Annotated in this window: 48 protein-coding genes; 39 read left to right on the forward strand and 9 right to left on the reverse strand. The window is 32.7% G+C overall.

What is annotated here, in order from left to right; translation table 11 throughout:
• Nucleotides 1–495: 495 nt before the first annotated feature.
• The gene (locus ACFSTE_RS14440; RefSeq protein WP_378253524.1) at nt 496–1,245 is read right to left on the reverse strand and encodes a LytR/AlgR family response regulator transcription factor; all 750 of its coding nucleotides are present in this window, start codon (nt 1,243–1,245) and stop codon (nt 496–498) included.
• Entirely contained in the window at nt 1,235–3,163 is a 1,929-nt protein-coding gene (locus tag ACFSTE_RS14445) for a tetratricopeptide repeat-containing sensor histidine kinase (protein ID WP_378253526.1), read from the reverse strand. Before ACFSTE_RS14445 ends, ACFSTE_RS14440 begins: the two co-directional genes overlap by 11 nt.
• Nucleotides 3,164–3,995: 832 nt before the next feature.
• Between ACFSTE_RS14445 and ACFSTE_RS14450 the strand changes: the two genes are divergently transcribed.
• Together ACFSTE_RS14450 and ACFSTE_RS14455 are read left to right on the forward strand one after the other, a co-directional pair.
• A complete protein-coding gene (locus tag ACFSTE_RS14450; protein ID WP_176027117.1) occupies nt 3,996–4,286 on the forward strand; it encodes a hypothetical protein in 291 nt (96 codons plus the stop codon).
• Between the two features lie 394 nt (nt 4,287–4,680).
• Nucleotides 4,681–5,682 (forward strand): tyrosine-protein phosphatase, encoded by a 1,002-nt coding sequence (locus tag ACFSTE_RS14455; RefSeq protein ID WP_378253530.1) that lies wholly within the window; start codon nt 4,681–4,683, stop codon nt 5,680–5,682.
• 71 nt (nt 5,683–5,753) lie between these two features.
• On the opposite strand, the gene ACFSTE_RS14460 is transcribed toward ACFSTE_RS14455, so the two are convergent.
• The gene (locus ACFSTE_RS14460) at nt 5,754–6,305 is read right to left on the reverse strand and encodes a hypothetical protein (RefSeq protein WP_378253532.1); all 552 of its coding nucleotides are present in this window, start codon (nt 6,303–6,305) and stop codon (nt 5,754–5,756) included.
• Between the two features lie 271 nt (nt 6,306–6,576).
• On the opposite strand from ACFSTE_RS14460, the gene ACFSTE_RS14465 reads away from it, so the two are divergent.
• From ACFSTE_RS14465 to ACFSTE_RS14505, 9 genes are all read left to right on the forward strand, one after another.
• On the forward strand, nt 6,577–6,870 hold the full coding sequence (locus ACFSTE_RS14465) for a hypothetical protein (protein WP_378253533.1): 294 nt from the start codon (nt 6,577–6,579) through the stop codon (nt 6,868–6,870).
• Between the two features lie 490 nt (nt 6,871–7,360).
• On the forward strand, nt 7,361–7,504 hold the full coding sequence (locus ACFSTE_RS14470) for a hypothetical protein (protein ID WP_176027113.1): 144 nt from the start codon (nt 7,361–7,363) through the stop codon (nt 7,502–7,504).
• A gap of 481 nt (nt 7,505–7,985) precedes the next feature.
• Nucleotides 7,986–8,600, forward strand: a complete 615-nt coding sequence (locus ACFSTE_RS14475; protein ID WP_378253535.1) for a biliverdin-producing heme oxygenase — start codon at nt 7,986–7,988, stop codon at nt 8,598–8,600.
• A complete protein-coding gene (locus ACFSTE_RS14480; RefSeq protein ID WP_378253537.1) occupies nt 8,597–9,283 on the forward strand; it encodes an HmuY family protein in 687 nt (228 codons plus the stop codon). The genes ACFSTE_RS14475 and ACFSTE_RS14480 overlap by 4 nt, the downstream gene beginning before the upstream one ends.
• A 2-nt stretch (nt 9,284–9,285) precedes the next feature.
• Nucleotides 9,286–9,915 (forward strand): HmuY family protein, encoded by a 630-nt coding sequence (locus tag ACFSTE_RS14485; RefSeq protein ID WP_378253539.1) that lies wholly within the window; start codon nt 9,286–9,288, stop codon nt 9,913–9,915.
• Entirely contained in the window at nt 9,912–11,375 is a 1,464-nt protein-coding gene (locus ACFSTE_RS14490; RefSeq protein ID WP_378253541.1) for a hypothetical protein, read from the forward strand. Before ACFSTE_RS14485 ends, ACFSTE_RS14490 begins: the two co-directional genes overlap by 4 nt.
• Nucleotides 11,359–12,075, forward strand: coding sequence for a hypothetical protein (locus ACFSTE_RS14495; protein ID WP_176027108.1), 717 nt, complete (start codon nt 11,359–11,361; stop codon nt 12,073–12,075). The genes ACFSTE_RS14490 and ACFSTE_RS14495 overlap by 17 nt, the downstream gene beginning before the upstream one ends.
• Nucleotides 12,068–12,832 (forward strand): hypothetical protein, encoded by a 765-nt coding sequence (locus ACFSTE_RS14500; protein WP_378253543.1) that lies wholly within the window; start codon nt 12,068–12,070, stop codon nt 12,830–12,832. Before ACFSTE_RS14495 ends, ACFSTE_RS14500 begins: the two co-directional genes overlap by 8 nt.
• 233 nt (nt 12,833–13,065) lie before the next feature.
• Entirely contained in the window at nt 13,066–16,305 is a 3,240-nt protein-coding gene (locus ACFSTE_RS14505) for a TonB-dependent receptor plug domain-containing protein (RefSeq protein WP_378253545.1), read from the forward strand.
• 174 nt (nt 16,306–16,479) lie between these two features.
• Here ACFSTE_RS14505 and ACFSTE_RS14510 read toward each other — a convergent pair whose 3' ends face one another.
• Nucleotides 16,480–17,199 carry an SDR family NAD(P)-dependent oxidoreductase gene (locus ACFSTE_RS14510; protein ID WP_378253547.1) on the reverse strand — a complete coding sequence of 240 codons (720 nt, stop codon included), beginning with the start codon at nt 17,197–17,199 and terminating at the stop codon, nt 16,480–16,482.
• A 1,254-nt stretch (nt 17,200–18,453) separates the two neighbouring features.
• On the opposite strand from ACFSTE_RS14510, the gene ACFSTE_RS14515 reads away from it, so the two are divergent.
• The 6 genes from ACFSTE_RS14515 to ACFSTE_RS14540 all read left to right on the forward strand — a co-directional run bounded on the left by ACFSTE_RS14515 (nt 18,454) and on the right by ACFSTE_RS14540 (nt 24,402).
• Nucleotides 18,454–18,690, forward strand: coding sequence for a hypothetical protein (locus ACFSTE_RS14515; protein ID WP_378253549.1), 237 nt, complete (start codon nt 18,454–18,456; stop codon nt 18,688–18,690).
• 36 nt (nt 18,691–18,726) lie between these two features.
• Entirely contained in the window at nt 18,727–18,936 is a 210-nt protein-coding gene (locus ACFSTE_RS14520) for a hypothetical protein (RefSeq protein ID WP_176027103.1), read from the forward strand.
• A gap of 398 nt (nt 18,937–19,334) precedes the next feature.
• Entirely contained in the window at nt 19,335–19,952 is a 618-nt protein-coding gene (locus ACFSTE_RS14525; protein ID WP_176027102.1) for a Crp/Fnr family transcriptional regulator, read from the forward strand.
• Nucleotides 19,953–20,077: 125 nt separating this feature from the next.
• Entirely contained in the window at nt 20,078–20,707 is a 630-nt protein-coding gene (locus tag ACFSTE_RS14530; RefSeq protein WP_378253553.1) for a Crp/Fnr family transcriptional regulator, read from the forward strand.
• Nucleotides 20,708–20,997: 290 nt separating this feature from the next.
• A complete protein-coding gene (locus ACFSTE_RS14535) occupies nt 20,998–22,860 on the forward strand; it encodes a lytic polysaccharide monooxygenase (protein ID WP_176027100.1) in 1,863 nt (620 codons plus the stop codon).
• A 279-nt stretch (nt 22,861–23,139) separates the two neighbouring features.
• Nucleotides 23,140–24,402: a S8 family peptidase gene (locus ACFSTE_RS14540; RefSeq protein WP_378253556.1), complete on the forward strand. Its 1,263-nt coding sequence runs from the start codon at nt 23,140–23,142 to the stop codon at nt 24,400–24,402.
• Between the two features lie 456 nt (nt 24,403–24,858).
• Here ACFSTE_RS14540 and ACFSTE_RS14545 read toward each other — a convergent pair whose 3' ends face one another.
• The 4 genes from ACFSTE_RS14545 to cysS form a co-directional block, all read right to left on the reverse strand.
• A complete protein-coding gene (locus ACFSTE_RS14545) occupies nt 24,859–26,214 on the reverse strand; it encodes a matrixin family metalloprotease (protein ID WP_378253558.1) in 1,356 nt (451 codons plus the stop codon).
• Between the two features lie 322 nt (nt 26,215–26,536).
• Nucleotides 26,537–26,839 carry a hypothetical protein gene (locus ACFSTE_RS14550; protein WP_378298215.1) on the reverse strand — a complete coding sequence of 101 codons (303 nt, stop codon included), beginning with the start codon at nt 26,837–26,839 and terminating at the stop codon, nt 26,537–26,539.
• Nucleotides 26,840–27,074: 235 nt separating this feature from the next.
• Nucleotides 27,075–29,435, reverse strand: a complete 2,361-nt coding sequence (locus ACFSTE_RS14555; RefSeq protein WP_378253562.1) for a TonB-dependent receptor — start codon at nt 29,433–29,435, stop codon at nt 27,075–27,077.
• Between the two features lie 103 nt (nt 29,436–29,538).
• Nucleotides 29,539–31,038: a cysteine--tRNA ligase gene (gene cysS / locus ACFSTE_RS14560; protein ID WP_378253564.1), complete on the reverse strand. Its 1,500-nt coding sequence runs from the start codon at nt 31,036–31,038 to the stop codon at nt 29,539–29,541.
• An 842-nt stretch (nt 31,039–31,880) separates the two neighbouring features.
• Here cysS and ACFSTE_RS14565 point away from each other — a divergent pair.
• The 7 genes from ACFSTE_RS14565 (at nt 31,881) to ACFSTE_RS14595 (ending at nt 42,402) form a co-directional block, all read left to right on the forward strand.
• Nucleotides 31,881–32,156 (forward strand): hypothetical protein, encoded by a 276-nt coding sequence (locus ACFSTE_RS14565; RefSeq protein ID WP_176027094.1) that lies wholly within the window; start codon nt 31,881–31,883, stop codon nt 32,154–32,156.
• 264 nt (nt 32,157–32,420) lie between these two features.
• Nucleotides 32,421–33,116 (forward strand): ABC transporter ATP-binding protein, encoded by a 696-nt coding sequence (locus ACFSTE_RS14570; RefSeq protein ID WP_176027093.1) that lies wholly within the window; start codon nt 32,421–32,423, stop codon nt 33,114–33,116.
• A 19-nt stretch (nt 33,117–33,135) separates the two neighbouring features.
• The gene (locus tag ACFSTE_RS14575; RefSeq protein ID WP_378253568.1) at nt 33,136–35,622 is read left to right on the forward strand and encodes a TonB-dependent receptor domain-containing protein; all 2,487 of its coding nucleotides are present in this window, start codon (nt 33,136–33,138) and stop codon (nt 35,620–35,622) included.
• 4 nt (nt 35,623–35,626) lie between these two features.
• Nucleotides 35,627–37,078, forward strand: coding sequence for a DUF3526 domain-containing protein (locus ACFSTE_RS14580; protein ID WP_378253570.1), 1,452 nt, complete (start codon nt 35,627–35,629; stop codon nt 37,076–37,078).
• Nucleotides 37,075–38,421 (forward strand): DUF3526 domain-containing protein, encoded by a 1,347-nt coding sequence (locus tag ACFSTE_RS14585; RefSeq protein ID WP_378253572.1) that lies wholly within the window; start codon nt 37,075–37,077, stop codon nt 38,419–38,421. Before ACFSTE_RS14580 ends, ACFSTE_RS14585 begins: the two co-directional genes overlap by 4 nt.
• Before the next feature lie 301 nt (nt 38,422–38,722).
• Nucleotides 38,723–38,890: a hypothetical protein gene (locus ACFSTE_RS14590; protein WP_378253574.1), complete on the forward strand. Its 168-nt coding sequence runs from the start codon at nt 38,723–38,725 to the stop codon at nt 38,888–38,890.
• Nucleotides 38,891–39,147: 257 nt separating this feature from the next.
• Nucleotides 39,148–42,402, forward strand: coding sequence for a CHAT domain-containing protein (locus tag ACFSTE_RS14595; protein WP_176027088.1), 3,255 nt, complete (start codon nt 39,148–39,150; stop codon nt 42,400–42,402).
• Between the two features lie 536 nt (nt 42,403–42,938).
• Here ACFSTE_RS14595 and ACFSTE_RS14600 read toward each other — a convergent pair.
• Nucleotides 42,939–43,094 (reverse strand): hypothetical protein, encoded by a 156-nt coding sequence (locus tag ACFSTE_RS14600; RefSeq protein ID WP_176027087.1) that lies wholly within the window; start codon nt 43,092–43,094, stop codon nt 42,939–42,941.
• A gap of 798 nt (nt 43,095–43,892) precedes the next feature.
• Here ACFSTE_RS14600 and ACFSTE_RS14605 point away from each other — a divergent pair.
• The 15 genes from ACFSTE_RS14605 to ACFSTE_RS14675 all read left to right on the forward strand — a co-directional run bounded on the left by ACFSTE_RS14605 (nt 43,893) and on the right by ACFSTE_RS14675 (nt 57,656).
• The gene (locus tag ACFSTE_RS14605; protein ID WP_176027086.1) at nt 43,893–45,539 is read left to right on the forward strand and encodes a thiol-activated cytolysin family protein; all 1,647 of its coding nucleotides are present in this window, start codon (nt 43,893–43,895) and stop codon (nt 45,537–45,539) included.
• Nucleotides 45,540–46,067: 528 nt separating this feature from the next.
• On the forward strand, nt 46,068–46,274 hold the full coding sequence (locus ACFSTE_RS14610) for a hypothetical protein (RefSeq protein ID WP_176027085.1): 207 nt from the start codon (nt 46,068–46,070) through the stop codon (nt 46,272–46,274).
• A 134-nt stretch (nt 46,275–46,408) separates the two neighbouring features.
• Nucleotides 46,409–46,552 carry a transposase gene (locus ACFSTE_RS14615; RefSeq protein WP_368660066.1) on the forward strand — a complete coding sequence of 48 codons (144 nt, stop codon included), beginning with the start codon at nt 46,409–46,411 and terminating at the stop codon, nt 46,550–46,552.
• A 625-nt stretch (nt 46,553–47,177) separates the two neighbouring features.
• The gene (locus ACFSTE_RS14620) at nt 47,178–47,474 is read left to right on the forward strand and encodes a helix-turn-helix domain-containing protein (RefSeq protein WP_378298217.1); all 297 of its coding nucleotides are present in this window, start codon (nt 47,178–47,180) and stop codon (nt 47,472–47,474) included.
• 970 nt (nt 47,475–48,444) lie between these two features.
• Nucleotides 48,445–49,683 carry a tyrosine-type recombinase/integrase gene (locus tag ACFSTE_RS14625; RefSeq protein ID WP_378253581.1) on the forward strand — a complete coding sequence of 413 codons (1,239 nt, stop codon included), beginning with the start codon at nt 48,445–48,447 and terminating at the stop codon, nt 49,681–49,683.
• Nucleotides 49,680–50,852, forward strand: a complete 1,173-nt coding sequence (locus tag ACFSTE_RS14630; protein WP_378253583.1) for a hypothetical protein — start codon at nt 49,680–49,682, stop codon at nt 50,850–50,852. Before ACFSTE_RS14625 ends, ACFSTE_RS14630 begins: the two co-directional genes overlap by 4 nt.
• 142 nt (nt 50,853–50,994) lie before the next feature.
• On the forward strand, nt 50,995–51,297 hold the full coding sequence (locus ACFSTE_RS14635) for a helix-turn-helix domain-containing protein (protein ID WP_378253585.1): 303 nt from the start codon (nt 50,995–50,997) through the stop codon (nt 51,295–51,297).
• Complete coding sequence (locus ACFSTE_RS14640; protein WP_378253587.1) at nt 51,297–51,722, forward strand: helix-turn-helix domain-containing protein; 426 nt, start codon at nt 51,297–51,299, stop codon at nt 51,720–51,722. Before ACFSTE_RS14635 ends, ACFSTE_RS14640 begins: the two co-directional genes overlap by 1 nt.
• Nucleotides 51,719–52,498, forward strand: coding sequence for a hypothetical protein (locus tag ACFSTE_RS14645; protein WP_378253589.1), 780 nt, complete (start codon nt 51,719–51,721; stop codon nt 52,496–52,498). The genes ACFSTE_RS14640 and ACFSTE_RS14645 overlap by 4 nt, the downstream gene beginning before the upstream one ends.
• A 209-nt stretch (nt 52,499–52,707) precedes the next feature.
• The gene (locus ACFSTE_RS14650; protein ID WP_378253591.1) at nt 52,708–53,112 is read left to right on the forward strand and encodes a BfmA/BtgA family mobilization protein; all 405 of its coding nucleotides are present in this window, start codon (nt 52,708–52,710) and stop codon (nt 53,110–53,112) included.
• Nucleotides 53,109–53,960 carry a DUF5712 family protein gene (locus tag ACFSTE_RS14655; RefSeq protein WP_378253593.1) on the forward strand — a complete coding sequence of 284 codons (852 nt, stop codon included), beginning with the start codon at nt 53,109–53,111 and terminating at the stop codon, nt 53,958–53,960. Before ACFSTE_RS14650 ends, ACFSTE_RS14655 begins: the two co-directional genes overlap by 4 nt.
• Nucleotides 53,950–55,623, forward strand: coding sequence for a type IV secretory system conjugative DNA transfer family protein (locus ACFSTE_RS14660; protein WP_378253595.1), 1,674 nt, complete (start codon nt 53,950–53,952; stop codon nt 55,621–55,623). Before ACFSTE_RS14655 ends, ACFSTE_RS14660 begins: the two co-directional genes overlap by 11 nt.
• A 12-nt stretch (nt 55,624–55,635) precedes the next feature.
• Nucleotides 55,636–56,175, forward strand: a complete 540-nt coding sequence (locus tag ACFSTE_RS14665) for a conjugal transfer protein TraO (RefSeq protein ID WP_378253597.1) — start codon at nt 55,636–55,638, stop codon at nt 56,173–56,175.
• A 13-nt stretch (nt 56,176–56,188) separates the two neighbouring features.
• Entirely contained in the window at nt 56,189–57,262 is a 1,074-nt protein-coding gene (locus ACFSTE_RS14670) for a hypothetical protein (RefSeq protein ID WP_378298218.1), read from the forward strand.
• Between the two features lie 256 nt (nt 57,263–57,518).
• On the forward strand, nt 57,519–57,656 hold the full coding sequence (locus tag ACFSTE_RS14675; protein ID WP_378253603.1) for a hypothetical protein: 138 nt from the start codon (nt 57,519–57,521) through the stop codon (nt 57,654–57,656).
• The last annotated feature ends 15 nt before the right edge of the window (nt 57,657–57,671 follow it).

A 57,671-nucleotide genomic window follows, 5' to 3' on the forward strand; every position in this document is an offset into this window, starting at 1 on the left:
GACAGGTAAGCTTGTTTTGTTTAATGTGTAAGAAATGATTTTATCCCCTAGATATGTTCTGGTTTTATAATGAATTTTTTTTAAACCCTTATATAGGTCCTTTTTATTAAGTCTGATTTGTCTGTATGAAGATTTTTCACTTTAATAATTGTACAGTTTGTATTAATTGGATTGACTTGTCGATTTTCCTTTCTTAGGAAATTATTTTTATGTTGTAAGATTCTTTGTTACCCTAAATGTGTCAAAAGAAGTAGAGAAGGGATAATACCATTTATATATGGGATTACACCTTTAGCGGGCAATTGGTTTCGGCAGGAAAGGGTAGAGGAATAATCCATATTCGCAAACGGAGATCCAGAGGCGTATATACGACACCTAATAAGAGATGTCAAAGTGTTATAAATGCCTCTTTTGTTAAGTTATAAGGCTATATTACACGAATAGATGATTCTTATAAAATAAAACCGTGATCGTGTTTACTTTATAAGGAATGTTTTATAAAATATTCATTCGCTTATATAACTCTTTTTTAAAATTTTTAGAAATAGGTAAAGCATCTTTGTTTTGCATAATAATAGCTCCTCCGTCTTCTTTTATTAGATAGTTAATATGTTCTAGGTTAACTAAATAAGATTTATGAACTCTTGTAAATCCGTAATTGATTAGCTTTGTCTCAAAGTATTTTAGGTTTTTTGATATGATGATCTCTTTCTTATCGGACAAAATAAAAGTAGTATAGTTTCCATTGCTTAGACAGTATAGAATATTATGTACTTCTAATACATGAATTCCTTTGGCATCAGTAACAGATATCTTTTTACTCATAGGATTAAAAGCTGTAGCGGCATTTGTAGGGGGAAGAAATAGGTTGTTTTGCTGAATTTTATCAGATATTCTTTGTATGACTTCCGTAAGTTTGTGGATGTCTATTGGTTTGAGTATGTAATCAATAGCATTGTATTTATAACCGCGAATAGCATATTGATCGTAGGCAGAGACAAACACAATATTAAAAGAAAGTTCTTCTATTTCGGATAGGATTTCAAAAGCGGTGAACTCTCCGATTTGTATATCCATAAATACAAGGTCAGGTTGAAGAGAAGTTAACATTCGTACAATGGTATTTTTGTCAGAAGCTTCACCTAAAATTTGTACTTGAGGACAGTACGTATTTATTAGGAGTGTTAAGTTCTCGCGATCTTTTTTTTCATCATCAATGATTATACAACTAAGTTTATCTTTCATAATTAGAGGTGGTAATGATAGGTAATATTATTTTTACAGAAGTTCCTTTAGGTTTACCTTCTTTCGTAAAAAGGTCTTTTGTAGAAACAGTAGTATTTTGATACCCTAATTGGGTTAAAATGGCTAATCTTTCAGAAATATTTCGCGTGGCTATAGATAATCCCTGATGTTTTCTCTTTTCATTGTATTGTCTTCCAACGCCGTTGTCTTTAATAATACATATAACTTCTTTTTCGTTTAAAACGAGACGGATTGTTAATTTTTTTTCTTGGTTAGATGGGAGAAGTCCATGGATAATTGCATTTTCTACATATGGTTGAATGATCATTGATGGAATTGTTAACTTTGAGCCTTTTAGGTTTTCGTCAATGTGATATACAACCTTTATTTTTTCTTCTAATCTTCCATTTTCAATTCCGATATATGATTTTATAATCGCTATTTCTTTTTCAAAATCACTGTATACACTATGAGAATTAGACAAAACATTTCTAATAAGCCCAGATAGTTGAGTCATATATTCATTAGCCTTGAGATGTTCTTTTTTTAGAATAAAGTTTTGAAGTGCGCTAAAGGAATTAAATAAAAAATGAGGGTTCATAATTGTTCTAAGTGACTGTAATCTACTTACAGCAAGGCTGTTATTTAATTGGTAAAATTTAACCCGGGTAATGTGGTTTCGGTACCCAATAATTCCTATGATGACTACTATAATTCCTAAGAGGGTATAAATGGAAAGTCTGGTTTTTGTTACAGAAGCCTCCATCTGATGATTTTTGAATGTTAAAGAAGAGATTTCTTCCTCTTTTTCTTTAAGTAGATTATTAAACTCAATGGCGGCTAGCTCTTTTTTTAATTTAGAACTATATAATAAGGGATAATAATATTGATAGTCTTTTAGATAAGGAAGGAGTTGATCTTCCTGTCCAGCTTTTTTAAAGCTAATCGCCATATCTTCTAAAGTCATTATGACACGCTCTGCATTTCCTGTTTTTTTATAATATGACAATGCTTTTATATAAAATGAGATTGATTGAGAATAGTCGGCTACTTGTTGATAAATAGTCCCCATAGTATGCAGTATAGCCGCATAGTCATTTCTATACAATTCAATTTTGTCAAAATCAATATACGTTTTAATAATTTCAAGGGCCTTATGAGGTTTGTTTTTTTTTACATAATACCAGGCGATATTATTATACAATGTGTAACAATTTTTTTTTGAAGGATCACTGCAAAATACTGATGCTTTTTGCAAATAATATAAACTAGAATCTGATAGAGCATCATTTTGAGCATACGATAAGTTTATATATGCAGTTTTTCTATATGTAGAATCAGTAGGACGAGTTAATTTTAAAGATTTTAAATGTTCTTTTTTGGCCTCATCAAATGAACCAATATCTTGGAATAAGATACCCTTTGAAACATGAATATCACTTTGTAAAAGACTATCGTTTATCTTTTTGGCTAATTCTAAAGCTTTATTATAAAATTGTAACGCCTTGATATAGTTGTTTTTTTGAACTTCTTTGCCCCCATAATTCACTAACCGTATAATATAGCAAGTGGTATCTCCTCTTTTTTTACAAATTTGCAGAAGGTGATTATTTAGTTTTTCTGCTTTTTCATAATTAGATAGACGTGCTCTATATATATATTCTAATCTATGCCCAAAAGTTTTAATCCCATTAAAATAATTCTCTTTTTCAGATAGTTCTAGCCCTCTCTTTAGGTAATATGCTGTTTTTTCATAGTCGTGATTTGCTTCTGAGGTTAATGCTTGTTTATAAAAATGCTGAATAGAATCCGCACTGTTTTCTCTTTCCAAACATTGTTTTGAAGGATCTTCTTGTAACGAATAGGTATTAGGAAAATAAAATAATAAGATTTTGAATAATAGGAGTTTAAGAGTCATATTTATAAGAGTTGATTACTTAAAAATAAGTTTTAAAAACATGCTTATTCTATTCAAAATTGCTTGTTAACTAAAATTTGTGATTTGTTTAAAAACGATGATTTTTATAATCTTTTTACTATTAGAGTTTTAGTTTTTTTTTACAAATAGTAAAATTAATAAAACATGTTTTTTTAACATTTCTTTATAGAGAGTGAATTTGAAATAAATGATACGAGAGAATATGCTATTTTAATACATTGTAATCGTTGGTTAATACAAAATCAAGTATATTTTCTGTAAATAAGAAGTTTTTTAATGCTTTTTGGATAAAACAAAGAAAATCAAATATGATTACTTATGAATTTGGGCATAATATTGGATTCCCTATATAGAAAGCTACATCAGATACGAATCTAGTTTCTGGAATGCCTAATAATGATCCTTGATCTATTTATGGGAATATGTATAGAAGATGTTTTGACTATCAGTCGTATAAGTAGGTTTTTCGGAGGTGTTTTAAGAAAGTTATATGGACGTTTTAATCCAATATGTGATTCAGGTATGTTTTTTTGACTTTTCTTATTTAATCCTAAAAACAGATCTAAATGGAGTTATTTTTTTATTTTCTATAAGGTAAATACTCCTAGAAGTGTGTCTTCATCTAATGATTAAAGTTTTAAAAAAACCTGTTTTTATAAAATGCTCTTTAGGTTTGTTTAGCAGAAGTTTACTTTATACATAAAAACATATTGTTTATACATTTTGAAGGTGGTTTGTTTAATAATGAGAGGAAAGAGTTCGGAGGTGCTTATACTTTAGCAACAAATTAATCTCAAACTTTTTATACATTATGAAAACAAAACTTTTAACCTTACTAGCTGTTGTAGCATTTACAACATTTGTTAAAGCAGATTGTACAGTAACAACGGATTGTGAAACAAGAACCTATCAAGTAGATAGCGTAAGTGTGAGCTACGATGGGGCAACTGTAACTGTTAAAGATGGAAATGGAGTAGTAATCGATTCTTTCTCTTGTGAAGGAGATAATGTGAGTTCAAGTTGTTCTACAGGAGATACCGGAGGAGATTTTAATATTTGTGATCATCTTCCTGATTCTCTGAAACCACTATTTGGATGCTAATCCATCAGTAAGAAAAACACCAGGTATCTATATAGCCTACCTTTAATATATTCTTATTATTGAATTAAATGCAAATTATCTCTTAGTAGAGAGTCGTATTCCCCCTTCCTACTTCGAATCAGATAGCATATGATACCTGGTGTTTAATAGATTTATCAGGAACGATTTTTTAGCCCCTATAAAGTAAGTGATTTGTCCACTTACTTTTTATGTATTTGATCAAGTGATATTGGTTAAGAAAGCTGCTCTTGTAGAGAGAATAAATAAGCACAAAGAGAATTGATGACGATAGGAGGATGTATAAGTTTTAGAAATATTTTTTTTGTTTTTCTTATAGGGGGGTAGGTAATGATTGCACGACATGAACATGTAAAATCATAACAAAAACATCAAAATGTACAAAAAACAATTAAAAAGACTTTTATTAGTAGTAACCGCAGTATTACTTGTTTCATGTGATCAAAATGATGATACGACTGTTTTGGATGAGTCCCTATCTAAAATTCTGACAGAAATAGTAGTACAAAGTAATTTGGCAGACAGAACGAAAAAAGCCGGGAATTTGACAAACTTTAAAGACTTGGGAGAACTACCGTTACAATCAGGAAGGTGGTTTAAAAAGAATAAGATATTTAGAACGGCGTATTTGGACAATGTAGACAAGAAAGGAAAAAAGTTTTTAGAGAGCCTGGGTGAGACCGTTTTAATAGACTTGAGAAGTGATGAAGAGATTGATTCGAATATCGATTTTTCTACCGTTCTTCCAAAGAATATTACAAGAGTACATCTACCGATTCCTATAAGTAATGCACTTAGTAATGGAGAAATTATCAAAAATGTATTGGGTATTGGAGTAAAAGAAAATGAGAACTACATACAAGAACAACGAGAAATACAGTATAAAGCATTCGTCACCAATACCGAATTATTCGAACACTACAAGAAAATAACTAAATATTTACTTGGCGATAAAAAAGTAATACTTCAGGGAGAGATGGGGAAAGATAGAATAGGGTTTCTTACAGCTTTATTATACAGTTCATTGAATGCATATGATAAATATGTTATTGATGATTATATTCATGCGAATACAACCCTGAAAGAAGTATTCAAAGATTATAAGGATAATGAGGTTCCAGAAATAGTAGAAATGGCAAAAAATGAACTACAGGCAACTCCTGACTTTAATAAATTGTCAGAAGAAGAAATAGATAAAAAAATACAGCCTTTAGTAACCTCTTTAGAGACATCTTTATCTGTGAAAAAAGAGGATATAAATTTAGCGCTTGCATTGATCATAAAGGAATATGGATCTTATGATGTATATTTAAAATTGGCCTTTGGAATTTCTCAAAAAGAATTGGAAGAAAAGTTATCGATTAAGAAGCAAGGATAAATTCCTAAAAATATATTATTGATAAAAAAAAAGCAAGTGATTACTATCACTTGCTTTTTTAGTAGTATATGTTATCCTCCAAAAGTAAATAACAATCCAATATTGAAGGTAAGATCCCCAACGGTAGATTCTTCTACTTTTCCTGCATTCAAATAAGCTGTGTGTACATTAAGGATTCCATACTTGAACCCGAGAGCAGGGCGGAACGCAAAATTAGACTCGTCAAACCCGGTTACATTTACATTAATCCCATTAGAAACAATCGAATAATCACCTTGTTTTATACTAGCCAGTCCTATTCCTAATCCTACATAGGGTTGAAAACCATCTTCTCTGAAGTAATATCGAGCATTAGCCAGGACAGTTCCCATTTTTACCGTGGCCAGATTAACTCCTCCAAGTTTTTCTTCAGCAAAAATATCAAGTTGGTACAATAAAGAAACATCCAATTGTTTTAGGACCCCATATCCTGCTTCAGCAGTAATGGTAAGTCCCCCTTCTGCAATATCGGCTAGGTCACCAGAAGGAGAAACAAATCCTACTCCAAATCCGGCTTTAATTTGTGCTTGTGAGGTGGTAAAACTCAATAAAGAAATGATAATAATAATCCATGTTTTTTTCATAGTAGTATGTGTTTTTTAGGTGTATGAAATTATTAAAAATCTTTTTTTTACAGTGTAAAAAAAGAGATTCTTTTTCTGTCTTTTGTAAGAAAAAAAAATGATGCTTTATCAAGGTTAAAAGTTGTCATTTAATGAGAATTAAAAAGAAGGATATGTTAAGGTAGCTAGAAGCGTATAATAGCTTTATCATATGATAGCTATTTGAAAAAAGTATTTTAGATAAAAAAAGATAAAGGATATTTTTGCATCACCAACTTATACACAAATAATAATGAAAACAAACTTTTTGCTAAAAGTTGTATGCGTGCAGATGCTCTTTTTATCTTGTACAAGAAGCCTGCAAGATCAACACCTACCTCATAAAAAGAACGTACGCATATCGACTCGTGATAATACTTCTTCTTTTGTAGGGAATACTAAGAAGACTATTCCTGTAGATAAGATGATGAAACCTGAAGAGAAGTTGATAGTATTATTTTCTGCTTCAAAAGAAACCAAACAAAAAGAAGCAAAATGGATGGATCTGGTATTATCTCCTATAGGTTGTAATAGACTTGTCAAATAGATGTAAACACCTCAATTATTTAATAACAACTATAAGTCGCAGTAAAAGCCCCTTGGAACTAGTTCCAAGGGGCTTTTTATTTGTTTGTCATCATAAAGAATAATATGATGTAACTCAAGAATAAATGAGTTGTATAAACAGAAACCTTTTAACCATTTATTAGTATTTGTAGAGGATTTTATTAACACTATTTCAAATAAACAGCTGTGTGTTTTTTGTAATATTGCACTTTATTTAGAATAAATAAAAATAAAAAATCATCTGCGAGAATAGTTCGATACCTGTTTGTGGTATTCTCAAAGGTTACAATACGATTTAAAAAATGATAAAAAAGATAGCAAGTTAGCCAGGTAGCTACTAAATATAGATTATAAATAGTAAACATAAGACCAGTAAAAATAAAAGCCCAGTGTTTCTGTCTCTCAAAACTTTGCACTGAGCTAATAATAAAAACAATCACAAATTGTGATTGTCGTTAAACGACAAATTTATGAAAAATCTACCTATTGTAGGAAGAAAAGATAGTGCTGTAATAACCACTATTACGAATCAAACCAAAGGAGTCACTATCGACTTACGAATACTAACTAACAGTACAGCTGATAACCAATCATGTAGAGAAAGTAGTGTGTAATTTCTGTATAGCTGACTTTGAAAATAATAAATTTTATAGAAGAGAATTCAAGAGCTTAGTATTCGTAATTATCATGTTATAAAAGAAGTATATACCGCTTTCGCGATAGAGATTTCTTTGAGTATCTAATCCTTTTTTGTTTTATTAAAAGAGCTGTTAGTATTGTTTCTATTAAAGAGCAGACAGTGCAAAAATAGACAAATTAAAGTAGATAGTAGTATTGGTTTATTGAGCACATCAAGTACCGAAATAACTAATAGCGAATATGGATTTCTTCCCCAAAACAGCAATTGAATTTTTATAGTAGTAACGTATTTGTTTGAATACCATTCCTTCAGAAACTTATAGAGAGCAGCGCTACGAATAACGAATAACATCAGGGAGTCATCAGATTATCTAAAGAGTTCAACTCTTTGTGGTAATTATCTGATAGGTAGGGTCCTGAAAAGATAGAAGAATAACATAATTATATTTTATAACAATGAATCCCCTTAGTAAAGTAATTAAGGACGCTACAAAAGAAGACCACCAAGCGTTGGAAAAGAAAGTAGTAGAAAGACTCAAGAATATCAAAAGCAAAGGAGATTATGCGGACTTGCTGAAGTATTTTCATAATTATTTTGATCATCTGGAAAAAGCGATAGCTCCTTTTTTGACAGAAGAAATCAGACCCAATTATAAAGATAGACGTACGTCTGAACATCTTAGAAATGACCTGCTTGCGCTTCAGGATGTACCTGTATCTTTTCGAGATATAACAATTCCGGTAATTAGTAATTCATTAGAAGCGATAGGAGCTTTATATGTTATGGAAGGTTCCATCATGGGAGGAGGAATAATTGTGAAAATGCTTGCTAAAAAAGGAATTACTAAAGGAGTTTCTTTTTTTTCAGGTTATGGGGAGGATACTTTAATGATATGGAATGCTTTTCAGAAAGCAATGAATACCTCCGCGTATACTCAAGAACAAAAGCTGATAATCATTTATACCGCTCAAGAGACATTTCGACATTTTTCTCAATTATTTGACGCAGTACCAAACTTTTCAGAACCAGTCATGCTGAACTCAAATGAATTTATAAATACTCAAAAATGAAAAACCACATTATAAAAACAACAACAATATTCGCCATGGGGCTTCTCTTATTATCATGTTCCAATGATTCGGATGAAGTAATAGAAGAGGAAAAACAGACGCCTCAACAAGGGACCATTATTAAAGAAGAAATAACGTATAATCCAAATCCTGTTGGAGAAGCTCCACTTTATTTGAATCAATTGTACATTGATTTGGATGATATGAAAATAGGTAAAACCGTAACGTACGGATCAAAAAAATGGGTCAATTTTGATTTATACGGAGGTAATGATACCCCTTTGATCGAATCTTCGCCAATCACAGAGAAATGGCATTTGGTTGCTACAGCTTATGAACAATTATTACCCGAAGGGGTCCCCTATACAGTATATGGAGTATTATCTAATATTAACGAATCAGTAGCGGTTTCTAAGTTTTCTGATATGAATATGAGCGAGGAGGAATTCAAAGAAGTCTATCAGAACTTTACTATTGACAAAGCTAAAACATTAAAATACGATGAAAGGATTAATACAATAGGATATGATTGGAAAACATTTGATATGAGCAATTCTTTTTCCATCAACCAACGGCTATTCTACCTTATCAAAACAGTAACACAAAAATATTACAAACTACGTTTCCTTGGTTTCTCAGAATCAGAAGGAAGGTTTTTACATATAGAAATCACAAAACTATAAAGATGAAAATAATAACAATACCCATGCTGTTGGGAATGTGCCTCTTCTTTTCTTGTAGTAAAGAAGAGACAACAGAAATACCTGAATTTAAAGAAGATATTTTTAATAAAAATGTATTAGTAAGGAATCTGGCAGCGGTAAATTATAACAAACCAACTTATTTTAATTTCAGAAAAAATAAAATTGTAGAAAAACCAGAGGGGAATAATTGGGATCTGGGTTTTAAAAGGCATCAACTGCTGATCAATGGAGGAGCAGATACGGATCCCATAGAAAGAACTGGTAAGGCCGAAGGGATGATCGTAGATGAAAACTACGAAACTATTATTAATGTACCCGCCCCATTGAATTTAGTTGGTGATGAGGGAAATGAAAAATATGCCTTTGGCTATGCCAGAGGAACTGAATCCTGGTATGAAATTATTAATGCAGCCATTTTTAAACCGTATAAAAACAGAAGTTTTTTTATGACCACTGCTGATGGTCAATATTATGTAAAGTTTAGGATTTTGAGCGGTTACAAGGATATTTATGAAGGGTTTGACTCGTTAAGCTGGGAAACAATGAGATGGCCGGACTACTTTACTTTCGAATATCAAATCATTAATAAACAAGATAAATTTACTCCATGAAATCCAATTGTTTTTTCATCATTTTACTGCTACTATTAACCCATTTTTATGGTTGTAGAGATACAAGTTTAGATGCAGAATTATATAGTGCTTATGAGGATCAAATAACTCCTCCATCTATAAAAACAGAACTCTACCTAATTCATTTTAAAGATAAAGGGAATCAGGATATAACAAAAAAAGAAGCTTTTTTAAGTAAAGAAGCAATAGATAAGAGAGCGAAACATGCAATTACTACTGATCAATTAGACCTCCCGGTTTATCAGGAGTATATCGATGAAATTAAAACAACAGCAGATATTGAAGTAATGTTTGCAACAAGATGGTTTAATGCATTGGTAATTGCGACAGGTAAAGATTTTGATAAGAAGGAGTTAGAAGCATTAGGTTTTGTCCAGAAGATTGAAAGTTTTGGAGAAAGAAAAGAACTGCATTCCTATGAAGAAGGAGCAAATAGTACGGAGAGAATAACACAAAAATTAACGGGCTATGCTAGTAATTCGGAATACTTATCAGGTACTGAAATCAATTTTGGGAGTGCCCTTAATACCTTAGAGTTTTATAAAAATGAGTTGCCTCAACAAGGGTTTTTAGGACAGGGAATTACTATTGCCTTAATGGGACAAGGCTTTTTATTAGACTTTGAAATAGATCAAGAAGGAGAGGGAACGAATTTGGAAGCTATAGCTCACCTGGGAGACCAACGTCAAATTATTGATACGTATAATTTTCATAGAGGAGACCATGAAGTGGATACCCGATCATGGGAAGGGCATATAGATTTGGAGTTTAGCGCTTCGATACTTCCGGATCAATTTGTCGCTCCGGCATGTAAAGCAAAATACGCATTGTATGTGCCTGAAAGTTCTGATCAAGAAGAAGCTGTTGATGAATTACTATGGGTTAGTGCTTTGGAAAGAGCGGATAGTTTAGGAGTTCATATCGTGAATTCGAGAAATATTTTTGGAAGTCATTTTGATGATCCAAATAGAAATATACCTTTCGAAAAAATGGATGGTAAAACAGCTTATTCCTCAAGAGCCGTTAACATTGCTATGTCTAAAGGAATGCTTGTAATAAATACCATGCCTTCTACAAAAGTACCGACTCCCCCTACTGATGCTTCTTATACAATTGTGGGAAGTGGGATCTCACAAAAATTCTTTGGGGAAGGGTATCAAAAAGCTTGGAGTTTTGAAGAAGTAAAAACAGTTGACGGACGCTCTAAACCTGATTTTTTTAGTATTGATCAATCTGTGGATGACATCCGTGGAAAAAGATTAAGTTTTATAGCGACAGGGAGTATTTTTCTAACAGCTAATATCGCTTCTTTATGGTCTGCTCTACCTAATAAATCAGCAAAAGAGATCTACGATTTACTTCATGAGTCTAAAGAGAACGATGATACTAGCTTGACTAATTATATAAACATAAATAAAGCATATGAAATTGGTAAATAATTCAATAAAAGAAATCATCCTAATACTGGTAATGTTATTTTTTATAGGATGTGTTACTGAAGACAGTCATATTGATATTTCAGAAGAAAGTACTTATGAAAATGGATATGATGAAATCCCTGATAAAAGAGGGAGAGTTAAATATTTTTTTAATTCGCATGGGCTGTATCTGTATAAGTATAAACCTGTTTATGATGATTTAGGTAGGGTAATAGAAATTCATTACGGAGATAGGTATACCTTAGATCATAAACTAAAAAAAATGTACTCTTTTGTGTATCATTCAGAGGAGAGTAAAAAGATGAAAATCAAAAAAATAGGCAGGTTTAATACCCATGGGAAACTTACGGACTATATAGACCCAGATTACTCTAAGATTGTTGAACCGCTCTCAGAAACTGAAGTTTTGTTTCCTGATAAGATAAATTTTTTCACCCAACTAGAAGGAGGAGAAGCATTAATCTTATGTGCTGGTATGGAGAGTTCTTTTGAACTCGCAGGGCATGGAGGAGGGAGCTCAACCTTGGTTTCCTTAGATCAGGTCAAGTATGTAAATGTCGCCATGTTTGATGCATCGCGAGATTATAAGGGAGGGTATGCCTATGGTATTACAAAAGAATTTAATGATGATGGGCTACCTGTTATTTTTTATAGAGGAATAGTCAGAGACGCGCAATTTATAATTGAATATTATGATTAAAAAAATAAGTTTAGCTATACTAGGAGGACTAATAATAATAGCTTGTGAGACAGACCTGGAAATACAAAAAACAAATAGAAAAGACATTGCTGCTGATTTTAGATTATTAGAAGTGCAAGATGATCAGGAGAATGTAATAGAGTCATACGTGTATGGGAATAAACAAGAACTCACTAAAGTAAGGCTCAGAGGAAGTGATTTGTTTAACCTGCGATATCAGGAAGGAAAAATTAATACTATTAATAAAAGAACAGTACATATCACAGATGATGGATATATAGTCGTATGGGATGATGATACTGAAGTACAATTAGAAAAGAAGGCTACTTCATGGAGGATTAATTATCTACAAAAAAACGAAGAAGGAGTGATGGTGATTTCAGATTATTTAGATTTGTTTTTTGATGATAACACTAATATTGTCAGGAGCTATTTACACTCCCATAATAGGAATGTGTTTTATTTTTACGATTCCATGTTGACTCCCTATCATGCTATTCAGGAAGAAGTATTAATCTGTTTATTAAATTATCCCTTACCACGTATGGAAGAAAATATCACAAGGATCATCAGTAATAATAATGTAGTGAGAATTAGTAAGCTGCCTAAATCTGAAGATATACCCACTACCATAGAATATAATGGAGAAATACAGGAATTGACATATCGATATATTCATCCATTATATGACGTACCGGTAAAAAAGAACATCTTTCCAGGAAAAAAACAATCATTCACTTATAAATATAATCAATAGAAGTAAGCTACAAGCAAGTACATGAAACGCATAAATGGTTGTAGCCTCATATGGAGGAGTCAAATAGAGCGTTCCGCCAGATTATTAGAACCATAGCCGATCATTCTATTGCTGTATAATTACCATAACACTGTTATAAGCTTAAGGGCGAACTCTTAAGCCAGGAACAGAATTGACTGAAATCAAAAGGTATTACTTCAATATAAAAACAAATTACGTATTCATAAAATACCATGAAACAAACAAAACATATATTACTGTTACTGCTATTGCTATATAGTATGAATGGTATGTCACAACACATAATTAAAGGAAAGCTTATCAATAGTATTTCCCAACCGGTGGAAGGCGTTGTACTGAAAGAAATTAATACAAACAAAAAAGTGATTTCGAATAAGCTAGGGTATTTTGAGTTAGAGGTAGAGACACTACCTAGCACAGTTGTTATTTTGTCAAAATTCTATCAGCAAAAAACAATTCATTTTAAGACAACTGCTTTTAAAAATATCAGCTTAGAGAGTATACAGATAGAGGAGGTTTTGTTGATAGGAACTAAAGAGAATAAGAAAACCAAAGAGGTTTTTTCCAGTAGTAATACATTGGGAAATAAAGCAGTTATTAATACCGTAGAAGCTAACCCGATCAATATTCTTAGAGGGCAGATTGCCGGTTTGCAGATGAGTGCTACAGCGGGAGGAGTTACATCTGGTAGTAGTATGATTATCAGAGGACAAAAATCAATAGCAGGAAATAATCAACCTCTTTTTGTAATTGACGGAATCCCTATCCCGAATGAATCCTCGGGAGCGAATGCTAATGGGGGACAAGATTGGGGAAATGCTCTGAAAGATATAAACCCTTTTGATATCGAAGAAATCAATGTGCTAAAATCTGCGATGGATGCTAATAAGTATGGAGCCAGAGGATTGAATGGTGTAGTAGAAATTACCACTAAAGGCAACCGAATAAAAAATGGCTGGAGTTTTAATGCCAATGCAGGATATTCTATAGGAAAGACCTTTGGAGCTCCAGAGCTTATAGATATCAACGATATTGATAAAAATGACAAACGCTCTTTTTTACTGACAAAAGCAAGTGAGAATTATTTAAACCATTTCGAGGATGCGAATTCGCAAACCCTCCATATTTCTGCATCAAATGGTACCAAGATTAGTAAGTCATACCTATCTTATACCTTACATGCGAATAAAGGAAACTATCATGAAAATACGTTTGATAAACACAACCTCTTATTAAAGAACATACTTCAGGCATCTGACAAACTTCAATTAAGTACAAGGTTGTCTTTTATTTCCTCTCTAAGTCGAAATGCTCCTAGTATCGGAGCTCATAAATTTTCTTCATTAGGGAATCAATTTATTAATGCCCCGATTAATATTGCTGATAATGTAGGGAAAAGTGCTTTGGAAAACCAGACAAACTGGTGGCTTTATGGACATAGAGCAGAAAAAAGAAATACCACATTTAGAGGGGCTTTTAGCCTTAATTATGAATTAACACCTACACTTTTTATAAATGCCAGTACGAGTTACTCAGGATATAGTATTAGCACAGAAGAATTAGCCCCCGGTTTTTTTAGAGACCTGGATTCCGATAGAAGAGAATATGTTTTATATCTCGATGAAGATACCCATAGCTACTATAATACGGCTGAAGAAAAAACAGATGAAGTATCCCTTTATATAGGATTTAAACAACAGTTGAAATTTAATCAGTTTACAATAGAGAATGAACTTTCCTTTGATTATTTTAATACAAATTCAAGTATTATAGGAGAAGCTTATATCCCTAAAACATCCATACCCATTCCATTTTATCGAGGGTTTGAAAAAGAGGTCTTAGCTACTTATCGACAGGCAGATCAAAGAATATTAAACAGTTCTTTCAAGGCAAAAAATGCAAACCAAAACAGTATTTATGGTTTTTATTTGAGCCATACAAATTCATGGAGAGAAAAATTATTCCTGCATTTAGGGCTTAAATATCATATCAATAAGACGTTTAAATCTTTGGGAGATTTAAGTGAAATAAAACAAGCATATCCGGCAGTTGGGGTCTCATATAATGCATTGGACGATGTAAGAAAATTGCTCAATAAGGAGATTAGGTTTATGTCTAATCTATCTATAAAAACAAACTTTGCCAAAGTCGGGAATGTAACAGGATTATACCATATTTCGAACCCTGTGAATTCTGATTTGGAATTGCCATACCCGTCTCATCAGACTATTATGAAGCCTTATTATACTCAAAATGCTGTTTTTGGAGCAAAAAATGACTATCAGATAGGGTTTTCTGTAGAGAAGTCATGGGAAAATGAATGGGGACTGGATACCTATTTTTTTAAAGATCGAATAAAACTATCGACAGCTTATTATACAAGATTGACCAATAATCACTTATATGAACTATTAACACCTCTCGAAAATAATGAATCAATTATTAGACAAATGGAAGTTGATGTTGTAAACAGTGGATGGGAAGTACAGCTGCATTCAAAAATTATTGAAACACCTGATTTTAGATGGGAAAACATCATTAATTATTCCAGTAATAAAAATCGTTTTAAAGAGATAAATGGCGGCGTACAGCAATCTCAACTAGGGCAGGAAGAGGTAAATCTCAGAGGAGCGCTGACCGGCAGTTTCGGAACAATGGTATCTAATTATTCTTACTTAAGAGAAGGAGGAAATAAAGTATTTGATGCAAATATGCGGTATCTGCCCAGTGGAAAACCTGAAATAATCGGAGATGCTACTCCCGATTTTCTATTAGGGATGGTTAATGTATTTAGGTATAAAAATCTGGAATTCTCTTTTGTATTGGATAGTAAATTTGGGGGAGATATCCTCTCAGGAACCTATGCATTATTATATAACCGAGGAGCCTTAAAAAACACAGCCTTTGGAAGAACAAAAGAAAATGGTGGCGTAGAAAGAGTAGAAACAGATACTCATTATAATCCTGAAACAGATGAAAATGAAATAAGTTATATAAGAAGTTTCGATGGAATCATACCAGAAGGAGTTTTTGCTAGCGAAACGATCCTTCATGGAGTAAATGTGGGAGGATTAACATTTGAACAGGCAAGAGAAAGAATAGGAACAGATAGTAATGGAGAATACTTACTTCAACCATTAAAGGCAAATGATTATTATGAAGGTTTTACAAAATACGCAGGAGTAAAAGAAGATGCGGTTTTTGATAATAGTTATATAGCTTTGAGAGAAGTAAAGGTAACCTATAATCTGCCAGAAAAATGGTTGAGAAAATCAAGGTTTGCTACGATGAGTTTAGGATTAGTTGGTAGAAATTTAGGGTACTTGTACAGAAGTTTACCTTATAACTTAAACCCAGATGGATCTTATAATAACAGAAATGGAGGAGCTTTTGAATTCGGCTCCTTATTACCTGTTCGAAATTTTGGAGCGTTTATTAGGTTTAAGTTTTAAAAAACAAAAAAGAGAATTATGTTTTAATATGTATATCTACACGATACCTTCCTAATTTCGTTACTCGGTAAGGAGGGGTAAACGGAATAGGATTGCACTATTTTTTTATCGATTAAATGGGCTATGTTTTAAAAATATAGCCCATTTTAATTTTGATACAGAGATATTGATTTATTAAGAAGGTTGTTTCTCTAAATCAATAACTTTACAGCGCAAGGGTACGATTGGCATACTAGCACCCGTTGATAGAGTACGCACAAAATGGATAGCGCTTGCGAGGTCATTCGTTTCAATTTTCAGATCATTTGAGATACGCCCATCATTCGTCATATCAGTATTTACGACACTAGGACATAAGCAACATACCTGGATGTTCAAAGGGGTTAATTCCTGATATAATGACTGACTATAACTAACGATTGCAGCTTTTGTAGCAGAATAAGCAGCAATTTTAGAAACAGCTTCCAATCCAGCCATGGACCCCAGGGTATACACTTCTCCATAACCTTGTTTTTTCATTTTTTCTATCACTAGGTTGGATATTGTTATCGTAGAAATCAAATTTACGTTTATCAACTCAGATAATTTATCTACTGCTAAGCCTGTATTCCCAGGAAATAGCACTCCGGCACTATTAACCAACACATCAATAGTTGAATATTGCTCAATAATTGATTGAGCTTTAGAAGAAACCTCAAATGGCTTACTAAAGTCTATAGAGACTGTTTGGATTGTTACATCTGGGTGTTTTGTTTGTATTTCTGCTTTTACCTTATCTAAGGTATTTTGATGTAGGGAAATTAAAATAAGAGAATACCCTTGTTCGGCAAAGTAATAAGAGAGTGTTTTTCCAATACCACGACTGGCGCCGGTAATTAGTGCGAATGAATCCATAGACTATTAAATTAATCGTTTTTTTTAGGAAAAATACGATATTATTTATGGAGTTAATCAACTTTTTAGAACTACAACATTTTTTTAAGATAGTGAATTGTTTAGAAACCATACCAATGATTTTTATGCAAGAGGATTTTGTTTTTTTATAGTATTTGGTACTGATGATTAATAGAGGGGGAACAGCTACGGTTTAATTCTCATTTTTTGTAAAGCACTAAATACAGAAGTATGCATGGGGTATATATTGATGGTGCTTTTACGTGTTTGTTTAATAGTGTTTTATGGTTTGTTTTGAGAGCTGTTTTTTGTTTTTTTTCTTGATTAAAGAAATACCTTTTTATAAGAAAAAGGCTCAAGCAAAACAACCGTTATTTCTCAAGTAAAATCTTGTTTAACTAGCTTTTAATAATCGGATGAATGTATGGAGGAATTACTTGTGTATTAAGACCGGTTTAACATTTTTTGATTGAATAATATCATCAGTGTAAAATTTTGGTTAAACAGCTGTTAAAAATTGAAATATAAAGAAAAATATTTACGAGTTTAAACAGTACTGTTTTTACTGTTTTTGATTTCTTGTTTGTGATTTGATGTATATAATTAAATGATTTAAAAGTAATTGAACTTATAACTTCCTTTAAAAGCTTGTGTTAATGCTACAAGTGTGATTTTATTTACTATTTGATCTCCTTTACTTTATCGATGTATTTATTTAATAATTTAGTAATGTCTTAGGATGTTAAGGAACTATATGATTTGCTAAAACCAGAATTATCAATACACTTTCTTGAAGCGATAAAATGGTAAATAAAGTGTATTGGCATACGAAAGAAAATGGAGTAAAAACTTTGAGAGGTGATAGTGATCGTATTTTACAATCTCATACAACCAATTGATAAAATTAGCATAAAACAGTTGAGTATCGTAATTGCAGAAACTCATTTTTCCGGACGAAAAAGCTGTTGTTATCAGTTATAAAATTAGTCAAACCAAAAACAATTTATATCTAATATTTAAAATAAATCAAAAATGAAACAACTAAATATTTTTGCAATTTTATTAATGGTACAGAGCGAAACAGATCCTGTTGAAGGAGGAGAAGAAATGCAACAAAAGAAAGTCATATCCCAGAAGAAACCATAAAAGGCTTGAATGCGTTAGGGTTTAATACTGTAGATTTTGAAGTTCTTCAGAAAAAAGAAGGATATTTAGTAGAAGGAGACATTATTGTTTCTACCTAGGTAATTTTAGATGCAAACACAACAGTTACCAAAACAGAGAAGGTTTGGATTTATATCGAGCTGTGATGAGGTTAGAGAAGTAACTATTCAAAACAACATTCCTGATATTGTCATTAATAGAAAGATTAGAGAAGAAGAACTGGGAAGATTTCCTACCGGAGATGGAAAGCTGAGAAAACTTATAGAGATTGATCCAGGTTTATTTGATGTAATTATGCCAGAAACGAGAAGAAGACAGATTTTATGATTTGTACTCAGACATGAAATAGGTATAATATAGGTTTTGGTCACACGAATCGAAACGACCCAAACTAGTAGTCACATCCCAGAGACAGCGGTTGAAGATCCAATTTCTATAATGAATACAGAAGTTCATGCAATATTGGATGGAGGATATATAGATGTACCATTAGTTCAATCAGGGAGTTTGAGCCAGCAAGATATAATAGTTGTAAGGCAATTATACGGTAACAATGACCCAATCTGTGAATAGCTTTTTATCACATATCATATTCAAAATTGAAGGATTTTTATACTAGTTTACCTAAAAGAAAGAAATAGAACAAGCGTTTTGGTATTCATTTTTGATGATCAAAAACCTAAAAGTCAGTGTTTTATTAAGAACTCCAATTGTATGATGCCTCTTAGTATATAGAGGCATCATTTTTCGTATAAATACAGTATTGAATTCCTTCAGGAAATTCAATGTAATCACATTCATTTTTTAATAAATATTACCAACGACGCAGCCTATTGTGGTTTTATTACATTACTTTTTTATAACAAAAAAATGTAAGGATACCTCTAGACGATTAGAATGATGATCGAGATCATTCATTGTCGATCCTTGGGTAAAGCCGGGTGCGTATATAAAAACAGCAGAAGATAAGAATGGTATTAAAAGATATACTGGATACGAATCCAAAACTATATAAAACATTAAAAATTAAAGGAGAAGAAAAGAAATATGCCCCCGGGGAGTCTATTGGTACACAGGAGGCAAATCAAAATAGCACAGCTTTTATTTTGAAAGGGGTATTCAAAGTTACACTTAAAGGAGAGAACCCTTTATTATTGTATCATATTGATGCTAAAAGTCAGGGAATTATAAGTTTTATGAATTTTTATAACGATACAATAAGAACCTCTGTTACTGCTATCAAAAATAGCCGTTTGTTATGGGTGCCTAATACCGATATTCTGAGGTTAGGTAATTCTTATCCATTATTAAAAAATACGATGTTATCTTCATATCATTATAATAACCAGGAACTCTTACAAGCGATGGATACGATCATTAGTTCATCTATTGAAAAACGATTTATTGATTATCTGTTAAAAAAGAGTAGTATTTATGGCACCAATAAACTTTATATCCCCTGGAATGAAATCGCTTCGGATTTACAAGTTTCAAAAACAACTGTTTTTAAAGTTGTGAAGAGGCTCAAAACAACAAAACAAATAACTCTTAGTGGAGGGCAAATTGTATTAAACAGGTTTAGTGTGTAAACAACCAATTGTTATGGATTGTCTGTAATGTATCCGATATATGTGCGGCATTGACATCCATGCTTATATAATGCAAGGAAGAAGTCTTTCTATAATTAATTTATTTCATTAATAAGATATACCATATGATTTTAAAGACAATTACTGATCAAGTAAAAACATCAGCGGTTTTCAAGAAATTTCCATTCTTGTTTGAATCCGATAACATCATACAATATTACGATACAGAGTTCTTTTCTTTTAAAGAGAACACCGCTAATTATTATAAGTTTTTAATCTACGGTTCTTTGGAGCTTTACCTAAAACATTATGAAAAAAGGAGGTTTTTATATAGGTTAGAAAGCGAACAACTTCCTATTGTAAGTATTAACTCTTCATTGAGCAATAGTTCTATTGATTTTTTTTGTAAATCTCTTAAAGAATCTGCAATATTATTCATATCTCTGGATAATATAAGAAGGTATTCAATGGAATCAGAAGCCTTTAGGAAAAGCTTTATCAAATCCCAGGAATATCATTATTCATCCATGTTAACAGCAATAGAATCATATACAAAAGATGGTTTGGAAAAACGGTTATACAACTATCTTTTGACGAAATCTAACTTATACAACAGTCAGGAGTTATCAATTTCACAACATGAAATTTCTGAAGAATTAAATTGTTCTCGAGAAGCAGTTATTAGAAACCTGAAAAAGTTAAAAATCAAAGGAGTTATTGAAAATAAGAGAAACGTAATCTTCCTCAAAAAATAAACATTTTGTTTTTATTCTTTGAGCAGAGGGACCTATTTGTCTTAAGAATGCTCTTTTAGTGTAAGAGGCATCTGAAAGAATCCATAGTATTGTTTTGAGAACCCTATAATAATACAGTGTGATTTGGTTTCAATAGTGGATCGTGAATATAGTTTTTTTTTGTGTTATTTGTTGATATTCAGTGGTTTTTGTGTGTTTAGTTAAGTGTTAAAGTAGGAATTAAACACGAAGGATTATAATAATATAACGTATTAATAAGTTAACTTACTAACACAAAAACTATTAAAACCATGTTTAAAACAACAAACTCAGCAAGAATTAGTACAATTAATTGCTCGTGGCGGCAGTTAATTTGTACATTTTTATTCCTATCTGTAATTTTACCTGTTCTCCCTCATGGAACAGTAACTTATCCTCCAAGTCGTATTTGGACTTGTTTTCAGGAAGACCCAGAAAGTCCAGATTCTGCAGCGTGTATTGCAGCGGTAGCCTCTCATGGTACGCAGCCTTTATACGATTGGAGTGAGATTAATCAGGCCAATGCGAATGGAGATCATAGAAGGTATGTGAAAGATGGTAATTTGGCGAGTGGAGGAAGACCAGATAAATATGGGGGGATGGATCAGGTTAGATCTGATTGGTTATCTACCCTGGTTTCTCCTGGACCATTCACTGTTACCTGGACCAATCATGCTCCGCATGCAACTGCGTATTATGAAGTATACATAACCAAAGAAAGTTGGTCCCCAGGACAACCATTGACATGGGATAGCCTGGAACTTTTGGTACGAACACCTCCGAGTGGTCCCGAAAGGATAGTCAATATTCCGGTAACATTGCCAACCAGAACAGGAAAGCACGTTATCTATAGCGTATGGCAAAGGTCAGATAGTGCAGAAGCATTTTATTCGACCAGTGATATTCATTTTGATGGAGGAGATACGGATACGCAGGCTCCTTCTATTCCTACGAATTTAAGAGCTTCAAATGCGACACAAACGACAGTTGATTTAGCCTGGGATGCAGCTACCGATAATATAGGAGTATCAGGATATGATGTATACAGAGCAAATACACATGTAGCTACAGTGACAGATACTTCGTATCAGGTAACTGGATTAGCAGCAAATACTGAGTATTTCTTTAGAGTAAAAGCCAGAGATGCAGCAGGAAATCTATCAGATTTCAGTAGCTCTGCAAAGGCAACTACCCTTCAGGATACCGGAGGAGGAAGTTGTTCCGGTATCTCACGATATGCAGCAGGAACTTCCTATAATCGAGGTCAGGAAGTGCAGCATGCAGGAGGAAAATATAAATGTACTGTAGCTGGCTGGTGTTCCTCAGCATCTGCCTGGGCATATGCTCCCGGTACTGGAACCTATTGGAGACAAGCCTGGACAAAAACAGGAGATTGTAATGGAGGAAGCTCAGATACACAAGCTCCTTCTGTTCCTGCTAATTTGAGTACATCAAATATTACACAAACAACTATTGATCTCTCCTGGGGAGCAGCTACTGATGATACAGGAGTGATAGGGTATGATGTGTATCAGGGAAGTACTGTGCTCAGCACTGTATCCGGAACATCATATCAGGTAACAGGATTAGCAGGAAGTACCACATATTCTTTTAGAGTAAAAGCGAAGGATGCAGCAGGCAATCAATCTGATTTTAGTAATACTGCAACAGCAACAACACTTACAGATACCGGAGGAGGAAGTTGTGCAGGAGTATCACAATATGTTGCAGGAACATCCTATACCAGTGGTGAGGAAGTGAAAAATGCAGGAGGAAAATATAAGTGTACGATTGCAGGTTGGTGCTCCTCTGCAGCAGCTTGGGCATATGCACCTGGAACAGGTTCGTATTGGCAACAAGCTTGGACAAAAACAGGTGATTGTAATTCAAATGCACTGTATGCTCTTTTCCCTACAGTAACACAAGGAATTGTTAACTTTAGCGTAGCAGATAAAAATGCTGAATCGATACGAATAAACTTGTATGATATTACCGGGAAATTAATGAATTCGCAAATATATCAAGGAAACCAAAAATCTATTGCACAAGACCTATCTACCCTTAAAAAAGGACTATATATCTATAGAATATATATTGATGGAAAAGTGTATGTAGAGAGAATTCTTAAAAAATAATTGTTTTTCGAATTATACAGGGAATTACATTAATAGTTAATTACCTGTTACTATTTTGAAGGTAGTACAAAGCTATCAAAGGATTTATCCTTTGATAGCTTTTTGTTTTTAGTTGTAAGTACGTCCATTGGAGAATAACTGATACACTCAACTGATATGAAATTATAAGTTGATACAAAACAAGCCTTGTTTTATGTATCCAGATAAAGAGGTTATACAATCGAACTATTTTTAGATTCTTTCGTATCTAAATTTGAGATAAACTAAAAAAAATAAATAATGAAAAACAAATTTTTAATTTTCAGAAACATTTCTCTAGGAGTTATTGGGGGCTTTATGATTGCAAGTTGCCAAAAAGAAAGTGTAGAAGAAGTTTCACTATCTACAGAACAAGAGAACGTAATTACTTCCTTTGATACAAATAATATAAAAGGAGAGTATATCGTAGCACTAAAAAAGTCAACAATTAGTCTGGATACCAGAATAAAGACGATACTAAGTACTAGCGACATTGATGCTTTTAAATTGATATCTAAATTCGAAAACATTTTTCAAGGTTTTGCTGTAAAAAACATTACTGAAGCAGAACTGGCTAGGCTTAGAGAAGATCGTAATATTGATTATATCGCACCTAATAGAGCATATCAGGGAAACTCAGAACAAAGTATCCCTCATACAGTTTTTCCTAATCTTCCCAATACAAAAAGAACTGGAATTGATCCGCATCGCGGGCAACTTCCATTACAAAATATAGATCATACGCCTACTAGTGCTACTTCATGGGGAATTACTAGTATAGGAGGTTCCCGAGATGGTAGAGGGAAAGTTGCCTGGATTATTGATTCTGGAATTCTTGATACCCCGGAGTTAAATATAGACAGAAGACGAAGCAGAAATTTCCATCCTGGAAATGGAGGACCTGAAAACTGGCAAGATGGACCTACTTTACATGGAACAAAGGTAGCAGGAGTATTAGCCGCAAAAGATAATGGAATTGGAACAACAGGGATAGCAGCAGGAGCAACAGTAGTGTCGGTTAGAATATCTGATGCTTCTAGTAATAGTAATGATTTAATATACTTAAGAGGTATAGAATATGTAACAAAACATGCTAAAAGAGGAGATGTATGGAATTTCAGTAATGGTTTTAGAGGTCATTATCGATCAAAAACATTTAATGATGCATTTAAAAAATTAGCAGGAGTAACTTATGGAGCGGTAGCAGCGGGTAATTTTGATGAAGATGTATTTCTAAGAAGTCCTACAAATGAATATATTGATGGGATAAAAGTAGTTGGAGCTCATGATAATACATTGGAACCTTCTGGTTTTTCGAACTTTGGAGTAAAAGTATCTCTATGGGCTCCAGGAGAAAATATTCCTTGTATTTATATAGCAGATCGGGGAGGGTATTTTATAGATGATGGTACTTCTTTTGCTGCTCCATATGTAGCAGGAATGATGTTGATATTGGGAGGAGATGCTCCCACAGCCGGACAGATTAATAAAAATGGTCGTTGGGCAGGAATTGCTCATTGGTAATGATATAATTTTATAAAAGAACAACTGCACTTTTAGTATATTTTAAGGAATATTCAGTGTTTAGTTATCGCATTATAATCTATAGAACCACCACTTTTTAGTGGTGGTTTTTTTTGATATGATAAACAGTTTAAAAATGGTATTAATGAATAGGCTGTTTTGAGAGATATAAGCTCTGATTTGAAGAAGGTTAATGTGTTTTTTTAAGTAATTTAATAAACGCAGTCTTTGAATTTTAGCATTTTGTTATCAAAAGAATCATCGTAGAGGAAATAGTATAAGTAAGTTATATAAAAAAAGAGACAAGTTAATTAAAACTTATCCCTTTTCAGTGCGTCCAAATATACTTGGTTTATTTTCTTTTTATAGCTTATCTGCTAGTATTAGACAGATAAGAAAGAAATAGTAACGAAGTATTTAAATTATTACAGCTTCTCTTTTATCACTCTTGGATCGTTAAGAGACGTAAACCCATTCTTCGTTTATATAGGCTACTTTTCGACCATTGTAATACCATTCGTTATTATTTCTTAATACAGTAAGACCATGTACCTTATATGTTTCACCATTTTTGTAGATACTTTTAGTGCCATAAAGTGCTTGTATCCCATTAATATCATCCTGATCCAATTGTACATTAGGGGTATATCCTCTGTAAAATGCAGCCATGATAGCATTGCTGTTTTCACTATGACGTAATCCTAAAGAATGACCAAATTCATGAATAGCGACCTGAAGAAGATTTGTTCCTATGTATGTGTTATCAGTAAAATTTTCAGAATCATCAAAGTGACAATCTCCTCCATATTGAGGGAAGTAGGCATGTGCCAGCGTTCCTCCTGGTCCATCAAAAGGATCGCCATCACCATGTTCGTGTTTACCAAATAAAATTTCAATGCCTTTGGTTCCAAAAACTTCGTTAGAAGTACTAGCTTGAGGAAACTTTAGATTGGTTACATCTTCCCAAAAAACAAAAGCTTCTTTAATTATCCTCTCTTGTTCGGCAACAGTCAACCCACTAGAGGCAGCCTTACTCTTATCAAAGTACCAAGGTACTGTTGCTACTCCATTTCTTCTTCTCCATTTCGAACCTTGAAGTGCATATTTAGCAGATGATTTTGTTTGATCAATCAGTTCAGAAATAGGACCAAATTTTGTTTCCGGACCTTGACAAAAATGGAACTGCTCCCCGGTTTTTACAATTTGCGGGGTTTTTTGAATAGCAACAACAAGGTTGTCTTTAGAAAGGGCGTTAATTTTATCAGAACTCAGTAAAGCTCTTATAATGAATGGAGGTAACCCATTTGTATTCTGTGTTGTTAAGTTATATTTGTTTTTGAACTGGGTTATTTCTTCTTTTTTTAATGCAGCCAGGTTGATAAGACAATCTTCTTCTTGACTATCCTGAGTATTAAAAAGAATTTTATACTCACCTTTCAGGTCGCTTACCATGGCTAAATTTTTTACCTGGTCAAGCTTAGCCTCTTTTGAGACTACAGCGTATATAGCTTGTTTATTTAGCCAATACTTGCTGTGGATTCCTAGTTTTTTTAAGTTTTGTGCGGTGGGTATTGCTCCTTCAAAAAATAAGATTTGACGCGAATCCTTCCTTGATTTGGAACGTATTGATTTAGAAGGGGTAGGAAGATATACTCCTTTTTTGAAATGTATCTCCGGAAGGTTACTATTCGAAATAATAACAGCATCAGATTCCGTATTATTGGTTTCAAAATCTTGATCTTTTTCACAGGAAATAATGAACATTCCCAGCGTGGCTAATGCAATTGTTTTATAGAATTTATTATACTTCATTTTAATGTAAAGTTTGTGTGTTTATGATTTTATAAAATCTTAATTTAAATGACGTATATACGATATGAGCGCTTTATTTGGAAAGCAAAAGTATATCTAAAAAAAGAACTAAAGAGCATCTGATAATAGAATTAACCTTCGTTTATAATAAAAAATTAACGATTAGTTAAAAACGATGTGTTTTGTGTTGTTTTTTAAGAATAATATTGTGATAAAAGTGTGTTTTTAGGAATATGGTTGTGAATAATAGTGATGTTTTTGGGGTGTATATAGAGTTTCGTTTGCTTTTATGAGATGCTGATTAATTCTCTCACGCGCTTTTTTAATAGTTTTTAAGAGACTGAATAAGTTCTATAGGAGATAGGTATTTAAAATACCTGGTGATAATCTCAAATTTTTTATCTAGAATAATTATTGCGGAAAGTGAAAATGGGTGATTTCTTCGTGAAACCAAAAGAAGTGGAATTTTATGTGTTGAATGTCGTTTTTTACCAATGTGCTCATTTATAAATATGTCATTACCAAATACAATAGTATCCGTACTTTCGGGATTCATTTTTATGGCATAATATTCATTATTTAATATTGAAATAATAGTTGAGCCTTTAAAAGCTGTTCTATCCATTTTTTGCAATAGATACACCAGTCAGTATAAAAATCAATAAATACTTTTTTTGGGTTTACGGATAGGGAATCTTCTAGTTGTTCATATGAGAGCCAGTTGATATGATTATTCTGTTATGCCTTTATAGTTTTGGATAAGAGTAAAGGATGATCATAAATTTTTAAACTAAAGGTCGCATCCTTTTTTACTTTTTGAATGGTAGGTGAAATTGATGATTACGACCTTTAATTAATTTTTAATGATTTTTTCCAAGCTTAATACCTACAAAAAATGTACGAGGCAGGTTAGGACCATAAATATAATCAGAATCTCTGGTAGGACCGGTATCGAAATCATCCTGATAGCTGTTGAAGAGGTTTTTTACCCCTCCCGTAAAGGTGATCATAAAGTTTTCATTAAAGTCAATATGGCTTTCCAGTTTTATATTGAGATCAAAGAAGGGGTGTACCTCATTTAACTGTAGAAAACCAGTATCACTAACAACTAACGGAACGATCATTTCTCCAGAATAGGTGCCAGTTACATCTACATTAAATTTTTTATTAGGTAACCAGGTTACATTCAGGTATCCGTAAAGGTTGGGAACTCTTACAAACTCTTCAATGACAATATCACTTTCTCCAGGCGTTCCATCACTTTCAAATAGCAACTGAGGGTCATTGTATTCAGTACGTTGAACCGTTCCTCCTAATTGAAAACGCCATTGAGGATCTGGTGAAAGCCCAAATTCGAAGTTCGTTCCAAATACTGTTGCATTTTCCCCATTACGGACTTCTTCTAAAATAGAACCATTTTCCAGAACGGCACCTGTACTGATCAAGGTAAAAGGGTCTTCTATAATAGTATAAAACCCTTCTAGAAGAAAATCTATTTGTAATAAATCTATCGTTTTTGAATAATTCAGTGAGCCAGTGAAGGCATTAGAGTATTCTGCATCCAGCTTATCAGACAAAATAACAAATTGTGGTTCACCTCCTACGCTTGAGATATGTAGATCTTCATTAAAGGCTTGTGGAGCTCTAAATCCACGTGCATACCCCCCGCGAAGTCGTAGCTTTTCTGTCAGCAGATATGATATTGTTAATCTTGGCGATAGTGCAGTCTGGCTGACATCAACATCACGAGCAATCCCACCAATGGTATAATCACCATCAACCTGTATATTGTCCAGTCGAGTTCCTAGAAGGGCAGTAAATTTTTCTGAAGGTTTCCACTCGTATTGAGCATAAGCTCCAAAGGAATTTACACTTTGGTCAATCATTCGTTTATAACCACTTATTACATCTTCAGTATTGGTAATGTTGTATTCTATACCAGTAGTTAATACATCTTCATTTTTAAAGTACTTGGTATATTGCGCTCCATTTATCCAGGCTAAATCTTTAGTGGTTCCAAAAGCGTTATTTGCCGTGATGCTATCCTGATGGGTGCGTGCACCACCAAGACCACCATAATAGCTGTCTCGATTGGTGTAGGAGGCAGAAGTGTACAATTGAAATTTATTGGTATTGTCTTTACTGTTAATTTCATAGTCTATACTACCGATAAAGGTATCATGATCTAATTCTTCTGTAATATCGGTAAATTGTGGCGCTAGATCTAAGCGATCACCACCACGACGGTACTCGCGAATAGCATTTAGGTTTATAGATACTCGACTACGCTCATTGGGTTTCATAAAAGCTTTGGTTCCTACAGTGGTATTGCGTAACTCGGTAATTTCTGTGAAACCATCGTTGTTTGCATCATATTCATCTCTATTGCGATAGGCACCATATAAGGTGACACCACTGGTAAGGTCATCAGCAACAGTAGTGACATTGAAGGTCATATTTTTGTCGAGAGCATCTCCATCTATTATACTCATATTATTGCCTATTTCCCAGGTGTTTAATATGGGATCTTTAGTAATTACATTGATAGTCCCTGCAATTGCGTTAGAACCATAAAGGGCAGATCCGCCACTGCGTACTACTTCTACCCGGTCTATGATATTAGTAGGTATTTGTTCTAATCCGTAAACGCCTAATAGAGAAGTGAAAACAGGTCTGCTGTTTAACAAAATTTGCGTGTAACCGCCATCCAGACCATTTAGACGGACTTGTGTAAAACCACAGTTTTGACAATTGGTCTCTATTCGCACACCAGGGGCGTAATTTAATCCATCTGCTAACGACAGTGACTGTGTAGCAGTAAGTAACCTTGGCTTTATAGAAGAGACCACTACGGGAGCCGTTTTTCGTTCTACTCGATTTCTTGTTGCGCTGACCACTACTTCCTCAAGACCTAAAGCATCTTCTACCAGAGAGAAGTCAATGGTAATATTTTCAGATTGAGTATTATTTATTTCTTTTTTTTGAGTACGATATCCTTGTGATTGTACCACCAAGACTACATTTCCAGCAGGGATTTCCAATTTGTAATTACCATTGATATCGGTGTTTGTACCTACCGTACCATTTTCGATATAGACAGTTGCGAATGGTACGGGAAGTTCTTTGGATTGAACCTTACCAGATATAATAAAGTTATTTTCCTGAGCTTTTATTGTTGCTGCCGAAACTAAAATCAGCAAGCAAAATACTATGTTTTTCATTTTAAAATTACAGTTATTATTGATTTGATTGAATTATGATGAATGGTAATGATCTCTGGCTGTTTTGAGATAATTACTGATTTTTAGTGTTATTCCAGTGATACTAATAGCTGTTAGATTCGTAAGTAGCCCCTTCTTTATTATCATTGATCTTTATCCCAATGACATTTAGTCGGTCTCTGATATAATCAGAGAGCGCAAAGTTTTTATGATTGCGTGCCTGTTGTCGTACCTCGATCAGAATATCCATTATTTCCGGAAGTAGTTTATTTTGTAGGCTCGTTTTCGGGGATACACTTATGCCTAAAACATCAATAAGAAAACCTCTATAGGTGTTTTGGAGAAGAGTTAATGTTTCTATTGAAATGGTACTTTGTGTCTGTTTCAGTATTTGCGCCAATCCCAGAAGTTTAAAAAGGCAGGCAATGACCTCGGCTGTATTAAAATCGTCACTCATTTTTTGATAACAATATTGGCAGGCGGTCAATATCTGTGAAGATATGTCATGATCGATATTTTTTGATTGATTGGTTTTTAATTCATCGATGAGCTTTAGCCCTTTCTGTAATTTTCCACAAGCTATTTCAGCAGCCTTAAGTGCCTGATTTGAAAAATCAATAGTACTACCATAATGTGCCTGTAACATTACAAAGCGGACAGTCATGGGGCTATAAGCTTTCTCTAGTAATGGGTGATCTCCACTAAACATTTGACTAAGGGAAATAAAGTTGCCTTTGGATTTAGCCATTTTATAACCATCCAATGTCACCATATTATTATGCATCCAATACCGAACAGGAGCAGTACCAAATGCGGCATAGCTTTGGGTAATCTCTGCTTCATGATGTGGGAATTTAAGATCCATACCTCCTCCGTGAATATCAAATGGAAGGCCAAGATATTTGATACTCATAGCTGAACATTCTATATGCCACCCTGGAAATCCTACTCCCCATGGGGAAGACCATTTCATAATATGCCCGCTATCTGCTTTTTTCCATAAAGCGAAATCAGCAGGGTGTTTCTTCTGTTCTTGTCCCTCCAATGCCCGACTTCCAGATAGGAGGTCATCCAACACACGACCGGAGAGTTGTCCATAATGATATTTTTCCGAATAGCCCAATACATCCAGGTAAACAGAACCTTCACTCTCATACGCAAAACCGTTGGCTATAATTTGCTCAATCATTTCAATTTGCTCAACGATATGACCAGAAGCTGTAGGTTCTATAGATGGAGGTACTACATTGAGTTTAGCCATCATATTGCGATACAAATTGGTGTAATGTTGAGCTATCTCCATAGGTTCAAGTTCTTCGAGTCGGGCTTTTTTGGCAATTTTATCTTCACCTTGGTCATTGACTTCATCCTCAAGATGACCTACATCTGTAATGTTTCGAACATAGCGGACCTGATAGCCTAAAAACGTTAAATATCGATATACAATATCGAATGTAATAGCCGATCGGGCGTGTCCCAAATGTGGCTCGCCATATACAGTAGGACCGCATACGTACATACCTATCTTTCCTTTTACAAGGGGAGTAAATAGTTCTTTTTCTCCAGAAAGTGAGTTTTTTATATAGATAGTTCTATTGTTCATTTTTTAGCGCTTAAATATTGCTTACTGTTTGATTTCTTGATGATTAAAGCATCCCGGACATATTCCCTTAAAATATCCATAGTACCTCTTTCGTATTCATTATAGACATCCAGATAAGTCATTAGAATTTATTCAACAATCCTTTTTTAGTATTTATAACTTTATATAAATCAGTCGTTCTTTGTGTTTGTAATGCATGTTAAGTGTATGATGTATGGTGTCATTCCATAGGGGACTTTGTTGCAAATATAAGGGATATTAACACAAATGCAACAGAGTTGCATTTGTGTTACGGGTTTGATTAAAAAATATATGAGATCAGGGGATCAAAAACTATGATTTAGAGGTTTTGGCACTGTATATTTGTAGAAAACCCGTTGAAGTATCATGAGATCCTTTTTTCGAGTAGTTCCTTTCTAAATGTAAATAAAACAACAACGTTTATAGTATTCTTCACTATTCTGTAATTAATAATTGGTGTTGTATAATGTATTGAAAATAAATATGTTATTTTGATGTGGCTTTAAGTTGTAGATACTCTTTTAAAGAGCTTGTATTGCAAATAAAGTACAGTAAAAGTATTGCTAATCAGTGTTTTGTGGTTGGTTTCGTGTGCAAGCTCTATTAATCTGTCCTATTGAGTGATTTCGATGAAATAATTATCGGTTTTTTTTGATATAAAATCAATGAATCATTAAAAACACACACTTTTTTTAACAAATTATTAATAAAAGTAGGGTTTTGGCTTTGTATGTAGTATAAAATTATGTTAAATCGATGGTGTAGGTTTAATTATTTACGAAATTCCCCGGATGTACCAACGTGTACTTACACATATAATCATGTTATTTTTTGCAGTTTCATTCCTTGCACCTAGGATTGCAAACTTGCATGTTTTAGATCATTTGTTAGATGATGATACTGCAATTTCTTGTGAGCTTTGTGATTTTATAGTTTATATTAATTATCAGGATTTAATCAATGATCATACTTCTTACATAGAAACGAAACGACAAAATGTTCCAAGTTCTTTTGTTGTTGAAAATCGATACAATGCTCCTAAAGAAAAAATTGTTTCTCCGATAACAATTTATAATAAACCTCCACCTCTTATATAAATAAGGATATACTAATTTTATTTATAGAGATCATTAAGAAATACTAATGGTGTGTTTTCTCAATGATTTTGTTTATTTCATTTTGTCCTGCTTCCAGGATATCATTGTTTAATGGTATTGAGAATAAATGTTTTATCGTTTTGAGTTCACATCAAAACAAGATATTACTCCATATAGAGTATGGTATTTCCTTCATAGTAGATGACTCTTAAGTTCTAACCGAACTTAAGCATACCAAGTATCAAACTTTTTTACATCATATATATGTTACAAGCTATAAACCTTACCAAAATTTATGGTAAGTATGAGGCACTGAGTCAGTTGAACTTATCGGTAGACAAAGGAGAGATTTTTTGTTTACTAGGTCAAAATGGTGCCGGAAAAACAACCACAATAAATCTGTTTTTAGGACTATTAGAACCGACTAGTGGGGAAGCTTTGGTTAACGGTGTTACTGTTAAATCCAATGATAATAAAACCACCGGAATGATTGCTTATATCCCAGAAGTTGTTCAATTATATGGAAATCTATCAGGAATTGAAAATCTCAATTTCTTCAGTAGGTTAGCCGGTTTTAAATATACAAATACCGAGCTGCATCATTTTTTATCAAAAGCAGGACTTCAGGAAACAGCACATCTTAAGAAACTATCTTCTTATTCAAAAGGGATGCGGCAAAAAGTAGGTATCGCTATCGCTCTTTCCAAAAATGCAGATTACATTTTTATGGATGAACCCATATCAGGATTAGATCCTAAAGCTACATTGGAATTTACTGAAATCTGTAAAGAATTAAGTCATGAAGGGAAAGCTATTTTTATGGCTACTCATGACATTTTTAATGCGGTAAATGTAGGTACCAAAATAGGCATTATGAAAGAAGGAAAACTGGTTCATACTTCAAACACTGATACTATTAGTGCCACAGAGTTACAAGCACTATACTTAAAAACGATCTAAACGAAAAAACATTAATAAAATGAAAATTTTAAACTCACTATTCACCATAACATTAGCATTATTGAGCTATGTTTCCTTAGCCCAGGTACAGGTGACAGGAACTGTTATTGACAATCAGGATATTCCGGTAACCGGAGCGACGGTTTTACTAAAGAGTATAGCAAACACCTTTGGAAAACTCACAAACAACAAAGGACAATTCGAAGCAGAGATCCCTTCGGGTAGTTATACTATTGAAGTCCGTTATTTAGGGTTTCAAGTCTATAGAAAAAATATTGAAACAGGAAATGGTACCACGTTTGATATTGGAATCATTCGACTGGAAGAAGGTACTGAACAACTACAAAATGTTGAGGTTATAGGTCGTGCCAGAACAGATTACAACAGTGATTATTCGTTTTCGTCTACTAAAGTTGCTATCAAAAACAAAGAATTGCCTCAAGCAGTATCAACTATTACCAAAGAATTGATGAATGACCGACAAGCTTTTCAAATAGCTGATGCAATAAAAACGTCCAGTAGTGTCACGCATACAGGGTTTTATAATCACTTTAATATCAGAGGGATTATCCAGGCAGAAGATGGTCAGTTGATTAATGGTTTGAGAACACGACAATATTATTTTTTACAACCGATTACTTCTCATATAGAAAGGGCAGAAGTTATCAAAGGACCATCTTCTGTAACCTTCTCTAGTGTAGATCCTGGAGGGTCAGTTAATTTAGTTACTAAAAAACCTTTAAAAGAGAAAAGAAGAGAGGTCAGTGCCACAACAGGAAGTTTTGGTACCCTTAGAGCAACAGCAGATTTTACAGGACCTTTAAATGAATCAGGAACTTTATTGTATCGTTTGAATGGAGCTGTTCAGGAAGCCAGATCTTTTCGTGATTTGGTAGAGAATAATCAGTTTTTATTAGCTCCTTCCATTACCTTTTTACCTAATAATACGACAGCACTAAATGTAGAGATGATTTATAGCAATGGAAAAGGAAATCTGGATCGTGGTCAACCCTTATTTGGAGCCATTAATGGTAACTTTGATTTGAATAGTACCAAAATTAATACAAATGTTGCTGCTGCAAATGACTTTTATACGTCAAAAGAGTTTATGGTGCTTAGTAATTTCAGTAAAGAGATTACGGATCATATAGGATTCAATGCCTCGTATATGAAACAGACTTGGGAAGAAGATCTTGCAGAGCATCGTGTAGCGGGTGCTGCAGCTGTTGATATAGAAGGGAATGCTATTCCTACATTGGCCGAGTTGCGATACGTAGAAAGACAGCAGTTTTGGATTACAGATAATTATACAGCTTACCTTAATTTTGATTTTGAAAACGATAGTTTTAGCAATAAACTTCTGGTAGGATATGATGGTAGTAGATGGGAGCGTACCATCGGAGGATCTTCCAATGGAGCACGTCGTTATAGGAGGCTAAATGGTACCGCAACTTCTTTTAACCCTGAAGAAGCTGATCAGTTTGAGACTATTGATATTGATGGTGTAATAGCACCTAAACCCAATGTTAGTCATTTTGATCTGGCAGATCCCAATAATACCTCAAGAGAGACTTCAGGTTATATCACCTCTGAATTTGCTATTCCGGCAAACCTGACCACTTCTAATGGGATCTACATACAAAACCAATTTAAAATAGGTAAATTTTCGGCGCTGTTAAATCTGCGATATGATTGGTACGAAGATATATTTGATTATGAATCAGATAGTGAACAATCTTATAAGAACGAAGCTTTTATTCCCAGAATAGGGGTGACATATGAAGCGACGGATCAGATTAGTGTATATGCATCTTATGTAGAAGGGTTTCAGCCACAATCTAATACTGTTACCTTATCTCCTTTTACAGAAGACTTTTTCTTTGCAGGTTCTCCAGCCAGTTTTGATCCCTTGGAAAGCAATAATATAGAATTTGGTGCCAAAGGAGAGTTTTTGGGAGGTAAAATGACCGTAAATGCATCGGTATATCAAATTACTCAAAAAAATCTATTACAACAAGATCCTAATGAAGAGTCGATATTGACAGAACGAGGAGAGCAGCGCAGTAAAGGGTTTGAATGGGATCTTTCCGGATACGTAATGCCAAACCTTCAGCTAAGTGCTTCGTACGCTTATATTGATGCGGAAATCATAGAAGATGATGATCCGGCTTTAGTAGGAGAACGTATTGGAGGAGCACCGGAACATAGCGCTAATTTTTGGGGGCGATATGATTTCACACATGGCGTTCTTAAAAATATGGGGCTGGGTCTAGGTATGGAGTACCGAGGAGATCGTTTATCCTGGTATGGAGATCGGCTAACGTTACCATCATATACTGTATTTGATGCAGCGGTATACTATCGTCCAACAGGAATCGATATGCAAATTGCAATAAAGCTTAATAACTTATTTGATGAGACGTACTGGAATGGAGCCCTTAATGCTACCAGACTTTTTCCCGGTGCACCTAGAAATGTATTGTTAACCACAACTTATAAATTCTAACATAATGCAATGGACAAATGTTAGGTTATTTGCATTGAATTTATGGAACAATGCAACGACACCAAAAACTTTTTATGTATTATATTCAGTTTTTATACTGCTAACAGCTTATGCAGCTGTTAGTGGTATAAAAAACTATGTTACCCAAAATAAAATTCGAACAGAGCATCAGGTCAAAGCCAGGCAAAGTTGGGAGGCAAACCCGGATAAACATCCGCACCGGATGGCTCATTTCGGTACTTTTGCATTTCGAATTACCCCAGCTTTAGGAATATTTGATTACGGTTTAGAAAGTTTTATAGGGAATGCAGTTTTTTTGGAAGCTCACCGACAAAACAGTGTGAATTTTTCTGAAGCCACTTTTTCAACGGGGATGCTGAGATTCGGAGAATTGAGTTTAGCGCTTTTATTGCAACTAGTCGTACCTCTGATTTTATTTTTTGTCGGGTTTTCTAGTGTTGCAGCAGATAAACAAAATGGAACGCTAAAAATATTGTTATCTCAAGGAGCTACCTGGAAAGAGATATTGTTCGGAAAATCAATAGGACTTTTTGCAATTGCTATGTTGTTTTTTGTTCCTGTTTTATTGGTAGTGGTTATTACTTTTCTGGTATTAGGAGAGCAGACCGCAAATGATTTTAGATGGTTACGTTTATTATTGATCACTGGAGGTTACTTAAGCTTTCTATTCATTATATCCTCTCTAACAATAGTAGTATCAGCAAGTAGTAGTAATTCGAAAAACGCATTATTACGCTTATTAGGGATTTGGTTAGTATTGGTGGTTTTTTTGCCCAAATCGGCTCAGGCGATGGGAGACTACTGGTTTCCTACCCCTACTAAGCTAGCCTTTCAATCGGCTATCGAGAAAGAGGTGATTCAAAAAGGAGATAGTCATAACCCAAATGATCCACACTATAATAGCCTTCGAGACTCTGTATTAACGGTTCATAACGTAAAAAAAGTAACCGATTTACCCTTTAATTATTCTGGGTTTGTAATGCGAGAAGGAGAAAGAATTACGACAGATTTATATAAAAAACATTATAGAGAATTAGTAGGTATTTATCAACGCCAAAATAATGTAACTCGAGTATCCTCTTTTATAAACCCCTTTACAGCAATCAAACAATTTTCAATGACTGTTGCCGGCACGGATTTTACATCTTATGTAGATTTTCAAAATAAAGCAGATGGCTACCGGTATCAATTGGCACAAACCATGAATGAATTACAGATGGAATATATCAGTCCGAAAAAAGAAAGTGGTTCCGAAGGAAAAACTCATGTAGTAGGGCATGAGCATTGGGAGGGTTTTCAAGATTTTAAACATGAACCTATGGCTTTTTCTAATTCAATCAAAGAAGTTTTGCCCGCTATGACTTCGATAATATTGTGGGTTATAGTTGCTTTAGGCTTATTAGTATTTACCTCAAAAAAAGCAAGAGCGATATGATGTTATATAAATTATTTTTGAAACAATGCATTCGATCAAAAGAGGTGTGGATTAGTCTTTTGCTTATTGTAATGTTAGGTATTGTTGGAATTATTATAGGAAATAACCATCTCAAAAAACAGCAAGATGCAATTGCTGAGGTCAAAACATATCAGGAACAACACTTTGATCGACAGGTGTCTCTTCATAATGATGATTTAGGGTTGTTATTGTATTATGCAAAATTTGCCTATATCAATCCCTTAAATCCCTTAGCAGGTTTATCCATCGGTCAGGCAGATGTAAATCCAACTATAAAGCGAATTACTATAAAAACTTTTGAAGCTCAAAAGTATGATACAGATTTGATAAATCCAATGAGCCTTCAATCTGGAAACCTGGATCTTTCTTTTGTGATCATTTATTTATTTCCCTTACTGGTCATTGTAATGGCTTTTAATGTAATTTCTGAAGAGACAGAAACAGGTACCTGGCGTTTGGTTGCTATTCAGACCAGGTCGAAGCTGAAATTTATTATTTCTAAGTTTTTGATACGGTTAATGTTGTTGTATGTTATATTGATTTTTCTTTTTTTAGTTTCGAAGCTAATCCTCAATCTGGTTTTTAATGCAGCCTTTTTTTGGATGGTTGGATTATCAATGCTTTATATCTTTTTTTGGTTTGCGATCTCTTTTTTTGTCATTAGTTTTAAGAAAACTTCAGGTTTTAATGCACTATTACTTTTATCAGTTTGGTTAGTGTTGATTATTCTTTTGCCGGCGGGGATAAATGCTTATATCTCTTCTAAATATCCCGTTCCGGAAGCTTTAAGCACAGCAATTGCACAACGAGACGGGTATCATGTGAAATGGGATACAGACAAATTAGCTACAATACAGAAATTTTATAAACATTACCCACAATTTGAAAAATACGGGTATCCAACAGAAGGGTTCAACTGGTTATGGTATTATGCCATGCAACAGATGGGAGATGATGATTCCAAAGAAGAACAAGAAGCTTTAGGAGAAAAAATCAAATTACGAGAAGAAGCCAGCAGACGGATTGCATCTGTAATTCCTAATATGCATTTGCAACTTGTTTTTAATCAGTTAGCAGGAACGAGTATGAGTCAACAAATGAAATATTTAGAAGGAACTCATGCATTTCATGAAAAACTGAGGTTGTTTTTCTATCCAAAAATATTTGACGGGAAGCATGCTGATACTGTTGATTGGAGCCAATTTAAACCAGCGTATCACCAAACAGAAGTGATTTCAAAACCCATACGGGGAATAATACCGTTACTAATCGCTTCAGGCATTGTCATATTACTATCGATACCTATGATAAGGAGATTATAAGATCAAAAGCGTTTGATTTTTTTTAAAAAAGGGCAAGTTTATTATAAGCTTGTCCTTTTTTGGTTGTCCGGAGCATTCGAAGTTCGAACTTTTTGATACGAGATCAGAGAAAACCGGGAATCTGTAACAGAGAATAGTAGGTGCCTTACTTTATTATATGTTAATCGCTTCTTTTTTTATAAAATCAATATATTATCAATTTTTTAAGAGTATTTATATAATCCTTAAGTATTTTCTGTAATTTTCTATACAAATACTTAAATTTACATTTTTATAACAATTATCCTGGGGGATCTTATGTATGGAGGAAAATGAAGTGCAAAAAATAATTAACGATACAATTCAAGGAAATGAATTTCCTTTTAATAAGTTTTTGGAAGAGACTTTTCTAGCATTGTACTCCAGATTAGAGATACTCATGACCACAGAAGATGATAGTAAGGATATCCATGAAAATTTTTATTACTAAGCACATTGTCAAATTATACAATAGGAAATACCACTACAGCTTTAACAATCTTCGATCGCCTTGTCAGTTATCCTACTGAAAAAAAAGTTAAAGTAGCACATTGGTTTCAAGGTATTATTTGTTTAGAAAGAGGGGGCACTAAAAAACAAACCAAGAGTTTATCGTGCTTCCTAGTGAGCCATCTTTAGAAATCAAACCAAAAAATATAAGGTTATACAACATACGACTACTACATACACATTGTTTAAAAAACCGCTATGATAAAAAAAATAATATATTGTTTCCTTTTCTTTTTCACCGGAGTTAATATTGCTCAGACATCAAAAGATACCTTAGTTGCTTTTACGTATTATAAAGAAGCAGATTCATTGTTGACGCATAAAAATTATAAAGCATCTATAGCTCTTTTTAATAAGGCATTAGTCATTTATAAAGAAACAGCATCTTGGGAGCGAGTAGCTAGCTGCTATAATAAGGTTTCAGAGAATCTATGGAGATCTAATGCTTTAGAAAAATCACTACAACAAGCAGAAAAAGCACTGGAAATTTGTAATAATCACCTCTCTGAAAATCATCCAGAAGAAGCGAATGCATATGCGAATATAGGGAACTACTACGAAGGAAAAGGGAATTTTAAAAATGTGTTGCCAAATTATGAAAAAGCACTGAAGATACGTGAAAAAATATTTCCAGAACTTCATGTAAGTATTGCCGATTCATACAAGGATATGGGAATCTTTTATTACTATACTAGAAAAAATAAAAAAGCAATAACATGTTATAAAAAGGCCCTGTCTATCTATCAAAAGGTTTTAGAGCCTGAACATAAAAAAATAGGGAATACATATAATAATATAGGAATTATATATGATGAGCTTGAAAAATATGATTTGGCGCTTATTTTCTATAAAAAATCTTTAGCTATTGATATAAAAAAGCGAGGAGAAAATCACTCGGATGTAGCATATACTTACGTAAATATTGGTCTTACCTATTCCAATATGAAACAATTCGATAAAGAATTGAGTTATGGTAAAAAAGCCCTTCGTATTTTAAAAAAGGAGCAAGATACTATTGGGTTGGGTGGGGTGTATCAAAACTTAGGAAACCTTTATGATAGAAGGGGAGAAACTAATAAAGCCTTACAGTATTACAAAAAAAGCCTAAATCTTCGTCAAAAAATTTATGGAGATAAGCATCCAGAAGTAGCGGGTAGCCTTATTAATGTAGGGCTAACATATCAAAATTTAGGCTTAGAAAAAGGATTGTCTTATTGTTATAAAGGACTTGAAATTTTTAAAAATGCCTATGGAGAAAATAATTCTATTATAGCTGATATGTATCAAAATTTAGGAACAACTTATCAAACCAAAAAAGAATTTGATACGGCACTTAACTATTATAAAAAATCCTTAAAAATACGACAAGAAAACTTAAGTAAAACCCATTTAGATATAGTTCGTTCGCATTACAACCTTGGTTCTCTGTACAAAGATCAAGAAAAGCATGTTATCGCTTTGGATTATTATAAAAAAGGGCTTGATATTATAAAAGAATCTGGAAAAATTTCAAAGTTTACTTCTATTTTCTATAACAATATTGGAAGGATATATTTTGAACAGCATGATTATGATAAAGCATTAAGCTTTTTTGATAAAGCATTAATATCAAACACAAAAAAACACTATACAGAAATTACAGCAAACGTTTTTGATCCTGAGCATTATTATTTTAAAGAGAAATTATTTAATGCACTTTTGGGGAAAGCAAAAACATTGCATGAATTATATAAAAAACATCAAAGAACGGACGATCTTAAACAGTGTATCAAAATATATCAAAATTTAGATGTGCTGGTTAGCCGTTTTAGGCAATCATATCAAAATTATAAAGACAAAATAAACTTTGCGGGAGAAGCTAAGGAAATGTATGCTCATGCTATTAAATTACATTTACACAGTTATCAGACAACAAAGGATAAAAATAGTCTGGAACAAGTATTTTATTATATCGAAAGAAGTAAATCTCATACCCTAAAAGAACTTCTCAATGATACAAATGCTAAAAACTTTTCTGAGTTACCCGAAGACATAATAGCCCTAGAAGCTACTTTAAAAACAAATAAAGCTTTTTATCAATCCCAAATTGTTAGACAACAAAGCAAAGATTCTATAGATCTAACCTATATAGAAGAATATGAAAATAAACTTTTCGATACTAATCATAAGCAAGACTCTTTAGCCAAAGTATTAGAAAAAAAATACCCGAAATATTATAAGTTAAAATATAATAAAAAGCTTATTTCCATTAAAGAAATTCAGGATGCGATAAATGATAAAACAACGATACTGGATTTTTTTGTTACAGATAATACTATCTATGCCTTTATCATTTCTAAAAATACTATTTCAGTAAAGGAATTGTTCATAACTGATTTGAGTGAAAAAGTTCAAAATTTAACAGAAGCAATTGTTTCAAAAAATACTGTTGCATATAAAAAAGTAGCATATTCATTATACCAGGAGTTACTATTTCCTTTACGAGAAACCATAATTGGGGATGAATTAATTATTGTTCCGGACAGCTCTCTTTGGCACGTTAATTTTGATCTTTTACTTACAAAAGAAAATAAGACCAATAATCCAAGGGAATTAGATTATCTGTTGAGAGACTATGCGATTTCATATGCTAATTCGGGACATTTATTATTTGATTCACCAGAAAATGAGACGAAGCAATTTGAAACAAGAGACGAATGCCTTGCTTTTTCATTTTCAGATACGGAAACTGAGACAACAGAAACAATCAGTTTGGCTGCACTAAGAGATGTAGGGTATGATTTACCGGGTACGAGACAAGAGATTACATCTATTTCCAAAATTTTTGATGGACAGTATTATTATGGAACTGCTGCCAGGGAAGCCAATTTCAAAAAAAATGCCGATCGTTATAAAATTATTCATTTGGCATTACATGCAGAACTAGACCCTCAATTCCCGCATCGATCAAAATTATATTTTAATAAGGTAAACGATAGTCTAGAGGATAATTTACTATATGCCTATGAATTATTTGCACTTACTATCCCCGCAGAATTAACTGTATTAAGTGCTTGTAACACAGGATCAGGAAAAGTGGCTAACGGAGAAGGAATTATGAGTTTGGGAAATGCATTTCAGTATGCAGGTACTAAAAGTTTATTACTGAGTAGTTGGGAAGTTTCTGATAAGACGACACCTATTCTTATGAAAGATTTTTATGCTAACCTAAGAAAAGGTATGAGTAAAGCAAAAGCTCTTCAGCAAGCAAAATTAAACTTTTTTAACACCACAGAAGTTTTTTATACAAAACCATTTTATTGGGGGAGTTTTTATATTTTAGGAGATACCAGTCCCATTACGATGAATAATGATATGAATTATAATTATGTAGTGTGGGGGGGAGTAATTTTAATATGCCTCTTAGGATTCTTTATTTTGATTCTAAAACGGAAAGGAAAGATATTCAGGTAATTTTTACAATTTTACCTCTTTCTGACAACTTGTTGTGTAAAACAGTATTTTTTATAGCCTCTTAAATTATAATAAGTAAAGAATATTACTTGAAGCTCTTTATTTAAGAAGCATAGTATAGTACAAAAGGGGAGGCTATAAAGGAAATTCAGTGAGAAGCTGTTTTAATATGTGATTATAGTCCACAAAACACTCCTTTTGGATTATAGAATGAGTTTCTATTGATTTTCGAAATAAAACCTTAGCCTGGGTAATATAAGGGATACAGAAGGTAACAAAACTGGTAAAACAATATGTAGATAAGAAAAAGTGGGGTAAGTGAGAAAATTAAAAAGTAACCTCTATTTTTAAAGATTACTTTTTATTTATTTTTTTGAGCTCTTGTTAAGTAATAAGTCATTCGTTTCATATTTTTACTGTTTAAGAGGTACTTTGTTTTAACAACACTACCATTAGAAATATGATTTGCTAGGAGTTTGTAAGTAACACCAAGCTTCTATATTTATCTTTCTGTAGTGTTTAACAAAAGTCTATTGTTATTCAAGATATACAGTGGCAGATACACCTCCTCTATCTCGGCACCAGCGACTACCGCCTGTTTCTACTGAGCTTTCTGATTCTGCAGATGCTTTAAATGAGTCTCCATTACCACAAATTACTAAACCATACCCAGCTGCGTTGATTTTTGACAATGATTTCCTGTCAATTTGATACTTAGAAAAATTTTTTAAATACATAAAATTTAATTTTAAAATTATTATTTAATAATTTCCAATATAGTAATATTTTTTATTCCTAGCTAAGTATGGATGAAAAAGGACGCCTGAATGCTGATATCTATGAGATGGAGTTGTTGTCTTTGATTTTAAGAACTTAATATGGACTGACTATAAGGGCATACTTTTTTACATAATCTTTTGTTACCTCTAATCTCTCTGGGTACTAAACTAAGAAAGGAGTCCTTGTAATTTTAAATTTATCTTAATACGAGATGTTTGTTGTTTCCGTACTCTGAAAAAGCGTTTTCTCTGTATTAATATATATCTAATTTCATGTTGTTTACTGTTTAATAAATGTTGTTGTCCTCAGTTTACCCCTCCCGATCAAAGTTCAGCCATTATCCGGGTATTTACTTTGAACTGAGTACTGATTTTTTTTCGTTTTCCTTTCGTAGATATTGAATGAGTTTAAGTTTTATTTTTTGCCAATATGGTCTGATTTTCAGAGAATATTACAAAATTGGTCTATTCTGATTAATCGAACTTAAGTTAATAGTTATATAAACTTTATGTAAATTACGATATGTCCAAAAAACTATATAAATAAAAATATCATTTTGTTTTACTTTAGATTCCTGTAATACTTAAGTATTCGACAAATTATATAGGTAAATCAGACATTCATTTTTTTGTCTAAAAATCAGATAACTTTTTAAGGCATTACAACTTAGTTTTGGGTGAAATATTTATTAACTAAAATTAAGTCTAAAAATGAAAAAAAAGATTTTTTATTATGGCTTTCTCTTTTTGGGGCTTGCTGCTTGTCAACATGAGGAAGAATCTATTATGGATTATTCAGTAGTAAACGGCGATAAATCAGATCAATTAGGAAATGCAAAAGCAACTACCGATTGCTCTAATCATGTATCCCATACACAAACTGATTCGGATTTCTTTTTACTCGATCAAAAAACAGATTTATTATGGCCAGGTAATATCTTAGGTTCAAAAACAGTCAAAAGTGGGAGTCCATCTTCAGTTCCCATTTATGGAAAAGATAGAAACCCAATAGAAATCAAAATAGATGTCGTATCAGGAGCTTCAACACCAACTAATCGGAAAATTACTGAGCCTACGCCGGGAAAAGTTCAAAATAATATGAATAAAATTTTGGCAGAGTATTATAAAAGTGGAGCAAGTCTTCCTGCTAATTTCGAAGTTTCGATATCACAGATTTTTAATGAAGAACAATTGCAACTTGCTTTGAATGCTGGTTATGCAGGTCCTTCAGTTAATGTTTCAGGGAAATTAGGGGTAGATTTTAATACTAAAAAAACCAAGTTTGCAGTAACTCTAAAACAACGATTTTTTACAATTTCTGTAGCTCCGAAAGAAGGGCTTTCCGGAGATAATGGATGGTTTACCAAAAGCGTGACTCCAGAGAGATTAAAACCGTATGTGACAGATTTTAAGGGGAGCAGTAGCAGTTTAGGAGATAATCCATCTGCATACATCACTTCTGTTGATTACGGTAGATTATTTACAATTATTTATGAATCTGATGATGATGCAACAGATGTAGAAGCTTCATTAAAATTTTCCTACAACGCAGGAATAGTTTCGGCAGATGCAGATGCTTCTGCTAAATATAAAAAAGTAATGAAAAATACTAGTGTAAAAGTGAAACAATTAGGGGGAATTCCTCAAGATGGTCTCACTGCTACCTTAGCTGCATTTGCAAAAGATACAGATATGATATTAGATTTTATAAAAAAAGATACAAGTCCTACTTTAGAAAACCCAGGATACCCTATTTCATACAAGGTCAATAGAGTTTCTGATAATACCGTTTTTCAAGTATCTCAAAATATTTCATATACAGAAAAAAAGAGCTGTTCCTCTATAAGAATACAACCAGAATCTGTAGAAACGAAAGACCTAGCAGATCATGGCACTAGTGGAACAGAATTATATGGTCGAATTACAGTTGATGAAAGTATACCTGGTAAAGATTGGAGAAGGGTAAAGGAGTTAAATTGGGGATATTTGAATAATCCACAAATACCTGTTGATCATTACCCATTCTCAACACGTAATGCAATACAAATTTTAAATGGTCAATTTATAGATGTAAATCTTCCTGAAAAACCAGGTTCTAGATTTAGAATAACAGTAGAGACTTCAGAATGTAATGATAACTGTAATACTGATGTATTCAATCTTACACGAGCAGTAACTTATGTGTTCGAGTATAGTCCAACTACCCAAAAATGGGAAAATGAAAAAGACGAACATATTACAGTTGGCAGTAGCATTGATAAGAAACAAAGAATATCAACTTGGCAATCTATGCCTGATAGATCAGATTCTACATTTCGAGGAGCTGTTAAAGTTAATATCGCTTTACACCAATTTTAAAAACTATAATTATTACAATTCATAATAATACAAACAAAATATTATGAAAAAGAGCTTATTTCTATCCATTTTTTAATATCTATTCTTTTTTACAAAGTTGTCAAAAAGATGATGCAGTTTTAGAATCTGAAGATATATCTGTATCGGAGAGCGTCTTTGATGATACTAATCAAAAAATAGGAAACATCATATCAGTCAATTAGCTAAGTGAATTCTTTCAAAAGCCTTTAAACCTGAATAGAATTTAGAAACGTTTTATGCTAGATATGATAAAGGAAATGGATCTAATCCATCTGTAAATCTAAAACAAAAATATACAGTGGTCATTTAAATGAATTCTTTGGCGGTGACTTCTTTTTTGGTTACAAAAGAGCTCTAAATCGCTTTGGAAGAGATTTGGTAGGGAGACCTGATGGACAGTTTGTTTACCTATCATATGATTGGATCAATTACTGTATGGTTGCAGATGGGCATCTTTCTGAGATAGATAAAGAATTATGAATTGGAGGTTTTTGGAATAATAGAGAAATGATCCGAATTGATATAAAAGGTGCTGAGATATTAAAATCGCTAATTCATAGAATTCCAACAGGTAATGAAGGAGAAGCAAATGACCTTTGGATTCACGGAGGTGTTTTGCCAATTGGATTAAGTGAAGCTGTTTTAGATCAGGGAAACTTCTCTAGATTTAAAATAAAAAATCTTACACTTATAAAATCGCAGAAAAGAAACTAATTGTAAATAAGTTTTTTATACATAGATACAGTAAAAAGGGAGTAAGTTATAACTTACTCCTTTTTTATATGTCAAACTTTCACTATATCATTACTCAGAAGTTATAGTATTTCTATGTTACTCTATCATTTAGTTTGTTCTTAATATATAAACGTATTGCTTGGAATTCAAAAATGGATCGTGTTTTAAAGAAAACCTGTTTGGATGTTCAAGATAGATATGAGACACAATTTTTAGAGATAAGATCAAACAAAGATCATGTTCATTCTTTAGTTTAGTTTACAGTGTTTCAAGAGATAGTTTTATTAGAATAACGTTGATTATAAATAGTTTAAGAGTGTAATAGGTGTTTTATAAAGCATCTGAAGTAAAAAAAATCTATGGAGAGGTTCATTTTTGAAATAGTGGGTTCTATTATTAATACAATTGATCGACTTAGGAACAAAAAAGTGATGGTAGAATGTGTGAAAAATTAAGGTTAAGAACAGGAATATGAGGTTCTTTACCCCTTCAAGTTAAGCCTGAGTTAAACCGAGTTAAACCCGAGTTAATTTAGGTTATTCCTAAAATTAAATACGCATAATTAATAATTTTGTAAACCTAAATCTATATTATAAACACTATATGATAGAATTAGTTCCAACTCTTAATTAACCTTAAATTTTTATGATTAACCCTCCATTAATAAACAATTTTCACATTATTCATATAGACCTAGAAAACATAATTCCAATTAGTTTTTTTATAGTCCTGATATTATTTACAAGAAGACATGTTTGTTTTAAAAAAAAAGCTAATCTGAAAGAAGTTATTGATGTTAAACCAGTACGATCACTACCTAACCTACAAACAGCAATTGATAATTCTTTTTTAAAAAAATTAAACGAGTTTATATATCAAAATGTGGATAATGAAAAACTCAATGTAACCTTTTTGGCAGCTAATTTTTCAATGACTCAAAGAACTTTTTTAAGAAAAGTAAAAAAAGAAACAGGGTTAACGGCTGTATCATATTTGAAACACATTAGATTAGAATATGCCGCCGAGTTATTACTTAGATCAGATTATTCTATTACAGAAATAATGAATAAAGTGATGTATAATAACCTTTCCTATTTTTCTTCTGAGTTTAAAAAAATATATTCTCTTAGCCCGAAAAAATATCGAGAAAAATTCAGAAAAATTGAATGTGTAAAATAAACTTTACGTAAACTGAAAATAATATTTTTAGGAATCTAGTGCTAGAAATATTAAGATTTCGTTCGGTTATTTTTTATTTGGAAAACTATTTCCAATAGTTGCACATTTGTTTAGTAGGATATGTTAGGATATAACTGAATGCCTCTTTTTTCTTATAGGACAAAGTATTATTTTTTGTGTTGTAAAAACTGAAAACTTCAGAAAAAACATATAGGAAAAATAAAATAGTATTAAAAAATACTAACGCTAAGTTTGGATATGCCTGGTGAATATTCTCTATAAGAATAAATGACATTGATATTATTTATGTACTCATGCCCCAGGGATTCATGTACAGTACTGCTATTATCTAGGGGGTTCAAGAAAGATCGTTAGACGAATATTTCAAATAATTAAGAAACCCAACATTGTGTTAATGTTTTCCAAGAGAGGATAAAAAAGCATGGAAAACCTGAGATTATCAATTTTGATCGGGGAATGTGGTTTGCCACACATAAATGGGCAAATTTCATTTTGCATAAAGGGTAAAGGTTTCTATGGAATGGAAAAGAAAGGATTACAGATAACAGGTGGATAAAAAGGTTTTGGAGAAGATCAAAGCATCAATACATTTATCTCATTCCAGCAAGTGATGGAGTGAAGTTATGTCAGAATATCAATTTTTATATTAACTATTGCAATACGGAGAGAATACACGAAATAAGCAATACAATATCTAATGAAATTTTTAAAAAATAAATACAAAAGCAACAATCAAAAAAAGCCAGACAATATTGTCTGGCTTTTAATACTTTGAGACCTCGGCAGGAGTACCTTTATTTTTAAATTAAATTTAACCTGTTTAACTACTTATTAATCATTATATTTGGGTTAATTGAAATGTGATTAAATCATATTTTATTAATTTTCACATTAAAAGTGTCACCAAAAATGACACCAATTTAATCAATTTTAACCTATTTAAATATTAATGCAAGTTTCATTCTATTTAGTTGCAAACAAGTTAGATAAAAAAGGATTGGCTCCAATTTACTATAGTTTGACGTTGAACAATCAAAGAATACGTAAACAAGTAAAAGGAGTGAAGTGTTTACCCTCTCATTGGAAAAAGAAAGAACAAAGAGTTAAAGCTTCTCTTAAATCTGAAGAATATAACTTTCATGTAGAATATAACAAAACTATTGATGATCTTGATAGCCAGTTTAAGCAGCTTTTTAGGTACATACATTTGAATGGGATTAAGCCTACCAAAGAATTTGTATTAGATAAATTAAATTCTGGCTTAGAAGCGGTGAATCTTACCAATGAGTTCTTTCCAAGTTTTGAAGAGTTCATTGAGAAGGGTAAAAATATTAAAACAGACGGCACACTACGGCGTTACAGAACTGCATTAAATTTCTATAAGGATTTTTCTGAATATGAAGATTATCCGCTGCGGTTTGATACTATTACAGTTGATTTCTTTGAGAAGTTTCGAGATTATGCATTCGAGCATAAGAATACGCTAAATAATTATTTCTCGAAGCTTATTTCAGTTTTAAAGACTTTTATGAATTGGTCGTATGATCGAGGATATCACGAAAATTTGAATTTCAGAAAATTTAAAGCTCCGGAACAAGAAATAGAAGTAATCTATTTAACGATGGATGAACTAATGCAACTCTTTAATCATAAATTCGATTCTCAACGATTAGAGCACGTAAAAGATACCTATTGCTTTGGATGCTTTACAGGACTTCGTTTTTCTGACATCAAACAATTAAGAATTTCTAATGTATATGATGATCATTTGAAGTTGAATATTAAAAAGACTAAAACTATTGATCATAAAATACCACTCAACAATTTTGCAAAGCAACTTTTGAAAAAGTACAAGGATACAATTTACGAGCCTATACCAGCCATATCTACAGAGAAGTTTAATAAATATATCAAAGAATGTTGTCAGATAGCAAAGATTAATACTCCAACATCTATAACCAGGTTCATAGGAAAGAAAAGGATTGACAAAACAGTTCCAAAGCATGATCTAATAACGAGCCATACGGCTCGTAAGACTTTTGTTACCAATAGCCTTGTACTTGGCATGAAGGAAATGGTAGTGCGCAATATTACTGGTCACAAGAAAGAAGAATCGTTTAGGCGATATGTGAAAATAGCCGAGGATCTGAAACGACAAGAAATGGATAATACTTGGGATAAATTATGATTACATCAGAAGTCAATATTGATACTTATAATGTACAATTTGTCATAAACCAATTTGATAGATTTAAGACGGGTGAAAACAAATTATTTATAGCCTCATATGTATCAAAGTTTTTATCATTAACACAGTACCAGTTTCTATTTGTTTTAAGCGAATTAATTTCTTTATATGACTTAAAAGACAATATTCTTTTTGAAAAACTCCTGTTTATAATTAATCTGATGGATCAAGAAGATCTCTTAATCCCAAAGGAAGAACTTTTGGATAAAGTATATCACCTTTTAATTGATTATGGTTTTGATAATCTTTTCTCAGAAGATTTGTCTTCAGCTGATGATCTTTTTAAATATAATCTCAACAACGGAATACAGCTTTTACCTTCAGATTACTTGAAGTATACCGAACCATTTTATTTTAACGGTGTATTAGACTACTTTACTTCAAATTCCTTGTCTTTAATTAATTCAGATTTGCAAGGTCATAGTAAAATAACAAAGGAGATTTACCATAAATATGAAGAAATACTAAATGATTTAGAGATAAAGTTTTCATCAAAGTATCCAAGTATTGAAAAATCTTCTCCAGCTGATTTCTCAGAATATAATTTACCTAATCTGATAATAGAAATATTTAAAAACGAAATTATATCATTTGATAAATATGGAGTTCAAAAGTCTTATCGTTACAGCAATGTTTACTATTTGTATGAGCCATTAAAAGAATTTTTGGAAGGAAATTCTGCAATTGGTATCGATATACAAGAAGACTTCTCCAAAACTTTGACATTAAATGATAATTATGGTCAAAGTTTTTTGGCAAGCCAATTAATTCAACTTTACAAAGGTCTGTACAAAAGAGAAATCAGATATTTCGTTTCTAAAACATTCATTGCTAACAAACAACAACAACGCTTAAGAAAGGTAGTGAATGCCGAGAAGTTTTCTGAATTACCAAGAAACTATAAGGATTTAATAGAGTTTTTTTGGGTGCTTGTACAACAAAAAATTATAAATAATTCATTTTCTGAAGTTTCAGAATATCTATTTTATTACTTTCCTGAACTTGGCACTAAAAGTACTATAGAAAAAACTCCTACTGCCAGTAAATCAAATTTTCAATCTAATTACAAAAAGTTCCCCAACCTTAGAGTCTTAATGAATAGAATTTAGGAATTCTTAAATCTTTAGTTTTTGTGTAAAAACTTAATAATCAATTTTTTAAAATAGTGTTTAAGGAATAGGCAATTTTCAAGCTTGTTTTAAACTGAATTTAGCAACTGTAAATCAATTTGAATTAAACAGTTGTTGAATTATGTCAAGTCCTATTTTATACGGCTTTTCTAAATCAGACCTTGAGCAGGTAGTTAGAAAGGTAATTACAGAGATCAGAAAAACAGATATCATTCAGGATTCACCTGTGAATTCTGAGGAAGATAAACTTACGCAAAAAGAGGCTGCTAAATTCTTAGGAATATCCGTAACAAGCCTGATATCTTGGAAGAAGAAAGGTAAAGTGCCATATTACCAAATTGGGCGTTCGATTTTCTTTTCTAAATCAGAACTTTTGAAGTTAGCTCAGAAAAATCCAGGGTTAGTTCAATCGAGTAGAAGATAATGGAGAAAATAGAACCTTCATATTACTCAATCATTCCTGCTCCTGTTCGATATGATAAGAGATTATCTCCGGCAGCAAAAGTACTTTTTGCAGAGATTACCTCCTTATGCAATAAACACGGGTTCTGTTATTCACAAAATAGATATTTCGAAAACTTGTATCAGGTATCCAAGCAAACTATAAACAATTGGTTACAACAATTAGAAGCATACGGGTATATAGAAAGGCATATATACAGGAATAAGGGTAGTAAAGAAATTTTGAATAGGTATATAACAATTTTTGAAAAGCCTATGCAAATAAATTTTAATAGGCCTATACAAGAAATTTTGAAAGATAATACTACAAGATTTAATACTAAACCTAATATTTCTTTTAAAGAGAAAAAATCAAAAATCATTAATGCAAATCCCCGGAAGAAATGAAAAATTCATTAGGAAATAGAGTTAAGATTCAGATGGGTTTGGAAACTCCTGATGAAAGAAAAAAAAGAGTTGCGCGAGAAAAAAAAGAAAATGCCAAAACTCAAAAATATTTTGATGCTATTCATAACAAGTCTGAACCGGTTAAATATGTTCAAATACCTCTCGAATGGATGAAATCTCAAGTTTGGAAAGAAGGAAAAGCATATTTCCGAAAGGAGAATAGAAAATTTATAATCGATGATAACAATAGAGAGTTCTTTGATGTGATCTGTAGGTATTTTGCTGATGACTATTCATTTGAGGAAAAAGTACAAAATGGAGAATTGAGAAAAGGGCTATTGATTTATGGTAATTGCGGAACAGGTAAAAGTTCCATTTTCGATATCATTCAAAATATTAGCAGAAAGCACAATTTGATACAATTATGGTTTTCGAATTTATCGGTACATCAAGTAGTGAATGAATTTAATAAGGAAAATAAGCAGGATAAATTAATAGGTGCAGAATCTGTAATTGAAAAATACAGTAAGGGCAAAGTGCATTTCGACGATTTGGGAACGGAAAAAGAAGTACAAGCCTGGGGTATAAAAGAGAATCTTTTTGATAGGCTGTTGCAGATCCGATATAACCACTTTAAACAAAAAGGAACAAAGACTTTTGTGACCACAAATTTATCAATTCGAGAATTGGAGAACCGTTACTGTAAGCAGGTCAAAGATCGCTTATATCAAATGTTCAATTTCATCCCCCTAAATGGAGAGAGCCGAAGATTTTAATTTCCCTTTGAACGCGATTCTAAGAAACGCCGAGCGTATTCTTTAGAATAGCAAGTAGAGTTCAAGCTAACGCAGTGAACTCTACTTGCTCTGCGAGGCTGATCAAAGTAATATCAAGGGGCAAGAGAGAATTAGAAATTATAATGATTTATAAAAATGTTATAAGAAATAGTCTAAAAAACTGATTTACAGTAGTGAAAAATATAAAAATGATGAAAAAGAGTATCGTGATCAATGGAAAATCGCATAAAGACTTAAAGAATTTATCCGATGAATTCAACAGACCTATAGGAAAGTTTACTGAAGATATGATTCTGTTTTTTAAGAAAACAGGACAAGATCCTGCATTGATTAATGATAAAACTCCTTCCCAAATGATCAAGGTGATTGATCGAAGAATCGTGGGATTTTTCAGAACTCAGGAGTCTGAAATATTATATCCACTTAGATCTTCATTATCTGAATCCATAGAACAAAATACTACCTTTTTTAAAAACCTTTTAGAGAACCTCAATTCCATTTTTGGAAAGGTAAAAGAGAATGATTTGGAAGTAAAAGAAAGTATTAAACGAATCAATGATTCTTTGGAAACTATCAAATCAAATTTAAAATGATGCCTATATCAATTATACATAAAACCACAGCAGATAGTAAGGGAAGTTGCACAAAGTACTCTTTTTATCTCAACAAGGAGAATAATGAATTGATAAAAGAAAATCAATACGATCGACAACAGCATTTCTTCAACCAAAAACAAGAAATGATTTCTACAACAAAAGCAATCCAGTCTATCGATGAAAACACAAAAGGAAAAGGATTGACCAGGAAGGAAGATAAATACTTCACTGTGACCTTAAATTTTAGTGAAAAGGAATTGACATATCTAGCAGAACAAGCTACCGGCAGAAAAGGGATTACAAGCGTAGATCAAATGAGTAAAAAAGAGTTCGACAGGTACAATCAGTCTATTCGTGAATATACAAGAGAAAGCATGAAAAATTATGCCGCCAATTTTAAAAATGGGGTTTCTGAAAATGACTTAGTGTATTTCGGAAAAACAGAACATAAAAGGAGGTACAAAGGAACGGAACAAGAGGTTGTTTCAGGAAAAGCCAAAAGTGGTGAATTAAAACCTGGTTTACAAAGTCATGTTCACATTGTAGTGAGTAGAACTCATAAAGAAAAAAGGATTCGACTGAGTCCAAATCGAAGTGCCAGAAATACTAAAAATCACCAATTAAATGGAAAGAGTATCTCAAATGCCAGTTTTGACAGGATGCATTGGGTTCAAATGAATGAGCAATCATTCGATGAATTATTCAAGTATCAAAGAAGTTTAAGTGAAAAATTTGAAGTGCAATATGCTTTAAAAAATGGATCTCCAGATGAAAAGAGACACTATCAAAAATTGGTCAAAGAAAATGAAATAGAAAACTTAAAACAATTAGAAAATGAGCGATAAAGAAATAATGGAACTTTTCCTACTTGGAGCTACCTTCTTGTACAAGTCTTGGACAGCTTACAGTTGCTATCTGGTTTGTAGATATTTTAAAATTCGCTATGCATTTGGTGTCTTGATTTTTTTCTTTCCCCTGGTGAATTTTTTGGTAATGATATTTCCTTTTTACTACTGGATTGATAGGTTGCTAAATGGAAAAAAATATAGTTCTAAGAACATAAAAGAAATTGAAGTAGTTGATCCAAAGAACATCAATGAAACGGAAACTATCCATTTTGAAACTGAAAGAGGAAAAATTGCTGTTGAGAATATTTATCGAGGGATCTATATTCAGGGAGGTGCCGGATCTGGTAAGTCTAAAAGTATTATAGAACCTATTATTCATCAATCTGCCAAGAACTCAATGGCAGGGTTATTATATGATTTTAAAAGTCCTGAATTAACAGAAAATGTAATTGTAAACTATCAGAAGTATAGTGAAATCGATACCTATTTTGTCGATTTTAAAAAACCTTCTAGAAGCAGCAGAGTAAACCCTATTTCTCCCAAATATCTTACTAAATCTGCAGTAGCTTTTGAATTAAGTCAAACTCTTATCAATAACCTATTACCAGAGACTATTAAAAAACGAGAATACTTTGATAGAGAGGCTCAAAGTATACTTACCGGTGTAATCTGGTTTATGAGAAACAACTATCCTGAGTATTGTACAATCCCTCACATCATAAGTTTGTTTTCGCATATCAGCATGGATAAAATACTAGAAATGGTAGCAACTGATCCAGAAGCAATTGGAATGATGTCTAGTGTAAAGCAAGCTATGAATAGAAAAGCCAATAGATTAGTGGCTAGCGTTATGTCCACACTACAAAATGCTTTAGCAACTCTTAATAATCCAGAAGTATTCTGGATTCTGTCTGGAGAGGATTTTACACTAGATCTGAATGATCCTGAAAACCCAAAGTTTATGTGTATCGGGAATGATAGCACACTTTCCAGCACTTATGCGCCAGTTATTTCACTAATAATATCTTCAGCTGTTAGACTAATGAATCAACCTGGTAAACATAGAAGTGTAGTCATTTTAGACGAAGCTCCGACTATTTATATTCCAAAGTTTGAACAAATCCCTGCAACTGCCAGATCAAATAAAGTTGCAACAATCTATGCTGCACAGGATTTTGGTCAGGTAGAAGATCAAAATAGCAAGGATAAAGCGCAAGTACTGCTTTCTAATCTTGGAACACAAATCTTCGGAAGAACAACGAATGTGAAAACTGCAGAAATGATTAAATCCATTTTCAGCAAGCAGGATAAAACCTTTGTTACTAATTCAGAAAATAAAGGAAAATCAGGAGGTCTTGCTTGGCAATTGGGAAGAAACAAAAGTAAGGGATTGAACGAATCAATTCAGGAAAGAGATCGTGTTAAGGTAACTGATATTATGAATCTCAATACAGGCGAGTTTTATGGAATTGTTGCAGAAGGTAAGCCCAGGGAGTTTTTAAAAACCAAATTCAAGATTTCTAATCAAGGTGAATCTACTTGTTCCTTCGGAATTAAAACACCTAAAGAATACTTCAAAATGAACTATCAACGAATTGTTGATGAAGTTTTGAATATGACCAAAAAAGATAAGCCAACCGATAACCTAATTAATTTTTAAATCTTTTATACTATGAGGAAACTTTTGATGCTGGTATTTACAGCAATGCTGTGCTATTCAATTAACGCACAAACAACGTCAATCAATGGATTAATTGGATTTTCAGAAAACGGATATTCTGGAATGGCAAACCTTCATTTTCATCCCAAAAAGGATATAAACAAATACTTTGAAATAGGAGGATATGCTTCTTTTCTTGAAGAGAAACTTACCAGATTAGATATCCCAATAGAAGTCTACTCCCTAAATGTAGGCTACTTCTCGGAATTATCATTTTTAAGTATTAGTAATGATTCTTACTCTGTATCGATTGGTATTGGGGGAGTTTTAGGCAATGAAATAATTGATGATTCTGAAATTGATTTATCAGACAGACAATTCATTACAACAAAAGATGGAGTTGTTTATGGAGGATATGGAGCTGTAGAAGCTGATATAAGAATTACCAAACATTTTTCTGTACTTGGGCGATATACCCATTTTTATCACGCAAATAGTGAAATCGCAAAATCAAAATTTATGATCGGCTTAGGACTAGCCATTAAACTTTAAAATCAATAGAACCATGAAAAAAATAATCATCTTAATCGGAATAACTTTATCTATGATTTCTTGTGAAGAATTGGAAGTAGATATTCAAAGTTTAGAAAGAACAAATTTTACACTAACTGCAAGTATAGATCAAGGAACTTTATTGGTTAATGAAAATTTAGAACTTAACCTATCAATAGTACTTGAAGAACCAGTAACTGAGGAAATTAATTTTTCAATGGAGTATTTTGATACTGGCATAGACGGTAAACTTTCCATAAACGGGATTGAATATAATCAAGGAGAGATCATTAATAATATTCCAAAAGGTAATATCAGTTTGGAGTATTCAGGGACCTCAATAGGATCTGGAAGTTTAACTTTTCAAGTTACTGCATCAAATGGAATTTCCAAGAATATTGTTATTCCAATAGATATTAAGAAAACAGATTTTGACTTTATTGTTCTTTTTGATAAAGATCAAAATTATATTAACGAGCGCACTTCTTTTACTATTAAAATTGAAACACAAGGAACAGAAGATTTCAGCTATAAAGCATATTTTAAGAATGTTGAAGCCAAAATAAACTTGGAGTCAGAAGATCAGGCAATTTTACAGAATAGAATATTTACTATTTCTGAAGGAATAACTTTTGGAGAGTACATAGGATTAAAAGTCCAGGATATGGATATTGAGTTTGTAGTTGAAGCATCTAATGGAATTGTAAAATCTCAGGTAATAGATTTTGAGACATTGCTTACAGACTTTGAAGTTACAATGACTCCAGATCCTCTAGAAGCTCCATATACTTGGGATTTAGATTTCACATACTTCATTAAACGCCCAAATAATCTAGAACAACAAATCGAATATTACCTACACATAACTTCAGTTGAATTAGGAAACTTAGCATTTAGCTTAAATGGTAGTGATGATTTAATACCTCAAGGGTTTGAATGGAATATCGGCAATAGAATTTCCAACGGAGGTCTGCTTAAACAATTAGGTGTTGTTTCCCCTCGAACAGGTGTTGTAACATTTCATTTCAGAGACTCTAATGGAGCAACTTATGAAAAATCAATAAATGTTGATTATTATGATAACTAATAGGATACTCAATTTTACTTATCTCGATCAGCTTCACAAAATTCCTGTTAAGGCCTATTCAGTCACTTACCAGAAATCTTTGTTCGCTTCACTTCGGTAAGCAAAATTAAGAGTGATTATATTTTTAATTAACACATTGCTTTCACTCGTATCTCATTACAGCAAAGAGTTAATTAAAACAAACGCAGAGTATAGGCATTTCTCCATACTTCCAAAATGCCTAACCCTGCAAATCAAAAATAAAACTAGAAAACTTATGAAGAAAATGACAAAAGAACAGATAGAAATAGAGTTAAGAAAAATAAGAATCCAGAAAATAATTGTAGTATGTGTATTGGTAATGTCAAGCATCATTTTATTCTTATTTCTTTTTGGCAGGGATATTCTATCGTAACACAGAATTAAAACA

Source organism: Aquimarina hainanensis (assembly GCF_042684685.1).
GTDB lineage: Bacteria > Bacteroidota > Bacteroidia > Flavobacteriales > Flavobacteriaceae > Aquimarina > Aquimarina hainanensis.

Coding starts and splice junctions, on each gene's coding strand:
- ACFSTE_RS14450 (WP_176027117.1), top strand. CDS start 3,996: ATGAAAACAAAACTTTTAACCTTACTAGCTGTTGTAGCATTTACAACA.
- ACFSTE_RS14585 (WP_378253572.1), top strand. CDS start 37,075: ATGATGTTATATAAATTATTTTTGAAACAATGCATTCGATCAAAAGAG.
- ACFSTE_RS14675 (WP_378253603.1), top strand. CDS start 57,519: ATGAAGAAAATGACAAAAGAACAGATAGAAATAGAGTTAAGAAAAATA.
- ACFSTE_RS14495 (WP_176027108.1), top strand. CDS start 11,359: ATGAAATTGGTAAATAATTCAATAAAAGAAATCATCCTAATACTGGTA.
- ACFSTE_RS14505 (WP_378253545.1), top strand. CDS start 13,066: ATGAAACAAACAAAACATATATTACTGTTACTGCTATTGCTATATAGT.
- ACFSTE_RS14460 (WP_378253532.1), bottom strand. CDS start 6,305: ATGAAAAAAACATGGATTATTATTATCATTTCTTTATTGAGTTTTACC.
- ACFSTE_RS14660 (WP_378253595.1), top strand. CDS start 53,950: ATGAGCGATAAAGAAATAATGGAACTTTTCCTACTTGGAGCTACCTTC.
- ACFSTE_RS14515 (WP_378253549.1), top strand. CDS start 18,454: ATGCAAACACAACAGTTACCAAAACAGAGAAGGTTTGGATTTATATCG.
- ACFSTE_RS14665 (WP_378253597.1), top strand. CDS start 55,636: ATGAGGAAACTTTTGATGCTGGTATTTACAGCAATGCTGTGCTATTCA.
- ACFSTE_RS14590 (WP_378253574.1), top strand. CDS start 38,723: ATGGAGGAAAATGAAGTGCAAAAAATAATTAACGATACAATTCAAGGA.
- ACFSTE_RS14570 (WP_176027093.1), top strand. CDS start 32,421: ATGTTACAAGCTATAAACCTTACCAAAATTTATGGTAAGTATGAGGCA.
- ACFSTE_RS14565 (WP_176027094.1), top strand. CDS start 31,881: ATGTTATTTTTTGCAGTTTCATTCCTTGCACCTAGGATTGCAAACTTG.
- cysS (WP_378253564.1), bottom strand. CDS start 31,038: ATGAACAATAGAACTATCTATATAAAAAACTCACTTTCTGGAGAAAAA.
- ACFSTE_RS14510 (WP_378253547.1), bottom strand. CDS start 17,199: ATGGATTCATTCGCACTAATTACCGGCGCCAGTCGTGGTATTGGAAAA.
- ACFSTE_RS14525 (WP_176027102.1), top strand. CDS start 19,335: ATGGTATTAAAAGATATACTGGATACGAATCCAAAACTATATAAAACA.
- ACFSTE_RS14670 (WP_378298218.1), top strand. CDS start 56,189: ATGAAAAAAATAATCATCTTAATCGGAATAACTTTATCTATGATTTCT.
- ACFSTE_RS14650 (WP_378253591.1), top strand. CDS start 52,708: ATGATGAAAAAGAGTATCGTGATCAATGGAAAATCGCATAAAGACTTA.
- ACFSTE_RS14465 (WP_378253533.1), top strand. CDS start 6,577: ATGAAAACAAACTTTTTGCTAAAAGTTGTATGCGTGCAGATGCTCTTT.
- ACFSTE_RS14535 (WP_176027100.1), top strand. CDS start 20,998: ATGTTTAAAACAACAAACTCAGCAAGAATTAGTACAATTAATTGCTCG.
- ACFSTE_RS14440 (WP_378253524.1), bottom strand. CDS start 1,245: ATGAAAGATAAACTTAGTTGTATAATCATTGATGATGAAAAAAAAGAT.
- ACFSTE_RS14580 (WP_378253570.1), top strand. CDS start 35,627: ATGCAATGGACAAATGTTAGGTTATTTGCATTGAATTTATGGAACAAT.
- ACFSTE_RS14575 (WP_378253568.1), top strand. CDS start 33,136: ATGAAAATTTTAAACTCACTATTCACCATAACATTAGCATTATTGAGC.
- ACFSTE_RS14595 (WP_176027088.1), top strand. CDS start 39,148: ATGATAAAAAAAATAATATATTGTTTCCTTTTCTTTTTCACCGGAGTT.
- ACFSTE_RS14610 (WP_176027085.1), top strand. CDS start 46,068: ATGATCCGAATTGATATAAAAGGTGCTGAGATATTAAAATCGCTAATT.
- ACFSTE_RS14625 (WP_378253581.1), top strand. CDS start 48,445: ATGCAAGTTTCATTCTATTTAGTTGCAAACAAGTTAGATAAAAAAGGA.
- ACFSTE_RS14645 (WP_378253589.1), top strand. CDS start 51,719: ATGAAAAATTCATTAGGAAATAGAGTTAAGATTCAGATGGGTTTGGAA.
- ACFSTE_RS14485 (WP_378253539.1), top strand. CDS start 9,286: ATGAAAATAATAACAATACCCATGCTGTTGGGAATGTGCCTCTTCTTT.
- ACFSTE_RS14470 (WP_176027113.1), top strand. CDS start 7,361: ATGAAAAATCTACCTATTGTAGGAAGAAAAGATAGTGCTGTAATAACC.
- ACFSTE_RS14500 (WP_378253543.1), top strand. CDS start 12,068: ATGATTAAAAAAATAAGTTTAGCTATACTAGGAGGACTAATAATAATA.
- ACFSTE_RS14550 (WP_378298215.1), bottom strand. CDS start 26,839: ATGGATAGAACAGCTTTTAAAGGCTCAACTATTATTTCAATATTAAAT.
- ACFSTE_RS14455 (WP_378253530.1), top strand. CDS start 4,681: ATGTACAAAAAACAATTAAAAAGACTTTTATTAGTAGTAACCGCAGTA.
- ACFSTE_RS14605 (WP_176027086.1), top strand. CDS start 43,893: ATGAAAAAAAAGATTTTTTATTATGGCTTTCTCTTTTTGGGGCTTGCT.
- ACFSTE_RS14630 (WP_378253583.1), top strand. CDS start 49,680: ATGATTACATCAGAAGTCAATATTGATACTTATAATGTACAATTTGTC.
- ACFSTE_RS14490 (WP_378253541.1), top strand. CDS start 9,912: ATGAAATCCAATTGTTTTTTCATCATTTTACTGCTACTATTAACCCAT.
- ACFSTE_RS14555 (WP_378253562.1), bottom strand. CDS start 29,435: ATGAAAAACATAGTATTTTGCTTGCTGATTTTAGTTTCGGCAGCAACA.
- ACFSTE_RS14655 (WP_378253593.1), top strand. CDS start 53,109: ATGATGCCTATATCAATTATACATAAAACCACAGCAGATAGTAAGGGA.
- ACFSTE_RS14545 (WP_378253558.1), bottom strand. CDS start 26,214: ATGAAGTATAATAAATTCTATAAAACAATTGCATTAGCCACGCTGGGA.
- ACFSTE_RS14530 (WP_378253553.1), top strand. CDS start 20,078: ATGATTTTAAAGACAATTACTGATCAAGTAAAAACATCAGCGGTTTTC.
- ACFSTE_RS14475 (WP_378253535.1), top strand. CDS start 7,986: ATGAATCCCCTTAGTAAAGTAATTAAGGACGCTACAAAAGAAGACCAC.
- ACFSTE_RS14640 (WP_378253587.1), top strand. CDS start 51,297: ATGGAGAAAATAGAACCTTCATATTACTCAATCATTCCTGCTCCTGTT.
- ACFSTE_RS14480 (WP_378253537.1), top strand. CDS start 8,597: ATGAAAAACCACATTATAAAAACAACAACAATATTCGCCATGGGGCTT.
- ACFSTE_RS14540 (WP_378253556.1), top strand. CDS start 23,140: ATGAAAAACAAATTTTTAATTTTCAGAAACATTTCTCTAGGAGTTATT.
- ACFSTE_RS14635 (WP_378253585.1), top strand. CDS start 50,995: ATGTCAAGTCCTATTTTATACGGCTTTTCTAAATCAGACCTTGAGCAG.
- ACFSTE_RS14445 (WP_378253526.1), bottom strand. CDS start 3,163: ATGACTCTTAAACTCCTATTATTCAAAATCTTATTATTTTATTTTCCT.